Below are 56876 nucleotides of genomic sequence, written 5' to 3' on the forward strand. Positions count from 1 at the left end.
GTTCCTCGCAGCCTTGACGCTTTCGCGGGAAAACAAGACCGATGAAGCGCTGGCCGCTCTGGCCACGCTTGAGAAGGACGGCTATGGCGCCTATCCGGTTCTGGCGAAGATGCGGGCTGCAACTCTTGAGGCGCAGAAGGGTGATACGGCTGCGGCCATAAAGGCCTTTTCCGACATCTCCAAGGATGCCAGCTTGCCGCAGGCGATGCGCGATGCTGCCCGCATGCGTGCCGCCTATCTTCTGGTCGATACCGGCACCTATGAGCAGGTTTCGGCCGAGGCCGAGCAGCTTGCCGTTCCTGCCAATGGCATGCGGCATTCGGCCCGCGAAGCGCTCGGGCTTGCTGCCTACAAGGCCGGTGATATGGTCAAGGCCAAGACCTGGTTCCAGCAGATTGCCGACGATGCCGAGACACCGCGCAATCTGGCAAACCGCGCCCAGATGCTGCTCGATCTGATCACCGCCAGCGGAAAGGCGTCCTGAGCGGACGTCCACGAAAACAACATTGGAGCATGACCCTCTGCGGATGCTCTAAGGACAGGATTATTCGATGAACTTCACCGTCGCCATCGTTGGGCGCCCCAATGTCGGAAAGTCGACGCTGTTCAACCGTCTGGTTGGCAAGAAGCTGGCGCTCGTCGACGATACGCCGGGTGTCACCCGCGACCGGCGTCCGGGCGACGCCAAGCTTGTCGACCTGCGCTTCACCATCGTCGACACGGCCGGTCTTGAGCAATCGGGACCGGAAACGCTGCAAGGCCGCATGTGGCTGCAGACGGAAGCCGCCATCGACGAGGCCGACCTGACGCTGTTCGTCGTCGATGCCAAGCATGGCCTGACGCCCGCCGACGAGACGCTCGGCGAAATGCTGCGCCGCCGCGGCAAGCCGGTGGTGCTGGTTGCCAACAAGTCCGAAGCCAAGGGCTCGGATGGCGGTTATTACGACGCCTTCACGCTGGGGCTCGGCGAGCCTGTCGCCATTTCGGCTGAACACGGCCAGGGCATGATCGACCTGCGCGACGCCATCGTCGCTGCGCTCGGCGAGGACCGCGCCTTCCCGCCGGAGATCGATGAGCCCGAGACGAATGTCGATCTGCGCGGCGATGAGACCCTCGAAGACGAAGACTTCGAGCCGGAATATGACGAGACCAAGCCTTTGCGCGTGGCGATCATCGGCCGCCCGAATGCCGGTAAATCGACGCTGATCAACCGCTTCCTCGGCGAAGACCGGCTTTTGACGGGCCCCGAGGCCGGCATCACCCGCGACAGCATTTCCGTCGAATGGGACTGGCGCGGCCGCACCATCAAGATGTTCGACACCGCCGGCATGCGCAAGAAGGCGCGCGTCCAGGAGAAGCTCGAAAAGCTTTCGGTCGCCGACAGCCTGCGCTCCATCCGCTTTGCCGAAGCGGTCGTCATCGTCTTCGACGCGACCATCCCGTTCGAAAAGCAGGACCTGCAGCTGGTCGATCTCGTTGCCCGCGAAGGCCGCGCGGCAATCCTTGCCTTCAACAAATGGGATCTGGTCGAGGATACCCAGGCGCTGCTTGCCGATCTGCGCGAAAAGACCGAACGCCTGCTGCCGCAGGTGCGCGGCATCCGCGCGGTGCCGATCTCCGGCCAGACCGGCTACGGCCTCGACAAGCTGATGCAGTCGATCATCGACACGGACAAGACCTGGAACCGCCGCATCTCCACCGCCAAGCTCAACAAATGGCTGGAATCGCAGCAGATCCAGCATCCGCCGCCGGCCGTTTCCGGCCGCCGCCTGAAGCTGAAATACATGACCCAGGTGAAAGCCCGCCCGCCGGGTTTCATGATCTCCTGCACACGGCCCGATTCCGTGCCGGAAAGCTATATCCGTTATCTGACCAACGGCCTGCGCAATGATTTCCAGATGCCCGGCGTGCCGATCCGCATCCATTTGAGGGCGTCGGAAAACCCGTTCGAGAACAGGAAGAAGCGGTAAATTTAGCCGACGTGGCTGCTACCAGGTGATGAAGGTGGGGCTATAGGCTGCGATATTGCGGTCCCGCGTCACAAGGATCAGCGGTTCCGTGATGGCCTGTGCGATCAGTAAGCGGTCGAATGGATCGGCGTGTGGCGTCACCACACGCTCGGTTGCTGCCGCATGTTCGGCGCTTATGTCCAGGATGCGGCTTCCGGCGTTGGTGAAGTGACGAATGGCCTCGTACCCGCTGAACGGTATCGCCTTGTCTCTACCGACCAGGTACTTGATCGAAATTTCCCAGATGCTGGCCGCGGAAATATATGTCTGATTGTCCGGATCCTTGAGGATGGCTGCAACTCTGGGAGACAGCATTTCCGGAGCAGAAATTGCCCATATCGCAACATGCGTATCCAGAAGAAGGTTCATTCGTCCTTCAATCCGAAAAGCTTCGCCACCTCTTCATCAAGGGCATTGAAATCTTCCAGCGACATCGGTGGAAACTGACCCTGAAGCAGGCCTAGTCGCATTCCCTTTTTTTCGTTTTGTGCCAGCGGAACCAGCCTTGCCGCCGGCTTGCCGTCACGCGCGATGATAATCTCGTCTTCCGCACCGCTTTCAACGGCGCTGACAAGTTGAGAAAGGCGCGTCTTTGCTTCCAGCATGTTGACGGTCGTCATCGCAACCTCCTTGGCTAAGCTTGACCAAGGTAAGGCGGAAACCCCGAATTTGCAATATTTTATGCGGTACGCTCCAACGTGTCTTTCGCAACAAGTGCACCGTGATGCTGAATGACTGCCGCGGCTGTTTTCGCCGCAAACTCAGCCGCTGAGATGGCGTCGCCATCGACCGCGAAGCGGGCAAGGAAAGCACCGTTGAAGCTGTCGCCGGCGCTGGTGGTATCGACGATCTTTTCAACCTTGGCCGAGGGCACAAACTGGAGCGGCGCATCGCCAAAGCTGAGCGTCACGCCCTTTGGCCCATCCTTCACCACGATGTTTTCAACGCCAAGACCGCGATAGCGGGCGATCGTTGCGGCAATATCGGCATCGCCGAAATACACCTGTTCGTCGTCGAAGCTCGGCATGACGAGGCTGGATGCGCGGGCTCCAGCCGAGATCGTTTCAAGCATAAAGGCCTTGTCGTCCCAGAGGCGCTGCCGGATGTTGGGATCGAAGACGACGAGCTTGCCGGCAGCCTTGGCGCGGCGTAGTTCGGAAAGAAGCGTTTCGATGGCGGACGGCGCCAGAATGGCGAGCGTAATGCCGGAAAAGACGATCACATCCGAGGCTTCGATGGCGGCGCGCAGGTGGTCCGCGTCGTCCGCGAGCGTCTTTGCCGCAGAGACCGAGCGCCAGTAGGAGAAGCTGCGCTCGCCGTCCTTCAGGTGGATCATGTAGAGCCCGGGCGCACGGCCCTCGACGCGGCGGATGGAGCCGGTGCCGACGCCGGTCTTTTCGATGAAGGCCAGCATCTCATCGGAAACCGTATCGGTACCGACGGCGGTCAGATAATCGACCGACCAGTCCTTGGGCAGGAAGAGCCGGGCGTAATAGGCGGTATTGAACGTGTCGCCGGCATAGCCCTTGCGTAGCAGATCGCCTTCGGCCTGCATCAGTTCCACCATGCATTCGCCGATCGAAAGCAGCCTGCCCGCCATGAAATTCTCCCCGCTCTTCATGTCCTCGCGAAAGCGGAGATACGGCTTACCAGCGCCGAAGGCAAGCCGATGCCGTCGTTATGCGCGCGGTGGCGAACGCGAATTTCGATGCGGCGGGAGCATCAATCCCTGAATGCAGGCAGAGCCGCGTCAAATGCCCATCGAGCAGAACTTCAAAGTTCTCCTCCAGCAGAAGGGCGCAATGGCGATGACTGACGGGCTGCCGGCGCGGTATCCCGGCAAAGCGTTGAGAAGGCCGTTTACTCGCATCTGCAGCAACGATACATCTTTCGCCATATCCCTGTGATGGCGGAGTTTTTTGATGGCATCTCCCTTGAAGTCCAATCCCGACTGGTGGCGCGGCGCGGTGATCTATCAGGTCTATCCGCGCTCTTTCCAGGACACCACGGGGGATGGTCTGGGCGACCTCAAGGGGGTGACGCAGCGGCTGCCGCATATTGCCAGCCTCGGCGTCGATGCCATCTGGCTGTCGCCGTTCTTCACCTCGCCGATGGCCGATATGGGCTATGACGTTTCGGACTATTGCGATGTCGATCCGATGTTCGGCACGCTTGCCGATTTCGACGTCTTGCTGAAGACGGCGCATCAGCTTGGCATCCGGGTCATCATCGATCAGGTGATCTCGCACACATCCGACCAGCACCCATGGTTCAAGGAAAGCCGGTCGGACCGCACCAATCCGAAGTCCGACTGGTATGTCTGGGCGGATCCGAAACCGGACGGAACGGCGCCGAACAACTGGATGTCGATCTTTGGCGGGCCGGGCTGGGAATGGGACGGCGTGCGCAAGCAGTACTACATGCACAATTTCTTGGGCTCCCAGCCGGATCTCAACTTCCACAATCCCGACGTCCAGCAAGCGCTGCTGGACACCGTGCGGTTCTGGCTGAAGCGCGGTGTCGACGGCTTCCGGCTCGACACGGTGAATTTCTATTTCCACGACAAGGAATTGCGCGACAACCCGCCGCTGGTCTACGACGAAGACGCGATCGGGCTCGATGCGCCCGACGTCAATCCCTACGGTATGCAGAACCATCTCTACGACAAGACGCAGCCGGAAAATATCGGTTTCCTGCAGCGTTTTCGCGCCCTGCTCGACGAGTTCGGCGATCGTGCTTCGGTGGGTGAAGTCGGCGACGGCGCTCGCTCGCTGAAGACGGTGGCTGCCTATACCGGCGGCGGCGACAAGCTGCATATGTGCTATACGTTCGACCTTCTGGGACCGGATTTTACCGCCACCCATATCCGCCGCTGCGTCCAGGCGTTTCAGGATGCCGTCACCGATGGCTGGGTGTGCTGGGCCTTTTCCAACCACGATGTCACCCGCCATATCAGCCGGTTTACCCAGACGGCTGGCGAGCGTGGGCGGGTTGCCAAGCTGGCGATTTCGGTTCTGGCGGCACTGCGCGGCTCGATCTGTCTGTATCAGGGCGAGGAACTGGCCTTGCCGGAGGCGGAGCTCCAGCTTGAAGACCTGCGCGACCCCTACGGCATCCGCTTCTGGCCGGCTTTCAAGGGGCGCGATGGATGCCGCACGCCGATGGTCTGGGAAAAGAACGCCGGCCATGCCGGGTTCTCCAGCGCCAAGCCTTGGCTGCCGGTGCCGGAAGAGCATCTTCCCCTTGCCGTTGACCAGCAGGGCGACGGTTCTGTCCTCGATCACTACCGGCAGACACTGGCTTTCAGAAAGGCGCATGCGCCGCTGCTCGACGGCAGCATGACATTCCTCGAAACCAATCAGGACATTCTGGCCTTCACGCGCGAGAAGGGCGGCGAGAAACTGCTGTTCATCTTCAACTTGCGTCGTGGCCCGCAGACCGTTGATTTGCCGAGGGGTGTGGTGGTGTCCGGCGTTGTGCCGATGCCGGGTTTTGCGCCGAAGATCGAGGGTGGCGAGATCGTGCTTGAGGCGATGGACGTGTTTTGCGGACGGGTCGACTGAAATCGGAAGGAGACTAGTATCATTTAATGATATATTCTTAGAGCGCACCCTTGAGGAGGTATGATATGGCTTCGAGCTACACGCTGGGCGCTCACTATGAGGATTTTATCCGCGATCTTCTTGCAAGCGGCCGCTACGCCAGCGCTAGCGAAATCGTGCGCGACGGTCTGCGTGCGCTGGAAGAGCGAGAGCAATTTCGTGCTGCGAAATTACAAGCATTGACGGCCGCAATCGATGAAGGTTTTGCCAGCGGTGAGGCCGAGCCGATGGATATGGATGCCATAAAGTCAGAAGCACGGCTGAACTCTGCAAAGTTTGCTCGTGGCGCTTGAAATCCGCCGTCTACCAAAGGCAAAATCTGATCTGATCGCGATATGGCGCTATATCGCAGACGACAGCGAACCTGCGGCTGACCGGTTCCTGGATCGCATCCAATCTGTGTTGTCGATGCTTTCCAATCAACCGGATGTTGGGCGTGCAAGGCCTGAACTTCATGACGATTTGCGTAGTTTTCCAGTTGGCAATTACATCATTTTCTATACATCGGACGAAACGACTTTGACCGTCGTTCGTGTGCTCAGCAGCTTTCGTGATATATCGGAACGCATGATGCGTTAAGCGGCCGAACGGCTCTCACCGGGTCCGCGTAAACTCGTCGAGGTCCACCAATCCCATGTCCGCAATCGTCAGGTGCGGGGTGACCGGCAAAGGCAGCAAGCCCACTATTTTGAGATTAGTCGTCCAGCGGTACAGGAATGACCAGGCCGCGTTTGATGACGCCAAGGGCAACATTCGTCGTGAATCGCCGGACATTGGTGTTGTCGGCGATCAGCCGCGACATCAGGGTGTCATAGGCATCGACGTCGGGTGCCGTGACGATCAGCACGAAATCCGAGCCACCGGTGATGTAGAAGGCCTGTTGGATCATCGGCTCGTTTTCCAGCCAACGGCGCAGCTGGGCAAGAAGCTCGGGCCGCTCGCGCTCGACATCCAGTGCGACAATAAAGAATGTCGGACGGCCAACCTGCTTGGGGTCTACGACTGCGATGTCCCGTTGGATAATCCCCGTCTCACGCAGTCGTTTCAACCGCCGCTGGATCGCCGAGACGGAGAGGGACACCTCCGCGGCGAGCTGTTCGGCGGTCCGGGATGCATCTTCCTGCACCAGATTCAGCAGTTGTCGGTCGAAGCGGTCGAGGTTCATGGAGGCATTTTACAAGCATATTGCGCGGCGGAAAAGCGGTATGACGAGGGTTATCGCGGTCAAACGGCTCACTGATATTTTACAATTTGTCCCAGCAACCTCGCAGCTGCCAGCTCTGTTTCATGCCCTGGGATTTATGCACATGAAGCTTCTGTACCAGACCCATTCGCCCTTTGCCCGCAAGACGCTGGTCTTTGCCCATGAAGTGGGTATCGCCGATCAGCTGGTTGTCGAGCACCACGAGACAAGCCCGACAAACGCCAATGCCGAGGTTTTCCAAAGCAACCCGCTTGGAAAGGTTCCGGTTCTGCTGCGCGACGGCCTGTCGCCGCTGTTTGATTCCGACGTCATCTGCGCCTATTTCGATACGCTGCACCAAGGGCCGTCGCTTTTCCCTGCCGATGTCGAGCGTAGATGGGCCGCCTTACGCCTGCAGGCATTGGCGCAGGACATGGCCTATGCCGGCATCGGGATTCGCTGGGAAACGGCCCGGCGTCCCGAGCATCTGCGCTATCCCGAGCTGCAGGCCGGCTACGAGCGAAAGCTCGCAGAAAGCTATCGTTGGCTGGACCGGGAAATCCAGGGCGACGAACCCTTGCATATCGGCCATATCGCCGTTGCGACGGCACTGGACTGGCTCGCCTTCCGCTATCTGCCGTCCTTTCGCGCCTACGCCAATCTCACCCGCTGGTTCGATGCATTCGTAAAGCGGCCGTCGATGCATAAGACGCCGCTTTCGGGCGAAACCCAAGATTAGAAGCCCGTCAGGCTCTCACCCGATCAGCGCAAACTTGTCGACATCGACCAGCCCCATGTCCGAAATCTTCAGGTGCGGGATGACCGGCAGAGGCAGGAAAGCCAGTTGCAGGAATGGCTCCTGCAGCGTTGCGCCCAGCGCAAAGGCTGCCTGACGCAGATGATGGAGAGTGTCGCGCACGCTTTCATAGGGTTCTAGACTCATCAGGCCGGCGACGGGCAGCGAGATTTCTCCCGTCACCTTGCCGTCCTCGACGACGACGAAGCCGCCCTTGATCTGGCCGAGCCGGTTTGCGGCCAATGCCATGTCGTCCTCGTTGACGCCGACGACGCAGATATTGTGGCTGTCATGGCCGACGGTGGAGGCAATCGCGCCCTTCCTCAACCCAAAACCCTGGACGAAGCCGTTGGCATGGTTGCCGTTGACGCCGTGGCGCTCGATGACGGCGACCTTGATGATGTCGCGGCCAAGATCGACGCCGGCCTGATTGCCGGATGCCGGCAGCTTGTAGCGGCGGTGTTCGGTGATGATCTTGCCGGGAAGAACGCCGATAACCGACGTTTCTTCCTCGGCATAGGGCACGCCGAAATCGGCGGCATTGATATGGCCTGCCTTGACGCTGTCGAGGCCGACAGGGGCGACCGGGCGGCGGGTGGCAAACAGCGCGTCATTGACGAGGCGTCCGCCGGCAAACACCGCCTCTGCCTTGCAGTTCTCCAGGCTGTCGATGACAACCAGATCGGCGCGCCAGCCGGGTGCGACCAGACCGCGGTCGCGAAGCCCGAAGGCGCGGGCGGCCGAGATCGAGGCGGCGCGGTAGACGGCGAGCGGCTCGACCCCTTGCGCGATTGCCTCGCGGATCATGTAGTCGAGATGACCTTGCTCGGCGATATCAAGCGGATTGCGGTCATCGGTGCACAGCGCCAGGAATGGCGACAGGCGTTCCGTCAGGATCGGCATCAGCGCGTGCAGATCCTTGGAGACAGAGCCTTCGCGCACCAGGATGTGCATACCCTTGCGGATCTTCTCAAGTGCCTCCGCTGCCGTCGTGCATTCGTGGTCGGTGCGGATGCCGGTGGAAAGATAGCCGTTGAGATCGAGACCGCTCAAGAGCGGCGCATGCCCGTCGATGTGACCGTCCTGAAAGGCGTCAAGCTTGGCAAGGCAGATGGGGTCCTTGTGGATGACGCCCGGAAAGTTCATGAATTCCGCCAGGCCGATAACTTTCTCGTGGTCGCGGAACGGCAAAAGCTTCTCGATCGGCAGGCTGGCGCCGGAGGTTTCCAGATGGGTCGCGGGCACGCAGCTGGAGAGCTGCACGCGGATGTCCATAATGGTTTCGCGGGCAGAATCGAGAAAGAACTGGATGCCTTCGGTGCCCAGCACATTGGCGATCTCATGGGGATCGCAGATCACGGTGGTGACGCCATAGGGCAGGACGCAGCGGTCGAATTCATGCGGGGTAACCAGCGAGGATTCGATATGCAGATGCGTGTCGATGAAGCCGGGCACGACGATCTTGCCGGTGATGTCGATTTCGGTGGTGCCCGCATAATTGCCGTAAGTGCCGACAATGCGATCGCCGCAGATGGCGATATCAGTGGGGACGAGATCGCCGCTGACCAGATCGAAGAAACGGCCGCCCTTGAGCACGACATCGGCGGGAATGCGCCCGGTGCCCTGATCGATCAGCTTTTCAAGTTTTTCGCTCATGGGTTTCCGGCCTCTTTGATGCTTGTCTGGAATATGGCTCGTCAGAGCATAGTGGCTGATCGCCGTCATTGCACACCCGGATGCACTTAATTGCTGTTTCAGGCTGTGGATGGCGCCAGCGATGTCAGTCCGCAAAAATGAAATCGGGCGCCGAAGCGCCCGATCCGTCATTGGTCACGCTGCTTATTCGGCAGCGACGATCTTGCCGTTGTCCCACTTGTAGAGCGAGAAGCTCTGCGAGGTCAGATCGCCGGTTTCGCCGTAGGTGACGTCGCCGATGGCGGTCTTGATCGGCTCGCCGGTTTTCAGGGCCGTTGCGACGGCGGTGGCGTCTTCGGCGCTGCCAGCCTTTTCGATGCCGGCCTTGATCACTTCAACGGCTGCATAGGCGTTGAGCGTGAAGGCTTCCGGCGGGATGTTGGCAGCCTGAAGGGCCGCGACGGCAGACTTCGACGCATCGTTCTTCAGCGCGTCCGAGGCGTTGGTGAAGATTGTGCCTGCTCCGGCATCCGCGCCGATGGCCCAGAATTCGGTGTTGGAAAGACCGTCGCCGCCGATGATCTGGATCGGAGCGGAGATGTCATGTAGCTGGCGCACCAGAAGACCGGCTTCCGGGTGGTAGCCGCCGAAATAGAGCACATCAACCTTTTCCGCCTTGAGACGGGTGGTGAGCGCGCTCAGGTCCTTGTCGCCCGGAGTCAGGGAATCGTTGAAGACTTCGGTGACGCCGCCGGCGTTCAGCGTTGCCTTGAAAGCGTCGGCGAGGCCCTTGCCGTAGGCGCCCTTGTCGTTGAGGATGCCGATGCGCTTGTCCTTGAACTGCTTCAGGACATAGGCTGCCGCGACTTCGGCCTGCTGGTCGTCACGACCGCAGGTGCGCAGGATGGTGGCAAGGCCACGCTTGGTCAGGTCCGGCGTCGTCGCGGTCGGGGTGACCATCAGGATGCCGTTTTCGACCAGAACGTCGGATGCCGGCATGGCAACCCCGGACGTAACCGGACCGACGACAAAGCGAATACCTTCGCCGACGATCTGGTTTGCCGCCGAAACACCCTGCTTGGGTTCGCCGGCGTCGTCGGCCAGCTTCAGCACAACCTGTTCGCCGAGAATGCCGCCGTTCTTGTTGATCTGGTCGACGGCAACCTGCGCGCCGTTCTTGACCTGGTCGCCGTAAGCGGCGACGGGGCCGGTCAACGGCGCGATCAGGCCGATCACGATCTCGGCATGGGCCAGCGGCGCAAAGGCCAGAGAGGCGGCAAGGGCGGCGCCCGTCAATGTCTTGAAGTTCATCTTTTTTCTCCTTGGGTGGGTTGGTTCCCCGCAGTGCCAGCGCTTCGGTTGCCGGGCTGGACGGGAGAAACCTGCCAGTCGTCGTGCAACCCCAAGTCCGGTAGGCCGCCCGTCTTCTTTGAACGGATCGTTTCCATGCTTCTCGTCTATGAAGCTCACCAAGATTCCGCAAGGCGATTTTTTAGGCAAGGTGCAAAATAAATATTCAAATATTATGCCAAACGGCGCCGAAACATCCGTTTCGGCGCCGTTTGGGTATGTTCACGATCGAATCTTGTTCGTTTACGCGTTGGCGATCAGCACCTTGCGAATGCCATCGACCAGCTCGTCGATCTGAGCCTTGGTGATGATCAGCGGTGGCGAAAGGGCGATGATGTCGCCGGTGGTGCGGATCAGGTAACCGTTTTCATAGGCCTTCAGGAAGGCCGAGAAGGCGCGCTTGGTCGGTTCGCCTGCAATCGGCGCCAGTTCGATCGCACCGATCAGGCCGATGTTGCGGATGTCGATCACATGCGGGCAATCGCGCAGCGAATGCAGCGCATCGCCCCAGTAGGAGGCAAGCTCTGCGCCGCGCGTCAAAAGGCCTTCGTCGCGATAGGTGTCGAGCGTACCCAGCGCTGCAGCACAGGCGATCGGGTTGCCGGAATAGGTATAGCCGTGGAAGAACTCGATCATGTGCTCCGGGCCGCTCATGAACGCGTCGTGGATTTCGGCGGTGACAAACACGGCACCCATCGGGATGACGCCGTTCGTCAGGCCCTTGGCGGTGACGATCATGTCCGGCTTGACGTCGAAATATTGCGCCGCGAACGGCGTGCCGAGGCGGCCATAGCCGGTGATGACTTCGTCGAAGATCAACAGGATGCCGTGCTTGGTGCAGATATCGCGCAGCTTCTGCAGATAGCCCTTCGGCGGGATCAGAACGCCGGTGGAGCCTGCGACCGGCTCGACGATGACGGCGGCGATGGTCGAGGCATCATGCAGCGTGACGATCCGCTCCAGTTCGGATGCGATATCACCGCCATGTTCCGGCTCACCCTTGGTAAAGGCGTTCTTTTCCGGCAGGTGCGTGTGCGGCATGTGGTCGACGCCGGACAAGAGCGTGCCGAACATCTTGCGGTTCGAGACGATACCGCCGACCGAGATACCGCCGAAATTGACGCCGTGATAACCACGCTCGCGGCCGATCAGGCGGGTGCGCGAACCCTGGCCCTTCACCCTGTGATAGGCAAGCGCCACCTTCAGCGCCGTCTCGACCGATTCAGAACCGGAATTGGTGTAGAGCACATGCTCCATACCCTCAGGCGCGATATCGATCAGGCGATTTGCCAGTTCGAAAGCCTTCGGATGGCCGAGCTGGAAGGCCGGTGCATAGTCGAGTTCGCCGGCCTGTTCACGAATGGCCTCGGTGATCAGTGGACGGCAGTGTCCGGCATTGACGCACCAGAGACCGGCCGTGCCGTCAAGCACCTGGCGGCCGTCATGGGTCGTGTAATGCATGTCCTTCGCCTTGACGAACATGCGCGGTTCTTTCTTGTACTGCCGGTTGGCCGTAAACGGCATCCAGAAGGCGCGCAGGTCATTGGGCGTGGCATTGAGGCGGTTCGACATCGTGTTCTCCCTGGCGTTTTTATTTCTGGCGGCCAAATCCAGCAGGTTTTCGACGGAACCTTACCTGCCGGCCAAACTATCAGGGTGCCTTTTAGCGTCAAGTCTTTGCCTGAGACCGGCCGTCGTGGTTTCAGATCGGTAAAAGGTCAAATTCGGAGCGGCTGGAGACGTTGAGAAGCAACGCTTGCCTCCAATCTTTTCCGAAGGTTAACCTGTTTGCAGCAGAGTGGCGCCGCGTTCCGAAACACGGGCTCAGGATAAAGACCTTGCCAAAACTTGCAGCCGGCCCGGTGCTTGCGCTTATCGTCAGTCTTCCGGCCCAGGCAGGTGCGGCCGGCATGATTACCGACGGTGCGTTTGAGGCAGGCCGGGACGGCTTTTGGGCGACCCGCGGCGTTTCGCTGTCGCGCGAGCACGGCCAGTTATGCGCGGATGTCGAGGCGGGCGGAACCACCTGGGACCGGTTGCTCGGTGTCAACGATCTGCAGTTTGATGCCGGCACATCCTATCGCCTGACCATGGCGCTCGAAGCCAGGGACACGCACAAAGTCCCGGTCACGATCCAGCGCAATGCCGAACCGTGGACGCCACAGGCCACTTTCCATGTCGAGACCAAGGCCGGGAAGGTGGAGTTCTCGGCTGTCTTCATGGCAACCGGGAAAGAACCGGCCCAGATCATCTTTCAGTTGGGCGGGGCTAAAAAGCCCTGGCGGTTTTGCCTGGATGACGTGGCGATACGCGAAACCAAGGCCGAGAAGATCGATCCGGCTGCGCCGAAAAACATGTATGCCCTGCCGCCATTGATCAATCAGGCCGGCTATTTTCTCGATGGACCGAAGCGGGCGACAATCCTGTCGGATGCAGCGGATCCGTTGCCGTTCAGGCTGGAGGACACCGGCGGTGTGGCGGTCGGCGCGGGAATGGCGACACCAGCCGGATTTGATCCCACGGTCGGCGCCCGCACCCAGATTGCTGATTTTTCGGCCTTTGCGACGGCCGGCGAGGGCTATCGGCTGGTCGTCGGCGAGAGGAAGAGCCTCCCGTTTTCCGTCGGCCACGACGTCTACGGAAAATTGCGCGTCGATGCGCTGTCCTGGTTCTATCCGCAGCGCAGCGGTATCGCGATCAAGGGCGATATCGCCGGCCAAGCCTATGCGAGACCGGCCGGACATGTGCAGGAAAGCCCCAACCAAGGCGATACCAAGGTGACCTGCCTGACCGGCACAGTGGCCGCCAAACTTTATGGCACGGACTGGACGTGCAACTACAACCTCGATGTCTCGGGGGGATGGTACGACGCCGGCGATCAGGGCAAATATGTGGTCAATGGCGGCATCGCCGTGGCGCAGCTGCTCGGCACGTTCGAACGCGGGCTGGTTTACAGCGATGGGGCATCCCCGGTGTTGAGCGACAGCCTGTCGCGCATCCCTGAAAACGGCAATGGCATTCCCGATATCCTTGACGAGGCGCGCTGGGAACTCGAATTCCTGATGAAGATGATGGTGCCGGACGGTCAGCCGCTGGCCGGCATGGTCCACCATAAGGTTCACGATACGAAGTGGACCGAGGTGCCGATGCTGCCGCATCTCGATCCGTACCTGCGCGCCCTGCATCGCCCATCGACGGCGGCAACCCTCAACCTGGCTGCCGTGGCCGCGCAAGGCGCCCGGCTGTTTGCGCCTTATGACCGGGACTTTGCACAGCGGTTGCTCGCCGCCGGCAGAAAGGCTTGGCTTGCCGCCGCCGCGCATCCGCTTCTTTTCGCGCCGGGCTCGGATGGTTTGCAAGGCGGCGGCGACTATGGCGACGATGATGTCACCGATGAAGCCTATTGGGCCGCGGCCGAGCTTTACATCACCACGGGGGAAACTCGTTATCTTGAGGCGCTGAAAGCCTCGCCCCATTGGGCAGCGCCCGTCTTTTCCGCCGCCGGCGCCTTCGATTGGCGCAGCGTCGCGGGGCTCGGCCGTCTTGATCTGGCGCTCTATGGCGACAAACTTGCGAAAGACAACAAGGCGATGGTCATGACCTCGGTCGTATCGGCCGCGAGGAGCTTCCTCGCCCTGCAGGCGAAGGAGCCGTTCGGGCACATCTACCGGCCGGCCAACAATCGTTACGACTGGGGATCGAACCAGCTTATTCTGCAAAACCTGATCGTCGTTTCCGCCGGCTATGACCTCACCGGCGAACTGCCGTTTCTGAACGGCGTGCGTGAAGGCATGGACTACATATTCGGGCGCAACGCGATGAACATGTCCTACGTCACCGGATATGGCAGCGTCTTTGCCCATAACCAGCATAGCCGCTGGTATGCCCATCAGGCCGACGGAGCACTGCCCAATCCGCCTGCGGGGACGCTGGCCGGCGGGCCGAATTCGACGCTGGTCGACGACGTCGCGCGTGCGCGTCTCAAGGGCTGCCGGCCGCAGACCTGCTACATCGACGACATCATGGCCTGGGGCACCAACGAAATGACGATCAACTGGAATGCGCCGCTTGTCTATATCGCCTCTTTCCTGGCGGACGCGCGATGAGCGACCGGATGGGCATTGCCTTTGTCGGCACGGGCTTCGTCGCCGATTATTACATGACGACACTGGCCAACCATCCGCAATTGCGACTGGCTGGCGCCTGGGAGATCGATCCCGCGCGGCTGCAGCAGTTCTGTGACTACTGGAAGGTTCGCGCCTATGCATCGCAGGCGGAGATGCTCGCGGACGAGGCTATCGGCATCGTCGTCAACCTGACGCCGCCGGAAAGTCACCATGCGATCAACCGCGCGGCGCTATCGGCGGACAAGCATGTCTATTGCGAGAAGCCGCTGGCAATGACGGTGGAGGAGGCGCGGGATCTGGTGGCCCTTGCCACCGGGCGAGGCCTGATCCTGGCGGGCGCGCCGGCCAACGCGCTCAGTGATGCCTGTGGCCACTGCGCCAATATCCTCGGCTCCGGCATCATCGGCACGCCGCGCTTGGCCTATGCCGAGATGGAGGACGGGCCGGTCTTTCGCGATAAATGGCAGCAATGGCGCAGCCGCTCCGGGGCAAAATGGCCGGCTGTCCACGAATTCGAAATCGGCTGCACGCTGGAGCATGCCGGCTATGCCACAAGCTGGCTGGTATCGCTGTTCGGGCCGGTCTCCAACGTCGCGGCTTTTTCCGCGCTGACGTTTCCCGACAAGGGACCGGGAACCGAAAACCTTAGCCTTGGACCGGACTTTTCCGTTGGCTGCCTGACCTTCCGGTCGGGGCTCGTCGCCCGTTTGACCAGTGGTCTGGCGGCGCCCAGAGACCGGTCGCTGACGATCGTCGGCGACAAGGGCACGATCGTCGTGCGCGACCTCTGGGACAATCGCTCTCCGATCCATGTCGAACTGGCCGGCAGCAGGCGGCCGCTTCTGCATCGGCTGATCGATCGCGTCGAGTGGCAGCTTCAGCGGAAATTTCCGTTTCGCCTCACAGCAGGCAGGCCGGTGGCCTACCCGCAGGCCGCGCGGAAGAGCGCCCTGCCGGCCTATCCGTCGCAAATCGATTTTGTCCGCGGGATTGCAGCGCAGGCGGACGCGATCAAGACTGGTACCCGGCCGTCTTTTTCCGGCGAGACCGCATTGCACCTGACGGATATCGTGCTCGCGCTTAACGCCGGCAAGCGGGATCATACGCCAGCTGAACTATGACGGCGGCCGTGCCCGGATGCTTTCGATGATGCCGAGTGCCTCGGTGCTGGCACTAAGCGGCATCCGCGATTGCCGGTGCTTTCCCTCAAGAATGGCTTGGCTCGCCGCCGCGATCTCGAACTGCAGCCCATTGCCGGGAAAATCATGCCGGTAGACCGTGAGGCCGGGCAGGGGCAGCCGGTCGGCAATCTTTCCGGCGATGCGCGACAGGCGGCCGGAGCCGGGCGGCACCGCCAGACGATGGACAATCCGGTTTCTGGTCAGGATGACCCGGCTTGCCCGCAGAAACGGAGCATCGATCACCAGGCTGCCGGTTTCGCCTTCGACGATGAAGCGGTTGGCCCCGTTGCGATCGAAGCCGCAGGACAGTTTTGCTTCGAAACCGTCATAGCCGAGCGTGATATCCGCCGACATATCGACGCCCGTTGGCGCAGCTGACCAGCGCCCCGTTCCCGTCCGCGGCGAGCCGAACAGCGCAAGCACCACCGCGATCGGGTAAACCCCCAGATCGAGCAGCGAACCGCCGCCTTTCGAGAAAAAGCTGATATCGCCGTCAAAGGTCTTTTCATAGGCGAGTTCGGCGCGGATACCTGTAATCGCGCCGATTGTGTTGCTGGCCAGAAGCTGCCCTATTCGGCTGATCGCTGGCAGGAAAACGGTCCAGAGGCCTTCCATCGCAAAGGTTCGCGACTGCTCAGACAACTCGGCAAGCGCCTGCGCCTGGAGTGCCGTCGTTACAAGCGGCTTTTCGATCAGAACGGGTTTTCCGGCGCTGAGCAGCACCCGGGCTTGATCGAAATGGGCGGTGTTCGGCGTCGCAAGATAGACGGCGTCGATCAGCGGATCGTTGGCCAAGGCATCGATAGTGGGAATGATCCGAAGCCCGCCGAAGCGTTTCGAAAAGGCGGTTGCCGCCTCAAGTGTTCGCGAGCAAATGGCAACAAGCTCAGCGTTGTCCGTCAGCCGGATATCGTCGGCAAAGGCCGCTGCGATGGGATCGGTCCCCAGTACAGCCCATTTGAGGTGTGGAGACGGTTCTTTGACTGTCGCGTTCATGGCGCAGATACTGCACGCCAACTCTCAAAGGCGCGTAAACGTCAAACAGCAATCGCCGCGGCCAACAATCTGGAGGTAAACTCCTCCAGATTGCAAACCTGCGGACGAAACGGGATGAGGCCGGCGAGCGGCCCCGATCGGTATCAGGCGGTACGGCGCTGCGCGATCTTTTCAATCGCGCTGGATTCGTCGCCGTAGATTTCCGTCAGTGTTTTCAGAACTTTAAGAACTGCTTCCGAAGAGCTTGAATAATAGATCGTCTGGGCATCTCTACGGGTGGTCACGAGATTTTGGGCACGCAGTTTCGAGAGATGTTGCGACAGGGCAGACTGGCTGAGGCCGACCTGGGTTGCCAAGGCGCCGACTGCCATTTCCTGGTTCACGAGTGAACTGAGGATCAGCAGGCGCTTTGGATTGGCCATGGCCGACAGAAACTCCGCAGCTATTTCAGCCTTGTCGTGTTTCTGAGGAGAGATCGTTTGCATTCCGTACTCCATGCGAATTTCACATCACGCTTGGTTGTGAATGTGACTGCTAGATAATTAGACGTGATGAATAAAAGGACAACTGCCTAGGGCAAGAATTCGGGGTATAACCGGGGGTATTAACCGTAAAGTTTTACAAGTGTTGCACGTAACTCCCACTCAAATTGTAGGGGTGTCTCGTATTCCAGCCGCTTCAACTGGTCGCCAGAGGCCAAATCTATCCCGCCGGCATCAAGGCCACAGATTCGCCATCCGGTGCCCTTGGCGTTGCAATAGGTGTTTGCATATTTGCTGGCTGCATCGGAATGGCCGGTGTTCATATGTTCGATCGCGCTGGCTTCCTTCGCGGCGAGATCGGCGATCGCCGGCGAGCGGATCATCAGATCCTCGCCCGAGAGCACATAGGCGCGGCCGAAACCGCCATTGAGGCTGGCCCTGAGCGGTGTCAGCCGGAAAAAGGCGAAATCGGGGAAATCGACATAGAGCTGGGCTTTCGGATGGCGGCGGATGAAGCGGTCGCGGATGCGCGTATGGGCAGCGCTGTCGCGGTCTACCCTTTCCGCCTCGCACTGGACGGTCAGCCGCGCATGAGCGAGCGGATCCCCCTTGCCGATCTCCCCGGTCAGCAGCGAGCACCGGCGGTCGGCAGACAGAGCCTGCGTGTGGGTCGATAATGCCGAGATCAGGATGACCGGCGTTCCGTCGGTATCGATGCCGGTGAGCACGCGGCTGACGAACGGGAAACCTTCGCTTGCCGGTTCGACGACCGCAATCGAAGCGCTGCGCGCCGAGCGCAGCAGCACGCGGGCCAGTTTGCGCGCCTCGTCGTCGGTTTCGCGCAGGACGGAAGGTTTGTCGGCCATCGGATCGCCTCGTCTCATCAATGCCAAAAACGCCCGGACGTTGCTGTCCGGGCGTTTTTCATAATGCTATCTTGATTACAATAGTCAACTTCTGTTGCGGTGCCTCGTCAGGCCTTCCACGACGTTCTGCGCATTGATCGTGCCGACGATTGCGCCGTTGTCGACGACGCCGATGCTACCCGGCTGGCGCGACATCGCGTCCAGGATGTCGATCAGCGGCGTTGTCGGCTTGGCCGTTGCCGAGACGCCGGCAGGACCGTCGCTGCGGTTGAGGCCCTGGCTCATGACATCCATCGCCGTCAGCATGGTGATCGGGTTCATGTGCTGGACGAAATCGGCGACATACTGGTTGGCCGGATTCTTGACGATGTCCTGCGGCGTGCCGCACTGGATGATGCGGCCGCCTTCCATGATGGCGATGCGATTGCCGATGCGGAATGCTTCGTCGAGGTCATGGCTGACGAACAGGATCGTCTTCTTCAGGCGGCGCTGGAATTCCAGCAATTCATCCTGCAAGCGCGTCCGGATCAGTGGGTCGAGTGCCGAGAACGGCTCGTCCATCAGGAGGATCGGCGCACCGGTGGCAAAGGCTCTCGCCAAGCCGACGCGCTGCTGCATGCCGCCCGAAAGCTCCTTGACCTGCCGGCCGGCCCATTTCGTCAGGTTCACCAGTTCCAGCTGTTCGGCCACGCGGTCCTTGCGTTCCTTATCCGCCACGCCGGCAAGCTCCAGTCCAAAGCCGACATTGTCTTCCACCGTGCGCCAGGGCAAAAGCGCGAACTGCTGGAACACCATGGAGACATCGTGCATGCGGAAGTCGCGCAACGACTTGGCGCTGGTCTTGTAGGGATTGATCAGTCCGTGCCGGGTTTTGACCTGCACTTCGCCGCGCACCACCGGCGCCAGGCCGTTGACGGCGCGCAGAAGCGTCGACTTGCCCGAACCCGACAGCCCCATCAGCACGAGAATTTCGCCCTCGGTGATGGTCAGCGACGCATCGGCGACACCGAGCACCAGCCCTGTCGCAGCGCCGATCTCGTCGCGGGTCTTGCCCTGATCGACCATGGCGATGGCCGTCTCCGGCTTGTTGCCGAAGATGATGTCGACATTCTTGAAAACGACTGCATCGGTCATGCGCCTTCTCCTTCATCGGACGAACGGAACAGGCGGTCGAGAATGATCGCGAGAATGACGATGCAGAGGCCGGATTCAAAGCCCATGGCGATGTTCACCGTGTTCAGAGCCCGCACGACCGGCACGCCGAGACCTGCCGCGCCGACCAGCGCCGAGATGACCACCATCGACAGCGACAGCATGATGGTCTGGGTAAGGCCGGCCATGATCTGCGGCATGGCAAACGGCAGCTCGATCTTGCGCAGTACCTGCGATGGCGTCGCGCCGAACGAGACGGCCGCCTCGACCAGCGACGGTGGGGTCGAGATGATGCCGAGGCGTGTCAGCCGGATCGGCGCCGGGATGGCGAAGATCACCGTGGCGATCAGGCCGGGAACCATGCCGAGCCCGAACAGCACAAGGGCAGGGATCAGGTAGACGAAAGTCGGGATGGTCTGCATCAGGTCGAGGATCGGCCGCATCACCGCATAGACCCAGGCGCGCCGGGCGGCAGCGATCCCCAGCGGGATGCCGACAGCCATCGAGACGAAACTGGCGGCCAGAACCAGCGCCAGCGTTTCTGTGGTCGCTTTCCAGTAGCCAAGATTAATGATCAGCAGCAGGCCGAACAGCGTGAACAGCGTGATGCCGACCGAGCGGCGAAACCAGTAGGAAAGCCCTGCGACGACCGCAACCACGATCAGCGGATGCGGCGTCTGCAGCACCCATAGGATCACATTGACGACGCCCGCAAGGATCGCTGAGACTTGGTCGAAAAAGCCGGTGAAATTGGTGGTCAGCCAGGTGAAGAAACTCTTCGCCCAGCCGCCGATGGGTATGCGTCGATCAGGATTGGTTAGCCATTCCACGGAAAATCGCCTGGTTCTTGGTGCCAATGATAGGAGCGGAAGCGCGCAACACGCGCCTAAAAAAGGCGGGGACCGAGCCCCGCCTTCATATGCCGGTCAAAGACCGAGCGCGGTCTTCACTGCAGCCAGGCCGTCACTGCCATCCCTGGTGGTGACGCCTGCAAGCCAGGGATCGATCGCCGTCGGGTTGGCCTTCAGCCATTCGTTCGCAGCTGCTTCCGGATCCTTGCCGTCATTGAGGATCTTGCCCATGATCTCGTTTTCCATCGGAAGCGTGAATTTCAGGTTGGTGATCAGCTTGCCGACATTCGGGCATTCGGTGATGTAGCCTGCGCGCACGTTGGTAAAGACCGTCGCGCCGCCGAAATTCGGGCCAAAGATATCATCGCCGCCGGAAAGATAGGTCAGCTTGAAATTGGCGTTCATCGGATGCGGTTCCCAGCCGAGGAAGACCACCGGGGTGCCGTCTTTTTCAGCACGGGCGACCTGGGCGAGCATGCCCTGCTCGGAAGATTCGACGACCTCGAAGCCCTTGAGCCCGAAAGTGTCCTTGTCCGCCATGTCGATGATCAGGCGGTTGCCGTCATTGCCGGGTTCGATGCCGTAAATCTTGCCGTCAAGTTCGGCCTTATGCGCGGCGATGTCCTTGAAGTCCTTGATGCCGAGTTCAGCACCCTTGCCGTTGGTTGCCAGCGTGTACTTGGCGCCCTCAAGGTTCGGGCCGAAGGATTCGACCGACTTGTCGTTGAGGAAGGGGCGAACGTCATTTTCCTGGGTCGGCATCCAGTTGCCGAGGAAGACGTCGATGTCCTTGTTCTTCAGCGACTGATAGGTGACCGGAACGGAAAGAACCTTGATATCGGTCTCGTATCCGAGACCCTTCAGGATCGACGCGACCGTCGCCGTCGTTGCGGTGATATCCGTCCAGCCGACATCGGCGAAACGGACGGTTCCACAGCTTTCCGGCTCTGCCGCATAGGCGGATGTCAGTGCGCTCAGCGATACCGCTGCACTCAGCATGAATTTCAGTGTCAGTCTGGTCATCATCGTCTTCCCCTGCCTTTTATGATTCAGCCAATCACCAAATGTCCGCCAATTCAAGCGCCCTGGTGTTGCCTCCAAGTGTATTGCGACATTCGCCGGACACGCCCGCGTAAAACGACGCGATATGTCGCATTGCTCATGTTCTGGTGTTTGCCGTCGATTTTCTGTGACTTTTGTGCTCGCGGTCTGGCCTTCCTCGCCCGGTCTGTCCATGAACAATCAACAGCATACAGAAGAGGACGCCATGGCAAAACTGTATTTCAGCTACGCCACCATGAACGCCGGAAAGTCGACCATGCTCCTGCAGGCGTCGTACAACTATCGTGAACGCGGCATGCGCACGGTGATCCTGATCGCGGCCTTTGACGACCGGGCGGGCAAGGGGCGGGTGTCCTCGCGCATCGGCCTGAGCGACGACGGCATCGCATTTGCCCATGCCGATGACCTCTATTGCCTGGTTGCGCGCCTGCATGCAGAAGAACCGATTGCCTGCGTCTTCGTCGACGAGGCGCAGTTCCTCGGCGAAGATCAGGTCTGGCAGCTGGCGCGGGTCGCCGACCGGATCGGCATTCCGGTGATGGCCTACGGCTTGCGCACGGATTTCCAGGGAAAGCTCTTTCCCGGCTCGATGGCGCTTCTCGCCATTGCCGACGAGATGCGGGAAGTCCGCACGATCTGCCATTGCGGCCGCAAGGCAACAATGGTGGCGCGGATGGACGCCGCCGGCAACGTCGTGCGCGAGGGTGCCCAGGTCGAGGTCGGCGGCAACGAGAAATACGTCGTCTACTGCCGCCGCCACTGGGAAGACCTCATGAACGAGGCCTGAGGCGGACTATCGCCGGGTGGCCGCGCCATGCCATGATGGTGGCTGTCCTGTCCATATTCGGGGAAGCTGCCCATGTCTTTGCGTTTCATGTCTGTGCGTTTCGTTTCACTCAGCCTTGTCCTCTGTCTTGGAGCGGGCCTTGCACACGCCGCGGGCGATGCGGAGGCGGGCGCCCAGGTCTTCAGGAAATGCGGCGTTTGTCATACTGCATCCGAGCCGGTGAACCGGGTTGGTCCGAGCCTGATGGGCGTCATTGGCCGTCCGGTCGCAACCTTTGCGGGCTATAGCTACTCAAGCGCGATGAAAACCTTTGGCGAGGACGGCAAGGTCTGGAGCGAGGATGAGCTTTCGGAATATCTTCTCAGCCCGAGGGCGCTGGTTCCCGGGACGAAGATGTCCTTTCCCGGCCTGAAGAAGCCGCAGGACATCGAAGATGTCATCGCCTATCTGAAGACAGTGGCTGCGAAATAGATGGACCTTTGCCCGGCAGCGTGGTCGTCGAAGGCCGGCGCGATCGAAAATTGGTGGTTGGGCACTTGTGCTTCAATTTGCCGCTCCCATTATATAAGCTGATGTCACGATTGAATAATTAAGCTGCGCGGCGCGTCTGCACCGGAGCAACAGGGGGAAGAAACGATGGCGACACTTCAGAATTTTGAGAGCGAGATCGAGAAAACCCGCGGCATCGTCGAACAGATGCGCGGCAAGATGAACCAGTCGGCCGTCGTGCTCGACCAGTTTGCCAAATCCGACACCAAGCTGGGCGATGCGAATTTCGATATCGAGAATGCCCGCATCCAGGACGTCATCAACCAGCAGAAGGTGATGGAAGGCAACATCGCCGACCTGATCATCGGCCTGGAAGATGCCACCAACGCCTTCGGTTCCGAATTCGAGAGCATGAAGAGCTATACCGGCTACGAGAAATTCATCGGCATCTTCTCCAAGCAGAGCGCCCAGCGCATGCGCACCGATCGGGTCCGCAACATGTCGCTTGCCGGCAATCTGCAGGAACTGCTCGCCAAATCCGATACGATCGTCGGCATCCTGAAGGAACAGAAGGGCGTTCTTGACCAGCGCTACAAGACCTCCGAGGCAAGCCTGTTGCAGGTGATCGAGCGCCGCAAGGGCACGATGGCCAACCTGCAGGAGACCCAGAAGCGGATCGAGGAACTGAACCCGATGCTGATGGACATCGAAAACAAGATCGCCGCCTCCACCGACCAGATATCCCGCACCCAGCTTGAAGGCGAGCGCTCGGTTCTGGCGACCGAATATAACGAGAAGCAGGCGAAGGAACAGGAACTTCTGGCCGAGAGCCAGACATACGAGCGCTATACCTCGATGTTCCAGACCTTTGTCGATTCGCTGAACAATCAGATCGCCGCGCAGAACACACTGATCAACAAGCTGACCATCGATACCGAACAGCGCATCGTGCTTTACAAGGCGCTGGAAGACTCGCTGAAGACGGCGGCCCAGCAGGATGTCGCCCACAAGATCAACACGCTCGGCAGTCAGGTCGATACGGCAGCCGAAGAAACCATGGCCGGCATCGGCTCGGCCTCGCAGCGCCACATCGGCGATCTCCTGGAAATGCACGAGAAGAACATGCTCTCCACCCAGGATATCCAGCGCCGCAAGAAGCTTGCCGACGATGCGTTTGCCCGCCGGTTCCAGGCTGTGATGGACAAGCACAATTCGGCGAATTACGTGAAGTCGTGATTTGCGCATGCCCGGCGCCGACCATGTCACAAAGCCCCTCACCCTAACCCTCACCCCGCAAGCGGGGCGAGGGGACGACGGAGGCTGCAGCTTGTCCCTTCGCCCCGTTTACGGGGAGAAGGTGGCCGACAGGCCGGATGAGGGGCCTTATGCATACACAGCATTGCTGTTGGGAAGCCCGTCATGAACGCCGCATCCGAAGGTGCCGTTGGTCAGTATTTCGCCTCGATCCGGGCGGCGCTGGGCGGGCTTGAAATTTTTCTCAGTGACCGCAACTCGCCGCTCTACCGGGATACGGTTGTGGGCGAGGTCATCGTTCCGTACCTGTCGCGGCTGAAATCATCGTTCTCCTGCTGGGAAAACCGCATCGGCTTTATCGAGCAGTTCCGCATCTCGCGGGCCGAAAGCGGCTTTCCGGTGTTCCAGAATGTGCTGGAGCTGGAAAACGACCGTCAATCGGCTGAAAAGCGGCTGTCGGAAATTCCGGTCGCAGACGCTCTGCGTCAGGAAATGGCGGATTTCATTCTGCGGCAGAAGGCGTTTCCGGCCGAGTTGCAGTCACGCATGGCTGAGCGGCTCTATCTCGAGCAGATCGGCAAGGGTGATATCTTTTCGCCCTTCATCATGCCCGAGACGATCCGCGTCGGCGTCAACCCGAAGACCATGCGGCCCTATTACGTCGTCTGCTGGGGCGCCTTTGACGGCGCAAGCACGCTGCCGATGGTCTATATGGCGACCATCGAGGATTCGTCGGAAAAGATCATCGACCTTTTGGTGACTGCGGACGGCAAGCTCAATCCCGATACGGATATTCCGCTACCGATCGGCGGGTTGCTCAATCCGGACCTTGCCAGCCGCTTCGACGATTTTGCCTTGAAGAATAGCGCCTATTCGCTGACGCCGGTGACGATCGCCACCAATCTCGACAAGGATTTCGAGGAACTGCATCCCAAGCAGCTGCGCCGCGTCGTGCTGGGGCCGTTCTATTCGGCCGGCATTACCGAGAACAATGCCAAGATCAACGAGATCCTCTCCAAGGTCCGCAAGACGGAAAACGCCTGGCTTCTGACCTGGACGGTGCAGGAGGTTTTCTCCAAGGCGGAGCGGCCCGCCCAGCGCGGTTTCTTCTCATCGACGCCGGCATCGGAAGAATTCCATATCGATACCGACAATCTCGAGGCGACGCGCATGGGCGTGAGCTCCTACGAGAAGCATGCGCTGGTGCCGCACGACGCCTATCAGGCGCTCTATGCGGCCGGCGATGCGGCGGCGATCTTCGGCGACTACAAGGTGCACGTGATTTCCGGAAACCAGGTCATCAGCGAGGTGTAGACAATGTCACTGAACGCGGGCTTGACGACATTGCACGAGGACGACATCGCCAAGCATCAGGCGGTGGCTCAAGGGCTTGTCACCCGGCTGATCATCCTTGAAGCCGACGATCCGTCGGCGGGAACGGCGCTGGCCGGTACCGGGCGCCGCTTCGTCTCCACGGTTTCGACCGGTGGACAGCGGCGCACGCGTGAAGTGGAGTTGGCGAAGACCATCCAGTCGGTCCGCGGTGCCGATCCGCTGATGTCTCCTGGCCAGCACGCTCTGCTCTACCGTTCCCGGCGGGGCGTCCAGGTGGCGCTTGCCGTTGCTGACGTCTTTGCCCGCCAGACCAATCTTGAAGGCCTGCAATCACGCAACGCAACTGCGCCGCTTTCCGGCGAGGACGCCACGCAGTTCAAGGCTTTGCTATCGGCGTCGGCCTATATCGCAGCCTTCACCTTCGCGGCCTATCTTGGCGCGACGCTCGCCGGGGAAGGCGAACCGGTCGAGGATGGAACGGAGCCTGACTTCCTGTTCGATACGCCGCAGGATGCGCTGAAGGGCATGATCTCGGCACTCGACAGGACGATCTCCGGGGCTCCCGATGATGCGGCCCTGACCAGCCGGGCGCGGGCCTTTGCACGGCTTGCCATTGAAGGATTGATCGGCCGCAAGGCCCGGTTCACCGGGCTTGCCAGCTTTGAGAACGTGCATATCCGGCTGGATCAGGACGATTTTACGCTTGATGGGTTCGATGTCGCGCCCGGACAGAAGCGCAAGCCGCTGGTCATGACCTTCAAGAAGCCCGAAGAGATCATCGGCAACCACATTGCCAAGTATCAGGCGCTAAAACTGGCCAAAATGCTGATGGCCTATGATTTCGAACGGCAGATGAACCCGTTCGTCGAGTTGGGCGGCTTTCTCTTCACCTTCATTGGCGATGGTATGCCTGGCACCGGCAAGACCATTCTGATCCAGATGCTGGCCGGTCTGCTCAACGATTACTGTCAGATTGCAGGCTACGCCTTCCACTACGAGAATTTCGGCGTCGACCAAATCTCCTCGTATCAGGGGAAATCAGGACAAAACTGCAAGGCCTTCGTCAACAACGTCGTCAACCCCAAGGCAATCGGCTTCGGCACCATCGATGATGTCGATCAGGTCGCGGCCAAGCGCTCGGACGACCGCGCGTCGGCCGGCCAGCACGAGGTGACGGCGGTGCTGATGGAGAGCTTTGCCGGTGCTTCGACGGTGATCCGCGGCAATTGCACCTTCGGCATGTTCTCCAACTATCCCGAAAACGTCGATGACGCGCTGCGCCAGCGCGCCGGCGCCCGCTGGCTGGTCGATGGGCCACAGTCGGAAGGCGATTATATCGACATCTTCGCCATGCTGGTTGGCAAGAACCACAAGATCCCGCTTGGAGAACACCAGCTGTTTGCCGGCCAGGAAATCAAAAAGGCCGTTTCGCAATCCTACGCTGAGCATGCGCGGCCGAAGGAAGAGGGGCTGCTGGCGGTGTGGGAACGCCACGAGAAGGAAGAGGGCAAGATCGAAACGCTGGCCGATGTCGGCTCCTATCTGCACATGATCAAGGAGGCCGAACCGCGCTTTACCGGCCGGGCCATCAAGAACATCACCGATGCGATCAAGATGCGGGCGATGGACGTGGACCTGCCCGACGACTGGTTCGCGACGCCGGACGTCTTCATGCACAAGACCTATGACGAAAAGAAAGCGATGATCGAAACCCTGCGTGGGCCAATCACGCTTGAGATGGTCATGCAGGAGATCAACCGCTACGCCGACAGCGAATTCCGCTATACCGACAAATCCGACGATGCCGCGGTCACCGACATCATCCGCCGAGAACGCCAGCGGGAAAAGGCGGTTCGGGAGATCGAGGCGATGAAGGCGGATGGGCGGTGGCAGGGGTAAGGAAAATTCAGCGACTTCGTGCCTGTTGTGGCAACGAAGCCGTAGCCCTGCTATAAGGTATACACGTATCCCACATGGAAAATTGCCATGGCCAAGCAGACAGCAATCCGACTTCCTGACGAGACTTATGAACGATTGCAGGCGCTTGCCGCTCGCACCGGGCGAACGGCAACGTTCTACATCCGTCAGGCAATCGAGGAGCATCTCGAGGACCTTGAAGATATATATCTGGCCGAAGGGGTTTTGGAGCGGCTTCAAAGAGGTGAAATCGGCACGAGGCCGCTCAAAGAAGTGATGGAAGAGCTTGGCCTGGACGATTGATATCACCGACGCCGCGGACCAAGCCTTGCGAAAGATCAGCAAGTCCGATGCGAAACGGATCGCAGGGTTTCTCTATCACCGGGTCACGGCGCTCGAAAATCCCCGGCAACTTGGTCAGGCTTTGCAAGCTTCAAAACTTGGAGATCTCTGGCGCTACAGGGTCGGAGATTTTCGAATTCTTTGCAAAATCCAAGACAGTCGCCTGGTTGTTCTGGTCATCGAAATCGGGCATCGCCGCGATATCTACCGATAACGAAACCTCGCTAAGGTCCAATCGAACCGCATGAAACGCCTCCTCGAAGCTGAACTGATCTATGGGCGCCTGCTCGAAATCTCCGAGCCGCACCTGATCGCGCGTTATAACAAGGCGCTCCAGGGTTTTGGCCTGCGGCCGACGGCGCTGCCGTCCTTCCAGATCGACATGACCGGCTTTTCGCCTGAAATTGCCGACGAACTCGGCGACCGCGATTACCTCGACCCGAACCGCGTCAACCGCCGCTTCGTCATCATGACGCCCGATCAGGAGGAGCTTCCGGTCGTCCATACCAGCTTTTCCAATACCGCAGCGCTGATGCACGAGTTTTTCGGCGCTAACAGGCGTGCGATCAATGCGGTGACGATCAAGGATGCGCTTTACGGCGAGATCGAGGATTCCGTCTCTGTCGTCGACGACATCGACGACCTTCTGTCGATCAACGAGGTTCGCTTTCGCGTGCTGTCTGCCGAAGACATGCTCGGCAAGGCAGCCGAGTTGCGCTCCCTTGTCGACCGGTTGAAGACGGTTCCGACAGCCTGGGCCGACGATGCGATGCTCAACCGCATGGTCGAGCTTGCCAAGCTCACCGGCGATATCCGCGAGAATGCTCTGGTTCCCGATCAGCTGGTGTTTCGCCACGACGCCTTCTGGGCCAATCATTTCGGCGGCGTCTATGTCTTTCTGGATGAGAAGACGACGACGGTCATCTGCGATCCGTCCGTGCCGGGGTTCCGCCGCTCGCGGCCGTGGCAGGTGAGCTATATCAGCCTCTCGGATCATCAGCGCATCTACGAGTTCCTCGCTTCGACCAACCGGCTGCAATTGCCGCAGGCGTCCTGGGTGCAGGAATCCGGGCTCTATCAGCACCGTGCCGACATGGTCCTGCGCGGACTTGTCAATCAGGCGGACCCGACCACGGATTTGAGCGCGATCGACGCCATCTGGCTGCAGACCTGGATGCATCGCAATTCCGCGCTGGTCGCCTCGGATGGCACCTATCCGTTCCTGCAGACGATGATCCGCACGGTTTCGGCGTCAGGCACCATCAGGATGCAGGACGTTGCCCCGGCAAACCGCTTTCTGCTGGTTCGCGCGGCACCCGAACATCCCGATCAATGGCTCACCAACCGGCTGATTTCGCAGCTCTGCCCAAGCGATTTCGTCTCCCGCTTCGTCTTTGACAAGCAGGGGTTTTATGCGGCCTATGAACATTACAGCGAAAAGTTCAGGGAATATGTTGTGGCAACGCTGACCGGCACATATCTCAAGGACAAGGTCGCGTTTCGAAAACGCCTTTATGGGCTGAAAGAGGATAACACCAATGCTTGATCCGATCGTCGCGTTTTTCCAGCGTGTGTTTGCAGCGATCGGCCGGGGCCTCGGCCTCGTGGTTGCCTGGATACTCTTCCCGTTCCTTACCATCGCAAATTGGTACAGGGGACGCGCCTGGATCATCAAGGGGCCAATCGGGATTGCTCTTGTCGCCCTCATCGCACTCTACGGCTATTTCATCTGGCAGACGCAGGTTTGGACCAATTTCGATCCGGACTATCCCAACCGCTACAATCTTGCCGAGCGCAAGAACGACGCCGGCCTGCCGATCAAGGTTGCGGCCGGCCAGACGGCACCGGCCAATGCCTGCGAGCGTTCGGCCATCGTCGATGTCACCGCCGATCTGATCGACTACAATGTCAACCAGAACGCCTGGATCTCGTCGATGGTCCTCTACAAGGCCGGCTTGTTCGGGATGGATTGGGATCGCACGCCATGGCTCGACAACAAGGCGTCGTTCCAGCGCGGCGTCAACGAAGCGGTGCGCCGGACAACGGTTGAGCTTGTCGATTCGCTGGTGCGCATGCGTGGGACGTCCGGTATCAATCCGCTGCTGCAGAGCGTGCGCAGCAAGATGCAGTACGAGGAAACCAACTGGTATTTCGGCCTGTCGCCCTTTGGCTTTCTGACGCCGACGCCGACGCAATATCGTGCCGGCATGGTGGATCTGCGCGCTTTCAACGATCAACTTGCGACATGTGCGGCAACCTTCGACGCCCGCGCCGACAATTTCCTGGAATTCATGGACCGCGTTTCAAGCTCGATCGGCAGCACATCTGCGATGCTGCGGGAGCGTTCGGAGAATTTCAACGGCGGTTGGTTCGATACGCGGGCGGACGACCGGTTCTGGTTCGCCTATGGCCAGCTCTACGGCTATTACGGCGTGCTGACGGCTGCGGGCGCCGACTTTGACGGCATCATCAACCAGCGCGGCCTGGCGCCGATCTGGAATGAAAGCATCAAGCAGATGCGTGCAGCTCTGCGCATCCAGCCGCTCATCATCTCCAACGGGCAGGAAGATGGCTGGATCATGCCGACGCATCTCGCAACGCTCGGCTTCTATGTGCTGCGCGTGCGCTCCAATCTGGTCGAAATGCGCGACATTCTGGCGAGGTAGCACTTGGATCGGCGGCTGGCGGTCTTGTTCGGGATATTGCGGGCGATGCGTGGATGGGTATTTGCGCTGATTTCCCTCTCTGTCTTTGCAAATCCGGTGATGGCCGGTGCCGCCCCGCCAGACACTGAGGCCATGGTCTTTTCCATCGTGCGCAACGCAGCACTCGCCTGCGAGCCCAATTGTCCCGAATGGATATTCGCCGAAGGCAAGATCGTTGGCAGTTCGCCTTCGGCACTGAAGCGGATTTTGAAGCAGGTGGGCAACCGGCGCCTTCCCGTTCTGATCAATTCGCCAGGCGGCGACGTCGATGCGGCCATCGCCATGGGGCGGATGATCCGGGCGCGCGGGTTGGATACGGCGGTATCTGCCAGCCGCTTCAGGGGATGCGGACCGCGCGACGCTGACTGCAAGCTGCCGCCCCAGAACCAGGGCGTCTATTCCGGCAATGCCTATTCGGGCGGGTCGTTCTGCGTTTCGGCCTGTCCGCTCATGCTGGCGGGCGGTATTGAACGCCTTGCCAGCCAATGGTCCTATGTCGGTGTCCATCAGGTAACGACGGTCTATCGCGAGGCCAAAGTCACGTACAAGACACGCTATCAGATCGTGGATGGCAAAAAGAAGATTCTCGACCGGACCGTCGCAAGCCGCGGCCCAACCAAAACCCGCACCACGACAAAACTCAGCAAGGCCATGCGAAAGAAGCTGATTGGCTATTTCGGCGAGATGGGTATCCGCACCGCCACTCTCGATGCGATGCTGAGCACTCCCGCCACCGAAATGCGGCAACTCCCCGAATACCAACTGTTGCAGCTGAAGCTCATCACCCGGTCCGGAACGGCCGACATGCTGGTTGCCTCTGCGGTCTGCAAAGGAAAGGTTCCGGCCGGCAATTGCCGAGCGACGATGTTTGCCCAGACGATCCCCGGACCCGTCGGTTCGCCCAAGCCGTAGCCAGCACGGCATCCGCGGCAAAGATCCTGTCGCTCAGAATATGCAAATTGTCGTTTTTGGCCTATCCGGCGGCAAATTAGACTGTAGTCAACGCCTTCGGTTCACGCTCATATGCCCTCAGACCAAAAACGGTGGAAGGGGAGAGACACCATATGGCCGACGTGAAGTCCGATATCGAAATTGCCCGCGCAGCGACAAAAAAGCCGATCCTCGAAATCGGCGCCAAGCTTGGAATTCCACCCGAACATCTGCTTCCCTACGGCCATGACAAGGCAAAGATCGGCGCCGATTTCATCGCCCAGCAAAAGGGCAGGGCGAATGGCCGGCTGATCCTGGTGACGGCGATCAATCCGACGCCGGCCGGCGAGGGCAAGACGACCACGACGGTCGGCCTTGGCGACGGACTCAATCGTATCGGCAAGAAGGCCGTGGTCTGTATCCGCGAGGCCTCGCTCGGCCCCTGTTTTGGCGTCAAGGGGGGAGCCGCCGGCGGCGGTTATGCTCAGGTGGTGCCGATGGAGGATATCAACCTCCACTTCACCGGCGATTTCCATGCCATCACTTCCGCCCATAACCTTCTGTCGGCGCTGATCGACAACCACATCTACTGGGGCAACGAGCAGAACATCGATGTCCGTCGCATTGCCTGGCGTCGCGTGATGGACATGAACGACCGCGCGCTGCGCCACATTGTTGGCTCGCTCGGCGGCGTCGCCAACGGTTACCCGCGCGAAACCGGTTTCGACATTACCGTCGCCTCGGAGGTGATGGCCATCCTTTGCCTCTCCACGGATCTCAAGGACCTGGAAAAGCGCCTCGGCGACATCATCATCGCCTACCGGCGAGACAAGACGCCGGTCTTTGCCCGCGACATCAAGGCGGATGGCGCGATGGCTGTGCTGCTCAAGGATGCTATGCAGCCGAACCTCGTGCAGACACTGGAAAACAACCCGGCCTTCGTCCATGGCGGCCCGTTCGCCAACATCGCCCATGGCTGCAATTCCGTCATCGCGACGACGACGGCGCTGAAGCTTGCCGACTATGTCGTTACCGAAGCCGGATTCGGTGCTGACCTCGGGGCCGAAAAATTCTTCGACATCAAATGCCGTAAAGCGGGCCTGAAGCCGGATGCCGCGGTGATTGTCGCAACGGCCCGCGCCATGAAGATGAACGGCGGTGTGAAGAAGGAAGATCTCGGTCAGGAGAATGTCGAAGCCGTGAAGAAGGGGTGCGCCAATCTCGGCCGGCACATCCAGAACGTCAAGAAGTTCGGCGTGCCGGTGGTGGTGGCGATCAATCATTTCACGCTGGACACCGAAGCCGAGATCCAGGCGATCAAGGACTACGTCGCCACGCTCGGCGCCGAGGCGATCCTGTGCAAGCATTGGGCGGATGGCTCCGCCGGTATCGAGGCTCTTGCCCGCAAGGTGGTGGCGCTGGCCGAAAACGGGCGCTCGCAGTTTTCGCCCCTATACCCCGACGACATGTCGCTGTTCCACAAGATCGAAACCATCGCCAAGGACATCTACCATGCCGGTGAGGTGATCGCGGACAAGACCGTTCGCGATCAGCTGCATACATGGGAAAAGCAGGGCTACGGCCATCTGCCGATCTGCATGGCCAAGACGCAATATTCGTTTTCGACCGACCCGAACCTGCGTGGCGCGCCGACCGGCCACACGGTCCCGATCCGTGAGGTGCGGCTATCGGCCGGTGCCGGCTTCATCGTCGTCATCACCGGCGAGATCATGACCATGCCGGGTCTGCCACGGGTACCGTCTTCGGAGAAGATTTACCTCAATGAGGAGGGGTTTATCGAGGGACTTTTCTAGGATCCATCCGGAGGATCGCGGCGAGTGCGACGATCCTCCAGCCTCTCCCTGCTCACACGTAGGGACCGAGAAAATCGATCTTGCCGACAGCCACGCCCTGGTTGCGCAGGATGTCGTGCGCCGTGGTGACATGGAAGAAGAAATTCGGCAAAGCGAATTTCAGCATGTAGTCATCTCCGGCAAAGGTAAAACTCAGCTTGCCGAAGGTCACCGTGATCTCTCTCACCTCGCTGCCCTCAAGATCGGACGGTTTGACGGTCTCCAGATAGGTGATCGTCTTGGCGATGCGTTCGCGCAGTTCGGCAAACGTCTTTTCCTCATCAGGGAAACTCGGTGCCGCGACACCGGTCAACCGGCCAATGGTGTTTTTCGAAGTATCGCTGACCCGCTGGATCTGGCCGGAAAGCGGCAGCATGTCCGGCGCGAGGCGGGCGTTGAACAGGTCTTCCAGCGGCATCTTTTTCTGTGCCGCGTGAGACTCGGCCTTGTCGAGGAGGCCGGCAAGAACGTTGAGCCCGCGGATGAAGACGGGAACCGACAATTTGAACATGGAAACGGACATGGAAAATCCTTTGAACGTGAGCCGTGGGTGGTCCGGATATCCTGAGCAGATGGGGCGTAGTTCTGCCTTGGGCAAGATGCAGGGCTGCTTATGCCGCAAATTGTCCAGCCAGGTTTAGCGCCGCGCTACCGGCAGTGGCGGTATCCGCCCTTGCGCTCGATCACGTCGAAATGCAGATGGTTTTCGTGGGCTTCGTCGCTGCCGGGATCGAGCACGGTTTCGAAATAGAGGCAGCCGGTCGCGGTCACCGCACGCTGGAATGCACCGGCCAATGTCGGATCCTCGTCGCGCGGCTGGATCTCGATCGATTTTCCGCTCATGAAGGTGAAGGAGGCAATGTCGATGGCGTTGCCGCGGGCATGCTCGGAGATTTTTCCGGTCTGCGCATTGTTGCGCAAACGGCAGATATAGCTCGATGCCTGATTGATCGCGGTGAGCGGCCCTTCGTCTTCGAGCGCTGCCCTGGCCGCCGGCAGGACAGCATCCTTGGTCCAGCGGGCCAGTTCCAGCGCCGTTTCGCAGCGCATCTTGCCTTGAGGTTTCAGCGTGATCCCAGGGAGGACAGTCTGAAGCGTCAGTGGTTTATCGACGCCGCAACCCTTACCATCGTCGATCCGCTTTTCCTCGCGAAAAGTCGCGCCCATGCTTTTCAACGCGGAGAGACAGGCTGCGTATTCATTCATGTCTTCCGGCTTGATCGTCAACACAGGCTCTGACTTTGCCTGCGGCGTTTCCACGGAAGGCCTGGCGTCCTCCATCGCAGTTCCCTGTTTCTCGACCTTCGCGGATGAGGGTTCTTCCAGTGGTTTTTGGGCTTTGGCCGTTGCCGGTTTCGCTTCCGGAATCGGGCCCTTTTCGGGGAGGCTGGCGCTGGACAGGAGGATCGTGGTCATGAGCAGACAGATGATTCGAGAAAGCATGAATAGGCTCCGTTTCTGCCGGGACGGCAGGATCACGATGCACAACGCATCGGCGCGAGGATCGTTGCATCGCAGCTGCGGGATCGTGGCGATTTCGGCACGGTGTTGGACGGACGGCGGTGGTTTTGCAAAAGTGTGATATTTATTTGTTGACAGTTACGCTCATGTTTTATAGCCGATGGGAACAGACAGCATTTCCCCGCTGCCGACCGACGTTTCGTCGCCCATGCCCAGCCAGCCCCTTGAGCAAAGTGCCTCAGCAGCCAGCCCGGTGAACTCGCAAAAGGATTGATCCATGATTACCCGGCACCACTGCGCGGCTCTTTTGGCATGCGCGGCGTTTTTGACGCTTTCTCCAGCAGGCCATGTCTTCGCGCAAACTCCAGAGGAGTTGGCCGCGCTGAAGAAGAAAGCCGATGAAACCGCAGCGGCCGGTGCGACGACCTATCTGCAGACCATCACCGCGACCAGCGGCAAGACGGGTCGCGATCCCTACGCGACGCCGGCTGCCACCAGCACCATTACGGCAGACGAAATCGAGCAGTTCGGCAACAGGAATATCGACGATGCCCTGCGCGCGACGCCGGGGACATTCACCCGGGACAACCCGCAGAATCCGGGGCTCGCCGTCAACATTCGTGGCCTTGAGGGATCCGGCCGCGTCAACATGATGATTGACGGTGTGCGCCAGAATTTCCGGTTCACAGGTCATGAGGCCCAGGGCTTTGCCTATATCGATCCGGCATTTCTTGCCGGCATCGACATTTCGCGGGGCGCGGTGTCCGGCGTCGGCGGGGCAGGAGCGCTGGCTGGCGCTGCCAATCTGCGGACCTACAACATCGAAGACCTTTTGACCGACGGCAAGACCTATGGCGGCTTTGCCACGGCGTCCTTCGGTAACAATCGATCCGGCTGGTCGGAAGCGGCACTTGGCGCGTATCGGGTCAATGACAGCATTGCCTTCCTCGGCGGCATCAGCAAGAAAGACCCCGGCAACTACAAGAACGGCAATGGCGAGGTTGTTCCCTATACCGAATCCGATCTGGTCTCCGGCATCTTCAAGACCGAGATCACGCCGAACGACGAGCATTCGCTGAAGCTCAGCGGTATTCTCTACAACAATGATTTCATTGCTAATTCCTACGATCAGTCGGTTACGGCGCAGACCTATAGCGCCAATTATGCTTATACGCCGGGCAACGATCTGATCGATTTCCGCGCCAACGTTTATTATAACGACATCAAGATGAAATATGACAAAAGCCCGGTCATCCCCGGCGGCGGTTCGGCTTCGGGCCGTGTCATCGACGACAAGGGTTTTGGGTTTGATGTCTCCAACACATCCAACTTCGATCTCGGTGCGGTCGCCGTCACCTCGAACTACGGGGTTGAGTATTTCTCCGACGATTATGATGTGGTGAACAGCCGGCTGGCTCCCAGTTCCGGTGTCAACGGCAGTGGCAAGAGCGCGACGACGAGTGTCTTCAACGCGACGAAGCTGACCTATGGGATCGCCGACCTGACCCTAGGGCTGCGCTACGATCGCTTCGACCTTAAGGGAAATGGCCAGGTTTCCGCCGGCAACCCGCTTGGCATGCCGGCTGGTCCCTATTCCGTCGATAGCTCCGATGGCCGGATCAATCCCAGCGTGACCTTTGCGCTCAACCCCGTGGATTGGCTGCAGCCCTATGTGAAATACGCAGAAACGTCACGCAGCCCGACCGTCAACGAGACGTTCGTCGGCGGAACGCATCCGGGCGGCGGCGCGCCACAGTTCTTCTTCCCCAATCCGTTCCTTGAGCCGGAAATCTCCAAGGGCTGGGAAGTCGGCGCCAATATCAAGGTCGATGACCTGCTGACAGCCGGTGACAGCTTCCGTTTGAGGGCCGACTACTTCAACAATGATGTCGACAACTACATCACGGCAAACTTCATCGGCGGCACCCATTTCGCCAATGTTCCCGGGACCACGAAGGTGCAGGGTATCGAACTGGAAGGCGCCTATGATGCCGGTTTCGTTTTCGCAAACGTTTCCTACACGCATACGGAATCCGATCTGCCTTCGCAGGTGAATGGCTTTGGTGCGCAGAGCTATCTGCCGGATGACATCTTCACGGCAACACTCGGTGCCCGCTTCCTCGAAGATCATCGCCTGACGATCGGCGGGCGGCTCTATGCCGTCAGCGAAAGCTATATCGGCGAAATCAATGTCGCGCCGGGCCAGTCTCCCTACCAGGAAGGCTACGAACTGGTCGATATCTTCACCAACTACAAGTTCGAGAACGGCTTCGAGCTGACTGCCAGCGTGCTCAACGTCTTTGACAAGGAATACACGCCGGCGCTCAGCACATCGCCGAGCATCACGGTGGATACCGGCCGTGGACGGACGTTCCTGGTGACGGCGAAAGCAACGTTCTGATCTCCGAATTCAGAAGGCGGCTCGAAGGGCCGCTTTCTTTTCGATTGACAAAGTGCATATGCACATATATTTAGGCTTCATGAAAGCGCAATCGTCCATCACCGCCTGCAACTGTTTCGCCATTCGCCAGGCTGCGCGCTTCGTGTCGCAGCTTTACGAACGGCACTATGCGCGGGCAGGGATCACGGCGGCGCAGTTTTCATTGCTGGTCTATATCGCCGAAGCGGGAAAGGCCGGCATGGCTGACATCGCCGAGGCGATGGTCATGGATCGTACCACTCTTGTGCGCGCCTTGAAGCCGATGGAGCGCGACGGTTACGTGGTCAGCGAGCCGGAAGGCAAGGGATCGCGCAAGCTGCTTTTGGCGCTGTCGGCCAAGGGGCAGCAGAAGCTGTCGGAAGGCGCTGAATGCTGGCACGCCGCGCAGGCGGAATATGTAGCGCTTGTTGGAGCCGAGCGCGCCGACGGCCTGCGCCAGATGCTTCTCGCCATCCCATCCGGCATGGCCGCCTGATCAGGAAGGAGCCGGACTGTTCCGGCTTTTTTATCAACCGTAATAGTGCGTATGCACTTCAGAAAGGAAAAACGTCATGTCCCAGAAAATCGAAAATGCCGTTGCTCTCGTGACCGGCGCCAATCGCGGTATCGGCCGCGAATTCGCAGCCGAGCTGCTGCGCCGTGGTGCAAGGAAAGTCTATCTCGGTGCCCGCGATCCGGCTTCGCTTGCCGATCTCGTCGCGCTTGATCCCGTTCGCCTTGTGCCGCTCAAGCTTGACGTGACCAACGCTGCCGATGTCGCTGACGCCGCCAGAGTGGCAACCGACGTCACGCTTTTGATCAACAATGCCGGTTTTGCCGGCGGGCAGGGGGTTATCTCCGCACCGGACATTTCGATTGCCCGGCAGGAAATGGACGTGAACTATTTTGGCGTCCTGTCGTTGTCGAAGGCGTTCGCGCCGGTCCTTGCCAAGGTTTCTCAGAGCAGCATCGTCAACGTCCTGTCCTTCCTGTCGCTGGTAACGCTGCCTTCGGCCGGAACCTATTCAGCGTCGAAGGCTGCGGGCCTGGCAGCCAGCCGCTCCATCCGGGCGGAATTGCTGAGCCAGGGCACGCAGGTTATCGTTACGATGCCGGTGCAGGTTGATACCGACATGGGCCGCAGCCTGCCGGAACCGCGCCTGCAGCCGCTCGATGTCGTCAGCGAAACGCTCGATGCCGTCGAGACCGGCGTCGAGGAGGTGTTCCCCGGTGAACTGACCCGCACTGTCGCAACGGCATTCGCGGCCGATCCGAAAGGCGTGCAGGCGCATATGTCGTCACGGCTGCCCGCATAACGTGCTGAAGCGTGCGGCGGAAATCGTGCCTCCATTTTTCCGCCGGCGCCCGCTTGCACAATCCTCTGTCTCACGCTAACAATTCCGCCATGACACAGGCACGCAACATTGCAATCTGGTGGTGGGCTCGCTAAAGCGGCCTTGACCAGTCATGCGTGATTGAGACGATAAGCCGCCCGGATGTTTCGAGGCGGCTTTTTGTATTCGGGCCGCAGGAATGATGGGCCTGAACGGAGCGACAAATGGCGACGACAATTCTTGCAGACGGTGCGGAAGCCTATACCACCAAGGGCGGCATTTCCGTCACCCGCCGGCGGCGTGAGGCCCCTTATGGCGAAGCGATCTCCAGCTATGTCGACAGGCTCGACGAACGCCGGGGTGCCGTCTTCTCCTCCAACTACGAATATCCGGGCCGTTATACGCGCTGGGATACGGCGATCATCGACCCGCCGCTTGCCATCTCCTCCTTTGGCCGCGCGCTGTGGATCGAAGCCTATAACGAGCGCGGCGAAACGCTCTTGGCGATGGTTGCGGCGCACCTTGCCGGTGTTGCCGATATCACGCTTGGTGCCGCAACGACGCGCCGTCTTGATCTCACCATCAACATGCCCGACCGGGTGTTCACCGAAGAAGAACGCTCGAAGATGCCGACCGTCTTCACCGTGCTGCGCGCCGTCACCAATCTCTTCTATTCACAGGAAGATGCCAATCTCGGCCTCTACGGCGCCTTCGGCTATGATCTGGCCTTTCAGTTCGATGCGATCGAACTCAAGCTGAAGCGTCCCGATGACCAGCGCGACATGGTGCTGTTCCTGCCTGACGAAATCCTCGTCGTCGACCACTATGCCGCCAAGGCCTGGATCGACCGCTATGATTTCGCCAAGGATGGCGAAACGACGGAAGGCAAGGCGGGCGACATCGCCCCGGAACCCTTCCGTACCGTCGACAGCATCCCGCCGCATGGCGACCATCGCCCCGGCGAATATGCCGAACTCGTCACCAAGGCGAAGGAAAGTTTCCGCCGCGGCGATCTGTTCGAAGTCGTTCCGGGCCAAAAATTCTTCGAGCGCTGCGAAAGCAAGCCATCGGAGATTTCAAACCGGCTGAAGGCGATCAATCCGTCGCCTTACTCCTTCTTCATCAATCTCGGCAATCAGGAATATCTGGTCGGCGCCTCGCCTGAAATGTTCGTGCGCGTCTCCGGCCGCCGTATCGAGACCTGCCCGATTTCCGGCACGATCAAGCGCGGCGACGATCCGATCGCCGATAGCGAACAGATCCTCAAGCTGTTGAACTCCAAGAAGGACGAATCCGAACTCACCATGTGCTCGGATGTCGACCGCAACGACAAGTCCAGGGTCTGCGTGCCCGGTTCGGTCAAGGTCATCGGCCGCCGTCAGATAGAGATGTATTCACGGCTGATCCACACGGTCGATCATATCGAGGGGCGCCTCCGCGACGACATGGACGCCTTTGACGGTTTCCTGTCGCATGCCTGGGCCGTTACCGTCACCGGTGCACCGAAGCTGTGGGCGATGCGCTTCATCGAAAGCCATGAAAAGAGCGCCCGGCTCTGGTATGGTGGTGCCATCGGCATGGTCGGCTTCAACGGCGACATGAACACGGGTCTGACGCTGCGCACCATCCGCATCAAGGACGGCATTGCCGAAGTGCGGGCCGGCGCGACGCTGCTCAACGACAGCAACCCGGAAGAAGAAGAAGCCGAAACCGAACTGAAGGCATCCGCCATGATCGCAGCGATCCGCGACGCAAAATCCGCCAACAGAAGCGGCGCCGGCCGCGATGTCGCTCCGGTCGGTACCGGCGTCAACATCCTGCTGGTCGATCACGAGGACAGTTTCGTCCACACGCTGGCCAATTATTTCCGCCAGACGGGCGCAACGGTCACGACCGTGCGCTCGCCGGTTGCCGACGAGATTTTCGACCGGGTAAAACCCGATCTGGTGGTCTTGTCGCCCGGTCCTGGCATGCCGAAGGATTTTGATTGCAAGGCGACAATCAAGAAGGCGCGCGCCCATGATCTGCCGATCTTCGGCGTCTGTCTTGGTCTGCAGGCGCTGGCCGAAGCCTATGGCGGCGATCTGCGCCAGCTTGCGGTGCCGATGCATGGCAAGCCCTCGCGCATCCGCGTGCTTGAGCCTGGCATCGTCTTTTCCGGCCTCGGCAAGGAAGTCACGGTCGGCCGCTATCACTCGATCTTTGCCGACCCCTCGACCTTGCCGCGCGATTTTATGATTACCGCCGAAAGCGACGACGGCACGATCATGGGCATCGAGCATACCAAGGAACCGATCGCCGCCGTGCAGTTCCACCCGGAATCGATCATGACGCTGGGCGGCGATGCCGGTATGCGGATGATCGAGAATGTCGTGGCGCATCTGGCCAAGCGGGCGAAGATCAAGGCTGCTTGAGCGACAACGGACGCAGGTTGAAAACCGCCGCGCCCGACATGGCGCGGCGGTTCTTTTATGGAAAATGAGGACCAGCGATGGCGACTGAAATTCGGAAAAACAAAGCGCAGCGCCTGGCCTTCTGGGGTATTCCGCTGGCAATCGCCGTGCTGGGGCTGAAGATGCTTGCCTGGTGGGTGACGGGCTCGGTCGCGCTGCTGTCGGACGGCCTGGAATCGATCGTCAACGTCGTTGCCGCCATCGTCGCCTTCGTCGTCGTCGGCTATGCCGCCAAACCCGCCGACGCCGGCCATCCCTTCGGCCACTACAAGGCCGAGTATCTTTCAGCCGTCACCGAGGGCGTGCTGATCGTCGTCGCGGCCCTTTTGATCGCCGCCGAGGCGATACCGGCCATCCTGGCGCCGCGCTTGCCGGAAACACCGGCGCTCGGTCTGGCGATCAACCTTGCGGCGGGCGTCATCAATGGGATCTGGGCCTATGCCCTGATCCGGGCCGGGCGGGCTTTACGCTCGCCAGCGCTGACCGCAGACGGTCATCATATCCTCTCCGATGTCGTCACGTCGATCGGCGTCCTGGTCGGGCTAGTGCTCGCCATTCTCACCGGTTATGCGGTCCTTGATCCGCTGCTTGCGGTGGTCGTTGCCTGCAACATTCTCTATCAGGGCTGGAAGGTTATCGCGCGCTCGATCGCCGGGCTGATGGACAAGGCCGTTCCGGCCGAGGAGGAGGAGGCGATCAAGCAGGCGATTGCGTCCAACGCGACCGGTTCGCTCGGTGTGCACGACTTAAAGACGCGCGAGGCAGGGGCGGCGATCTTCGTCGAATTCCATATGGTTGTTCCGGCGGCCATGCCGGTCCGTGAGGCGCATAACATTTGCGACCGCCTTGAAGATGCCATCCGGGACGTTCATGCGGGGGCCAAAATTACCATTCACGTCGAGCCCGAGGGCGAAAAGGCCCACGGCATTCGCGTCAAAGTCATCGAAGGATTGAGATCATGACAACAACAGACGTTTCCGGCCTGTCGCAACTCGGACAGAACGTAGCGGCGCCCAAAAGCCCTGAGGAGGCGGTGCTCGAACGCGTTCCGACCAGCCATGCCGGTACTGATTTCGTCGTCCGCTTCACGGCGCCGGAATTCACCTCGCTTTGCCCGATGACCGGCCAGCCGGATTTCGCCCATATCGTCATCGACTATGTCCCGGATGGCTGGCTGGTCGAATCCAAGTCGCTGAAACTCTATCTGCATTCGTTCCGCAATCATGGTGCCTTCCATGAGGATTGCACACTCGATATCGCCAAGCGGCTGGTCGAGCTGCTGGCCCCGAAATGGCTGCGGATCGGCGCCTACTGGTATCCGCGCGGCGGCATTCCGATCGATGTCTTCTGGCAGACGGGCGCTCCGCCGGAGGGGCTCTGGCTGCCGGATCAGGGCGTGCAGCCCTATCGCGGGCGCGGCTGAAACGAAAAAAAAACGGCGGGTGTTGAGCCCGCCGCTTTTCGTTGAAGCAATGGCGATCAGTTGAAGATCAGCGCCAGCCCGGCAAACGCAGTAATGCCGCCGAGAAGGCGCGAAATGGTCCGGCCGGACGACAAGCGGCCGATACCGAGCCCAAGACCGATACCGGCGGCATGCAGCAGAGCGGTTGCAACGACGAAGCCGGTGCTGAAGGGCAGGGCGCTGGCCGCACCCAGCTCACCGCCATGGGCATAGCCGTGGAACAGGGCGAAGACGCCGACGACCGCGGCGCAGGCGGCGGTTTCCAAGCGAACGGACATGGCAACCAGAAGGCCAAGCGCGACGACGGAGGCGAGAATGGCCGGCTCGACGAAGGGCAGGTGGACGCCGGCCATCGCCAGCACAAAACCGAAGACCATGGTGCCGACGAAGGCTGCAGGGACTGCCCACAACGCGCGTCCGCCGGTCTGGGCTGCCCAGAGGCCGACGGCGATCATGACGAGGATATGGTCAACTCCCGACAGCGGATGGGTGAAGCCCGCCACAAGCGATCCGTGCCCGGCGGGATCAAGATGGGCGAAGGCTGGTGCGGTCGAAGCGGCGAAGGCTGCGGCGGTAAGAAGAAGGCGTCTTTTCATTGTTGTCCCCACTGAAGGGCGGGGATGTGGGAGGCACCCCGCCAGATGCGAATTCGTGACATCAGCATCTTATTTGGCAATATACCTCTGTCCATACGGCAATTGCCTTAGGCGGCATCTTTACCATAGCCGCAGGGTGTTGCTGATTGCGCTTTCATCGGCATCCGCTTTTGTTGCATTGTTTTCACAGTCGAGTCGCCTTATCTGACAGCGGCAGGACATTTGATTTTATTTCGCGGGAGAGTTCGCATGAACGAAGACGACGACGACGACAAGAAGACGGAATTGCCTTTGGGCAAGGAGACTGAGGCGAACCTGTTCAAGTCGCGCTCGATTTTCATCTATGGCCCGATCAATCAGGAACTGGCGCAAAAGGTCTGCTCGCAGCTCGTGGCGCTCGCCGCCGCCAGCGACGACGATATCCGCATCTTTGTCAGCTCCCCGGGTGGGCATGTCGAATCCGGCGATTCGATCCATGACATGATCAAGTTCATCAAGCCGAAGGTCTGGATGATCGGAACCGGCTGGGTCGCTTCCGCCGGCGCACTGATCTACGTATCGGCTCCGAAGGAACGGCGCATTTGCCTGCCGAACACGCGCTTCCTGCTGCATCAACCCTCCGGCGGCACGCGCGGCATGGCGTCCGACATCGAGATTCAGGCTCGCGAAATCATCAAGATGAACGAGCGCCTGAACAGGATCTTTTCCGAAGCCACCGGCCAGCCGGTCGAAAAGATCGCCAAGGACACGGACCGCGACTATTGGCTGTCTGCCGACGAAGCCAAGGCTTACGGCCTCGTGTCACGGATTGTGACGTCGCAGGCCGACATCTGAGGCTTTCAGATAGTCGAAGCTTTTCAAACCCCGCTGGTCGCCCGGCGGGGTTTTTGTTAGGCGGTGACTGGCGCTGTACAGGTTTGGTTTGTTGAGGTTATGCCATTGCTGACAGCGGGTGATCTGCCAAGGCCGCGTCTATTGTCACGAGTCTCATGCCTTCCACAGCGCACTGAGCGAGAAGCAGTCTGTCAAACGGATCCCTTGTTGGCGGCTCGGGTTCGACATGCGCCAGGGCGTGATCTTCGGTGATGTGCAGAAGCGTAATATCAGCATTGCGCGCAGCTTCGGGTAGGCTTTCCGGAGCCGCATTTAAGGGCAATTTGCCAATCCGCCATTTGATAGAGATTTCCCAAAGACTGGCCACGCTGAGATAAAGTTCCTGCCCAGACCCTTCCATTTCCTGTCGGATAGCCTTTGGAAGATCGCCGAACCGACCTTCTACCAATGCGATGAATATGTGCGTGTCCAACAAGAGCGGCATAGTCATTTCACTGGGAATGGCGGAAGCGGTGTGATCAGAAAATCCTCCGGCAAAGGATCATCGAAGTCCGCTGGAATCTCTCCGAAAAAGTTCGTAATTCCCTGTTTCTTCTTGAAGGCTGCAAGGCCCTCCCAATTGATCCCGCCCTTCTTTTTCGCCGGCACAAGCTCCATCACCGGCTTGCCGTTGCGGGTCACCGTGATCGTTTCGCCGGCCTCGACGCGGCGGGCGAGTTCGGTCAGCTTGTTCTTGGCTTCTCGGATCGGGATCTGGACCATCAAGACAGTGTAGCTGCATGTGGCTACATTATCAATCTCGCTGATTTGCTGAGGACCGCCCTTGCCCTTGCGGTCGCCTGCGGCTATACAAGCCGCATGTCGAACACAGGCGCCATCATCGTCGAACAGGCTACCCGCGGGCACGTTGCCATCGCGGATCGTTCGCGCGCCTCGCTTCTTCTTCTCGGCCTTACACGCGGTTGCCGGGTTCTTTGAAGGAGCGCCCGGCGGCCGAAAGCCCACCGGCCCCAGCTCCTTGCATCCTTTGAATTCCAGTTACGAAAAGAACCCGAGAGCCAGCATTTTGCCGTCGCAATGCGACCGTCGATCGGTTATTGCATGCGGATTATGCGCCTCACAGATGAAGAGAAGCCGCAATGATCATGAAGTCCCATACCGTCAAGCAAGGCATGCCCGAGGCCGCGGTCAAGTATCAGCCCTATCCGCAGATCAATATTCCCGACCGCACCTGGCCGGGCAAGACCATTACTCAGGCACCGATCTGGTGTTCGGTCGACCTGCGTGACGGCAACCAGTCGCTGGTCGACCCGATGGGCCACGACCGCAAGGCCCGCATGTTCCAGCTGCTGCTGGACATGGGCTTCAAGGAAATCGAGATCGGCTTTCCGTCGGCGTCGCAGACCGATTTCGACTTTGCCCGCTGGTGCGTCGAGGAGGGCAATGTTCCAGCCGATGTTTCCCTGCAGGTGCTGGTCCAGTGCCGGCCCGAGCTGATTACCCGCACGTTCGAATCGCTCAAGGGCGCCAATAAGCCGATCGTGCACTTCTATAATTCCACCAGCGAATTGCAGCGCCGCGTGGTGTTTGCCAAGGACGTCAAGGGCATCAAGCAGATCGCAACCGACGCGGCCAAGATGATTGCCGACATGGCAGCCAAGGCCGGCGGCGGCTTCCGGTTCGAGTATTCGCCGGAAAGCTTTACCGGCACGGAGCTGGAGGTGGCGCTGGAAATCTGCAACGCGGTGTCCGAAATCATCCAGCCGACGCCGGACAACAAGCTGATCCTGAACCTGCCCTCGACGGTGGAAATGGCGACGCCGAATGTCTATGCCGACCAGATCGAGTGGATGTGCCGCAATCTCGACAATCGCGAAAACCTGATCATCTCGCTGCATCCCCACAATGACCGCGGCACGGGCATCGCTGCGACCGAGCTCGGCCTGATGGCCGGCGCCGACCGTGTCGAAGGCACGCTGTTTGGCAACGGCGAACGTACCGGCAATGTCGACGTGGTGACTTTGGCGCTGAACATGTTCACGCAGGGCATCGATCCTGGCCTGGACTGCTCCGATATCGAGCGGATCAAGGAAGTCTACGAATATTCCAACCAGATGGTTATTCCCGAGCGCCACCCTTACGTCGGCGAACTGGTCTATACGGCGTTTTCCGGCTCGCACCAGGACGCCATCAACAAGGGCATGAAGGCGATCAAGGTTGCCAACAAGCCGCTCTGGGAAGTGCCCTATCTGCCGATCGATCCGCAGGACGTGGGCCGCTCCTACGAAGCGATCATCCGCATCAACTCGCAGTCGGGCAAGGGTGGCATCGCCTATATCCTGCAGGAGGATTACGGCATCAACCTGCCGCGCAACCTGCAGGTGGAGTTCCGCGAGGATATCCAGCGCATCACCGACGAATTCGGCAAGGAACTGCCGTCGAAGGCGATCCACGCCCGCTTCATCGAGCGTTATGTCGATCAGCCGGATGCGCGCATCCGTTTTGTCGATCATCACACCTATCCGGTCGGTGAACACAAGGGCGTGCGCGTGGTTGCCGCCGAAATCACCGACAATGGCGAAGCCAAGCGGATCGAAGGCAAGGGCACAGGCCCGATCGACGGCTTCATCAACGCGCTGTCGATCTATCTCGGCGTCGACATGTCGGTTGCCGACTACTCGGAACATTCGCTGCAGCACGGCTCGAATGCCGCCGCTATCGCCTATGTCGAGGTCGAATATCCCGGCGGAAAACTGTTCGGCGTCGGTATCAATACCAACATCGTCGCCGCCTCTCTCGAAGCCATCGTTTCGGCTGCGAACCGGGTGCTGGAGCTGAAGGCGCGGTAGTTCCGGAGCCGCGGCCGGGTTTTGGACACAGCGTCCATATTTCGCGCGCCCTCGGGCGCGCGAAATTGTGCCGTGGAGGCTTCCCTTATGCGGGAAGCTGCGCGGCGGCGGACATCAGCTCCTGCCGGCTCGGGCTGGAGAAGAGCCGGCTCCCGTCGCCGGGAACTTCGGTGAAGCACCAGCGGACGATGCCGTCTTTGTCGAGAAGGAACTCGCCCGTCAGCTGGCCATATCCGTTGGCCTTCATCTGGCGGTCTTCGTCTGTCTCTTCGTATTCGTCCAGCTTGTCGAGAAATTCAGACGCGGCCATTGGATCCATTGGTTCGGGCAGTTCGCCGGGCAGGTCGATGCGCATGCTCATCATCGTGGGCATGCCGACCTTGTACGGCCACTTGTCTTCGTCTTCGGTGAATTCGAGATTGGGCAGGCCGAAGGCGCGGTGCGAAACCCGATCCGGATCGGACGCTGCGAGCAGATTGGGTATCGGATGATAGCGGAAATAAAGCCGGGCACGTTCGGTCGGCGTATTGACGATCGTCAGGCTGTCGATGCCCTGGTCGTGCAGCGGCGTCTCCAGTTCCGCCATCGCCGCGATCTGGCGGCGGCAGAACGGGCAGTGCAGGCCGCGAAACAGTCCCACCAGAACGGGCTTGCGGCCACGAAAGTCGTCGATGGCGATCTTGCCGCCACGGGTGATTGCGTCAAGCACCACATTGGGTGCGCGGTCGCCGGGTCTCAACGGGCTTTGGTTGTTGTGCTGTTCCATTGCTGAATTCCTCCGTTAATCAAGAAACGGCAGTATTATCAATGTCTTGGGGTCGATATCGTGCCGGGCACAGATATCCTGCGCCAAATCGAAGTAACGTTCCGCCTCGTCCATGTCGTTGTCGTCGAGGCTGAGCGTTGCCAGGCCATCGTAGCACGGAAACAGCAATTGCGCCTCTCCGGTGTCGCGGGCGGCCTCGAGCGCCTCAAGATAATGGCGCCGGGCGAGATCCGGCTGGCCGTGGCACTGGTAGATCTGTGCGAGGACCAGCAGCGGTACCGGCAAATGGTCCCGCTGGTCGAGCGCCCGGTCGATCGCCAGCGCCTTGTGAACCGCTGGCATGCCCTCTCGCGAGCACCGATCGGTGAAGGTGCAGTAGGCGACAGCGATATTCGTCAGCAGCCGCGCCTGGAAGCCGAAATCGCCGATCCGTTTGGCCATCTCGTAGCCGCGTGCGCAAATCTTGATGGCGAGCGCCGGATCGATGATCGTGTAGAGCACGCCGAGATTGGTATAGCCGCGACAGGCGGCATTGAGCTGCCCGCAGCGGAGCGCTGCCTCGACGCTACGCTCGACCTCGGCGACGGCCTCCCTTGTGTTTCCGAGCCGTGCGAGCGCCGTTCCCTTGGTATTGAGCGCCTGCGCGATCGCCAGGGTGGCTTCGTTGGCCGTCTCCCCGCCATCCTCCTGCAGCGCCGGCTGTGCGGCGCAGTGCAAGGCTTTGTCGGCCCATTTGATGGCGCCGGCATAGTCGCCGGTGCGGAAAGCGAGATGCCCCTGTTCCTGCAACAGATGCGCTTGTTCGATCGGGGTACTTGCGTTCTCCAGTAATGCCGCAGCCTCGGCAAAGCGGCTGCGCGCCGCTTCGCGATTGCCGGAATCGAAGAGCAGCCGGCCAAGTTTGCGCAATATCCGCGCCGCTGCCGTTTTATCGTTCGTGTCCTGGTAGGCCTTGAGGACTGTGCCGTAAAATTCCGTCGCTCTGTCGCGCTGGCCGGTCGGTCCGCAAAGGTCGGCAATCCGCTCGCATGGGACAAGCCAGGCGCCGTCGCGGCGATCGTTGAGCGCGTCGAGCGCCTCGTCGTAGAAGCGGATCGCGTCGTCATTGGCATAGGCCATGCGGGCGCGGTCGCCGGCGGCTATCAAATAGCCGGCTCCCTTCGGTTTCTGCGCGGAACGGCTGAAGTGATGGCCGAGCAAGGCGAGATCTTCGAGCCGGCCGGGATCTGCGCCATATCGCCGTTCGAGGGTTTCGCCGATGAGCCCATGCAATTCGCTACGTCGCTTCAGGAGCAGGTTGTCATAGACCAGCTCATGGAGCATCGTCTGGCGAAAGCCATAGGAGACCGGCGCGGCCGGCGTCGTGCCGGCCACCTCCTCGATGATTTCCGCCTCGCACAGCTGATCCAGATCTGTTTCGATCCCGGCCGAATCGGGAAGGACGGCTTCGAGGATCGAAGTGTCGAAGCGCGTGCCTATGACCGCCGCCGTCTGGGCAAGCTTGCGCATACGCGGCGGTAGCCGGTCGATCCTTGCCAGTATGATCGCCTGGATGTTGAGCGGAATGTCGGCGTTGACCGCCTCGGCGGTCACGTTCCAGCGGGCGCCGTTGCGCTGCAACCTGCCGTTTTCGATCAGGCTGCGCACGATCTCCTCGATAAAGAGCGGGTTTCCGCCGGCACGGTCGACGATCCGGTCACTGAGCCTTGCCGGCAGTCCGCCCGCGCCGAACAGGGCGGAAAGCAGGCCATGCCCCTCGGCGGCGGAAAGGGGAGAAAGGCGCAGCATCGTCAAGCCGGCCCTGGCAGAATTCAGCCTGTCGGTTTCGAATGCGGGCCGATGGGTGGTAAGCAGCATCAGCCGGTTGCGCTCTAGCCGGTCCATCGCAAATCGCAATGTTTCCAGAGAGGCGGCGTCGGCCCAATGCAGGTCTTCGATCACCAGAAGCAGCGGCGCCCGCTCCAGCCGCCGCTCGAGGATGGTGCGGATGGCATAGAAAATCTGCCGCCGCAATTGCTCGGGCTCGACATGTTTGAGCAAGCCGCCCGGATCGCCAAAGCCGAGAATATAAAGGAAGAGCGGGACCAGCCGTTCCTGGTCTGCGGGCGTCACGTCGAGCGCATCGAGACCCTTGGAAATCTGCCGGCGCGCGTCGTCCGCGGGGTCGTTTGTGCCAATCTCATAGGCGCTGCGGACGATCGCGGCGAGTGCGCCGTATGACGGCTCGCCGAAGGACGAGCATGCCGCCTGACGGACCACAACACCGGAAAAACGGGTATCGTTCCGTACCCGGTCAAGGAATTCGTTGACCAGGCGCGTCTTGCCAGCGCCCGCTTCTCCCGTCAGACGCACAAGCTGCGTGACGCCGGCACAGGCGGCATCGAGGCGGCGCAGCATGCTGCCGAGCTCCGCGTCGCGGCCGACCATCGGCGCGCTGAACCCGAGTGCGGATAGCCCGCGCGGACTGGCGGCGGCCTCGATGCGGCCGGTCAACCGGTGCACCAGAACGCCCTCGGTCTTGCCGCGCAGCGGCAGCGTGCCGAGCGAACTGAAGGAAAAGGCATGCCGGGTGAGGCGGTGGGTGACAGGCCCGACGAGAATGTCGCCCGGTTTCGCCATCGATTGCAGGCGCTGTGCGATATTGACGGTGTCGCCGGTCACCGAATAAGCCTTGGTGCCGCCTGCACCCAGTCCCCCGGCAACCACTGGCCCGGTGTTCACGCCGATATGAAGCGCGAGCGGCAGGCTGATGCGGTTGCGCCAGCGCTCAGCGATATGCGTCAGCCGATCGATCATTTCCAGCGCGCTGTGCAAGGCGCGCTCCGGGTCGTCTTCATGCGCCTGCGGCGCGCCGAACAGGGCAAGCAGGGCGTCGCCGATGAATTTATCGACAAACCCGCCAAAGGCCGTCACTGCGTCGGTCCATTCCTCGAAAAGTTCGTTCTGAAGTGTCTGCAGCAGTTCCGGGTCGGTCTGCTCGCTGAGGGTGGTGAAATTGCACAGATCGGCGAACAGCACGGTAACGGTGCGCCGGTCGGCATCGGCGGTCTGAGCGGTTCCGGGCGGCTCTCGCGCGGATTCCGCAACCGGGGCTGCGACCGGTGCCGGGTCGGGACGGGACTGCCCCGTTTTTCCCCCCAGCTGGGTGGCCATATCTGCGCCGCATTGCGGGCAGAAGGCAAAGTCCGGCAGGCAGAGGTAACTGCATCTTGGGCAGGGCTTCGGCTGCTTTGCTCCGCAGTTCGGGCAAAAGGCAAATCCGGGCAAGATTTCATAACCGCATTGAACGCAGTTCATCGCCGCAGGCCTTGGGAGCCATGCTTCAACGGGCTCTCTTGAGCGTGCGGTGGCTCCGACTGCGACGGATAATGGACCCGATCCGCGGACGTAGCAAGCGCGAAACCCTGCTCTCTCCGGGGCTGCGCCACAGCAAGCGTTCCGGACGCGCGCCACGGCTGCGCGGTAGACGACGCCTGTCTTCAGATCGCCGTCGAGACGGCAGTGGCTAGTTGGTGCAGATTGGCATCTGCCGATGGGCCGACGACAACGTAGGACGCCCCGGCCTTCTGCCAGGAAATCATCGCGATGTCGTCGCGCATGCTTTCCGTCATCTTTCCGTCGGTGGCGCCGGGCTTGCTCTTCAGAAAACAGATCGCGAAGACGTCGCCATCCTCGTTCTTGTACATCAGTTGCGCCACCGGTTTGCCGGCAGCGACCAGCAGGCGGGCGCCTTCGAAGGTCAGGCCGCTAGCGCTGAGGTTCGGCAGCGAGAAATTGACGCCGACGCTCGAGGTCAGCCAGCTCTCGATCTTGCCATCGCCGGAGGCTCGAACTTCCACCAGATGTTCCGCCGTCTGGCGGGAATAGATGCGGTGATAATCGGCGATATCGTCGAGCCAGGTGCGAGCGGCTGCCATGTTCACTGGCTGCGCACCGTCATTGCCGGTCTTGCCGATGATGAAACCGGTCGAGCCGCCGATCAGCAGCAATGCGACGGAGGCAGCCAGTGCCCGCGGCCACAGCCGCAGCCTTGCCTGGCGCGGTGCGGCGGTAACGACGCGTTCGGACTTGGGATTGACGCCCGGCCCCTGCTTGATCCGGCGCACCAGCGACAATGGGACAGGATCGTGTAAAAATTCCTCGAACGCCTTGTTGCCGAAGGAATTTCCGGCCTGCAGCATCTCAAGTATCCGCCGCGCCTCGTCGTCGCGCGCCACCAGTTGCTCCAGTTCCTTGCGTTCCGCTTCGTTGACTTCGCCGTCGATATAGGCCGACAGGCGAACGTCGAGCGGGAGCCCTTTCGTGTTTTGCAACGTTCAGGCCCTCCTTTCCGTCGTCTCTGTAATCATTGCGGCCAGACGCATGCGTGCGGTCGAAAGCCTGCTCATCACCGTGCCGATCGGTATTTTCAGGATATCGGCGGCTTCCCGGTAGCTGTGCCCCTCGACATTGACCAAAAGGAAAACGCTGGCCAGCCCTTCCGGCATGGAGAGGATCATCTTCTGCAGCTGATTGGCATAGACGGCCTTTTCGCCGGATGCTTCGATCGAAAGTTCATCCTGCTCGGAGGCATCGACCGTGCCGCTGCCGGTGCGCACCCGGCGCTTTCTGATTTCGTCGATCCAAAGGTTGCGTGTCATCGCGTATATCCAGCTCTCAAGCCGTCCTTCACCGTTCCATAGGTGGTTACGGGTGATCGCACGCTCGCAAACCTCCTGAACCAGGTCATCGGCATCGGCTGCATTGCGCGTCAGTGTCATTGCGAAACGGCGCAACTTGGGCAGAACACTGACCAGGTCCCGTCTGAATTCGTTCGAGTCTGCCGCTGGACGCATTGCTCTTCCAAAGAAACGTTCCGGATCGCGATTTTATTCGTCCGGTCGATATTCACGCCGTTTGATATGAAACATTTGACCCATGGTCTGCAAGTCGGCAGCCGGGTGGAAGCACATATTTTGCAGCTTCAGGCGTTTTCTCAAGAGCAAATGACAGACCGGGCTACGCGCAAGGCGAGCCCGGTCTGGTCGTCATCAATAGTGGCGGACGCCACCCAGCGATTCGAGCAGTGCACGATAGGCCCAGCTGTTTTCGCCGCCGCGGTCGCGGATCTCGATCAGCTGCGCTTTCGCTTCCTCGACCTTGCCCTGTTCGAGAAGCGCCTGGCCCATGTAGGACCGCGCAAGGATGTAGTTTTCATCCGCCTGCAAGGCACGCTTGTAGTAGCTCATGCCGAGTTCCATGCGTCCGGCCTTGCGGTTGGAATAGCCGCGATAGTTGAGGATGCGGGCGCTGTTCTGGTCCTTGACGGCGTCGAGGACGCGAAGCGAATTTTCGTACTGGCCGGCATAGGCCAGTTCGCGGGCCGCCTTGAACAGGATGTCGTCGTCAAGCCCGCTCTTCTTGGCATCGACGCATTCTTTCTTGTTCTTGTCCCAGATTTTCCCCTGCTTGCACTCGGTGGAGGTCTTGGTCTTTTCCGGCGGACTGGTCGTGTCCTCGCCAGCTGCCCAGGCCGCCTGGCCAGGCGCGAAGAAAGAGGCGGCTGAGAACAAGGCAATTATTGCGGTCTTGCTGTGGATCATGGTCATCTCCCTGGCTGAAACTGAGATCGGCAAGCCGGATTTCGCTCTCGACTTGCGGTCAACGCTATAGGACGGATGGCGAGCGCCGATTATTTCCGGAGCATAGCGTTTTTTCCTTCCTTGGCGAGTTATACCAAGTCTCGTTCGTCTAGAGCCGCGTGGTTTCCACCAGCGTCACCGAGCGGCCGTCCATCGTCAGTTCGAAGCGTTCGCGGATCACGTTCCACTGTCCCGGGCTGCCGGAGATAAAAAACAGGTTGAAGCCGGCTGGCGGCTTTTTGCCGCCGCGCCCCTGCGACGCCGATGCGATGCCGATGACAGGGACCGGTTTGACCTGGCCTTTGAGCGAATAGACCGTGTTCAGGTGCGTATGCCCGTGCAGCACCAGTTCGGCGCCGCCGGCGGAAATCGTCGCAGCAAACCGGCGGATGCCGAGCATGCGCTTGTGCAGCGATGTCGCGCCCCGGATCGGCGGGTGGTGGATCATCACCACCCGGAACAGGCCAGCTTCGCCCGCAGCACGCAAAAGGTTGACGGTCTCGCGCGCCTGACGGCTGCCGAAATAGCCGCTGGCGGCAAAGGGAGGCGTGGCAACCGCAGTCGAGCAGCCGATCAGCGCCACTGGGCCGCGCACCCTCAGATACGGATAGCAGTGGAAATCCCCGTTCCATTCCGCCGGACCGTGCTCGCCGCGCATATAGGGATACCAGGCCCGGGTAGTCTTTTCATAGGCGCCCGGCACATAGGCATCGTGATTGCCAGGGACGATGGAGATGTTCTCCGGCTCGCCGGCCTCGTGCAGCCACTCGGTCATGATCTCGATTTCACGCGAGGAGGCGAGGTTGACGAGATCGCCGGTGATCGCCAGATGATCCGGATCGATCCGCTCGATTTCGTCCATCAGCAGGTTCAGCGTATTGCCGACCAGGTGATTACGCCGGTTGCGGTGCCAGTTGACGAAGCCGGTAATGCGTTTTGATGCAAGTTCGCGGAAGGAAAGGTCGGGCAGGGGGCCGAGATGAATGTCGGAAATATGGGCGAGTTTGAACATCCTTCGTACCTAGAGCACTTTATCTTTAAACGAAAGCATTCTGCCGGAAGGAATCTCGGCCAGAACCAAGGCGGTTGGCGAAGAGCGCAGCAGAAGCTGCGGTCGAGACGGCAGCCGCCGGTCATGGCCGAAATTCATCCGGCCCTTCGGGTTGGCTGAAAACGGCCGCCCACTGTGTCGGATGGCTTGACCGATGGATCGGATCGCTCGGCGCCATCCTTCGTGTGGAACGGCCGTTTTGAGCCAACAGAATCGCTTCCGTTTAAAGATAAAGTGCTCTAGCGCATATTCCTGAAAAGGGGGATCATTCCAGACGCTTTATCCTCGGCGTGACAATGACGAAAGGAACCGGATCGGCATGAGCGGAGCGCCGCCGGAAATGCGCAGCTGGAGAGCAAGGCTGATCACCCGTGTGGTTCACAGCTATTTTGCCTTCGCACGCGGCATGACGATGGGCGTCCGCGCCGCCTGTTTCGATGCGGAAGGCCGCGTTTTTCTCGTCAGGCACTCCTACGTGCCAGGATGGCATATGCCGGGCGGCGGACTGGAGCGGCACGAGACGGCTTTCCAGGCGCTGGTCAAGGAATTGCGCGAGGAAGGAAATCTGGAAATGAGCGGTCCGCCCGAGCTTTTCCACGTCTATTTCAACCGGCAGACCAGCAAGCGCGATCATGTGATCTTCTATCGCTGCCGCAATGTCCGGCAGGTTTCACCGAAGAAACCGGATATGGAAATCGCCGAGAGCGGCTTCTTTCCGCTGGATGCCCTGCCGGCGGAGACGACGCCTGCCACACGCCGGCGCCTGGCGGAACTCTCAGGAAGCGCTCCGCCAGCCGATTTCTGGTAGGTCAGGCTGCAAGCTCTTCGCGGCCATGTGGCGTGTCAAGATTAAGCACCGGCCCGACAGGCACGACACCAGTCGGATTGATCATCGTATGGCTGCGGTAATAGTGCTCCTTGATGTGGCGCATGTTGACGGTCTCGGCGACACCGGCCACCTGATAGAGATCCTGCAGGTAGCCCTGCAGGTTGGGATAGTCGGCGATGCGGCGGATGTTGCATTTGAAATGGCCGACATAGACCGGATCGAAGCGCACCAGCGTCGTGAACAGCCGCCAGTCGGCCTCGGTGATCCGCTCACCGGTCAGATATCGCCGCGTTGACAGGCGCTGCTCCAGTTCGTCCAGTACCTCGAACAGCGCCGTGACGCTTTCCGCGTAGGCGTCCTGGGCCGTGGCAAACCCCGCCTTGTAGACGCCATTGTTGACGGCGCTGTAGATGCGCTCGTTGAGGCCGTCGATTTCCGATCGCAGGTCTTGCGGATAGAAATCATCGTTCGAGCCCGTCAAGCCATCGAAGGCGGAGTTGAACATGCGGATGATTTCCGAGGATTCGTTGGAAACCATCTTGTTCTGCTGCTTGTCCCAGAGCACCGGTACGGTGACGCGTCCGGAATAATGCGGATCGGCCTTCACATAGACCTGCGAGAGCGCTTGCGCGCCGAACAGGTGATCGACCGTGCCGCCGATCTCGTTCTTGAACTCCCAGCCCTTCGACAGCATCAGCGGATCGACGATCGAGACGGTGATCAGGTCTTCAAGCCTCTTCAACTTGCGGAAGATGAGCGTGCGGTGTGCCCACGGGCAGGCGAGCGATACGTAGAGGTGGTAGCGCCCGGCCTCGGCCTTGAAACCGCCTTCGCCGGATGGGCCGGCCGAGCCGTCGGCGGTAATCCAGTTGCGGAACTGCGATGCCGCCCGCTTGAAATGTCCCTTGGTTTCCTTGGTATCGTACCAGACGTCCTGCCAGACGCCGTCAACCAGCATGCCCATCGTCGATCTCCTGGCGGCCGGAGCGCCGCTTGCTTGTGAATTCGTAACCCATAGATAACCCATGAAATCACCGCATATAGTCCGCAAAAGCTGAACAGTGCGTTTTAGGCTTTGACGCGGCGCATTTTTCTGCTATCCGGCCATGCAGAATTTTTCTGAACACGGATCAAAGTTGATGTTTTTCCCGGGAAGCCCACGACGACGCTGATGCTGCAAACGCCCCTGAGGGCGAAGCCATCATATTTTTGTCTCGTAGGCCCGGTTTCCCGATGTTCATGAAAAAGCACGATCTCGTCTATCTCACTGAAGACGCTTCCCACGACGCAGCCATCGAAATCATCAATGAAGAAGCGTTCGGCCCCGGCCGGTTTGCGCGCGCCGCAGCCCGTATCCGCGAGCAGGGTCCGCACGATCTGTCCTTGTCCTTCGTCTGCACTGATGACGGCGAGACGATTGCCTCTGTGCGGATGACGCCGGTTCTGGCCGGCTCGATCAAGGGCCACCTGCTCGGGCCGTTGGCTGTCCGTCCGTCGCACAAGAACCGTGGCATCGGCCGGGAACTGGTCCGTATTGCTGTCGAGGCCGCACGGCGCAAGGGTTCCGAGTGCGTCATCCTCGTTGGCGATCCGCCCTATTACCAGCCCCTCGGTTTCGAAAAAGTCGCCTATGGCGCTCTGACCTTTCCCGGCCCGGTCGATCCGAACCGTGTTCTGGTCGTGCCGATGGCCGAAGATGTCCATGCCGGGTTAAAGGGCGATATCCACTGGCGGGGGTGATTTTCACGCCAGGGATTGGCGGCGGATAACGCCGCCAGCTTCCCAATTCGGCCACAGTGACTGCGAATATGCCGGCCATCGAAACCGGGATATTTTCAATGCGTCTCCTGCCGGCCTTTTTCGCATCGCTTCTCCTTGCCACATCGGCGTCCGCTGCCGATCTCATTCACTTCTGGGACAAGCCGCAGCATGGCGGCAACAGCTTCAACCGGCTGCCGCCAGACCAGGCCTACTTCGATGCGCTGAAAGGCTATGGGGCCAGCTGGGTGCGGCTGTCCTACGACAAGTGGAAACCGGCCAAACGCGATTTCCTGATCGGTGACGCGGACAAATACGAAGGCATTCCGGCAGGCGATCTGGCGACGTTGAAGTCCACGCTCGACCGCGCCGACAAGGCCGGTCTGAAGGTGGTGATCACACCATTGTCGCTGCCTGGCATGCGCTGGGCCCAGAACAACGGCAACACGTTCGATGGCCGCATCTGGCAGGACAAGGCCTGGTGGACGCAGGCCGCCGCCTTCTGGAAAGATCTGGCGCTGGCGCTGAAGGATCACCCG

The 56876-nt window shown here is 60.4% G+C and carries 55 protein-coding genes (2 of these 55 cut by a window edge); 30 read left to right on the top strand and 25 right to left on the bottom strand.

The features are described from left to right. Positions 1–484: the 3' portion of a tetratricopeptide repeat protein gene (locus AC1D17_RS01570; RefSeq protein ID WP_477563667.1), read on the top strand. Its footprint begins 188 nt before the window's first position; 484 of the gene's 672 nt are visible here — the last part of the coding sequence; its start codon lies off the left edge, out of view; its stop codon occupies positions 482–484. A gap of 67 nt (positions 485–551) precedes the next feature. Then, positions 552–1970 carry a ribosome biogenesis GTPase Der gene (gene der, locus AC1D17_RS01575; RefSeq protein ID WP_477563668.1) on the top strand — a complete coding sequence of 473 codons (1419 nt, stop codon included), beginning with the start codon at positions 552–554 and terminating at the stop codon, positions 1968–1970. 18 nt (positions 1971–1988) lie between these two features. Here the strand turns inward: der and AC1D17_RS01580 are convergent, their stop codons facing one another. The 3 genes from AC1D17_RS01580 to AC1D17_RS01590 are packed head-to-tail and all read right to left on the bottom strand — an operon-like array spanning position 1989 to position 3609. Beyond that, a complete protein-coding gene (locus AC1D17_RS01580; RefSeq protein WP_477563669.1) occupies positions 1989–2378 on the bottom strand; it encodes a type II toxin-antitoxin system VapC family toxin in 390 nt (129 codons plus the stop codon). Then, the gene (locus AC1D17_RS01585) at positions 2375–2629 is read right to left on the bottom strand and encodes a type II toxin-antitoxin system Phd/YefM family antitoxin (protein ID WP_477563670.1); all 255 of its coding nucleotides are present in this window, start codon (positions 2627–2629) and stop codon (positions 2375–2377) included. The genes AC1D17_RS01580 and AC1D17_RS01585 overlap by 4 nt, the downstream gene beginning before the upstream one ends. 59 nt (positions 2630–2688) lie before the next feature. Beyond that, the gene (locus tag AC1D17_RS01590; RefSeq protein ID WP_477563671.1) at positions 2689–3609 is read right to left on the bottom strand and encodes a sugar kinase; all 921 of its coding nucleotides are present in this window, start codon (positions 3607–3609) and stop codon (positions 2689–2691) included. 322 nt (positions 3610–3931) lie between these two features. Between AC1D17_RS01590 and bglA the strand changes: the two genes are divergently transcribed. From bglA to AC1D17_RS01605, 3 genes are all read left to right on the top strand, one after another. Further along, positions 3932–5572, top strand: coding sequence for a beta-galactosidase BglA (gene bglA, locus AC1D17_RS01595; protein WP_477563672.1), 1641 nt, complete (start codon positions 3932–3934; stop codon positions 5570–5572). Positions 5573–5637: 65 nt separating this feature from the next. Then, positions 5638–5904: a type II toxin-antitoxin system ParD family antitoxin gene (locus AC1D17_RS01600; RefSeq protein WP_477563673.1), complete on the top strand. Its 267-nt coding sequence runs from the start codon at positions 5638–5640 to the stop codon at positions 5902–5904. Next, positions 5894–6190: a type II toxin-antitoxin system RelE/ParE family toxin gene (locus tag AC1D17_RS01605; protein WP_477563674.1), complete on the top strand. Its 297-nt coding sequence runs from the start codon at positions 5894–5896 to the stop codon at positions 6188–6190. The genes AC1D17_RS01600 and AC1D17_RS01605 overlap by 11 nt, the downstream gene beginning before the upstream one ends. Positions 6191–6305: 115 nt before the next feature. Here AC1D17_RS01605 and AC1D17_RS01610 read toward each other — a convergent pair whose 3' ends face one another. Further along, the gene (locus tag AC1D17_RS01610; RefSeq protein ID WP_477563675.1) at positions 6306–6776 is read right to left on the bottom strand and encodes an Lrp/AsnC family transcriptional regulator; all 471 of its coding nucleotides are present in this window, start codon (positions 6774–6776) and stop codon (positions 6306–6308) included. A gap of 142 nt (positions 6777–6918) precedes the next feature. Here AC1D17_RS01610 and AC1D17_RS01615 point away from each other — a divergent pair, with 142 nt between their 5' ends. After that, positions 6919–7533, top strand: a complete 615-nt coding sequence (locus AC1D17_RS01615; RefSeq protein ID WP_477563676.1) for a glutathione S-transferase family protein — start codon at positions 6919–6921, stop codon at positions 7531–7533. Positions 7534–7548: 15 nt separating this feature from the next. Here AC1D17_RS01615 and ade read toward each other — a convergent pair whose 3' ends face one another. The 3 genes from ade to aptA all read right to left on the bottom strand — a co-directional run bounded on the left by ade (position 7549) and on the right by aptA (position 12147). Beyond that, a complete protein-coding gene (gene ade, locus AC1D17_RS01620) occupies positions 7549–9246 on the bottom strand; it encodes an adenine deaminase (protein WP_477563677.1) in 1698 nt (565 codons plus the stop codon). Between the two features lie 183 nt (positions 9247–9429). After that, a complete protein-coding gene (locus AC1D17_RS01625; protein ID WP_477563678.1) occupies positions 9430–10536 on the bottom strand; it encodes a branched-chain amino acid ABC transporter substrate-binding protein in 1107 nt (368 codons plus the stop codon). A gap of 282 nt (positions 10537–10818) precedes the next feature. Then, positions 10819–12147 (bottom strand): omega-aminotransferase AptA, encoded by a 1329-nt coding sequence (gene aptA, locus AC1D17_RS01630; RefSeq protein ID WP_477563679.1) that lies wholly within the window; start codon positions 12145–12147, stop codon positions 10819–10821. A gap of 266 nt (positions 12148–12413) precedes the next feature. Between aptA and AC1D17_RS01635 the strand changes: the two genes are divergently transcribed. After that, complete coding sequence (locus AC1D17_RS01635; protein ID WP_477563680.1) at positions 12414–14681, top strand: glycoside hydrolase family 9 protein; 2268 nt, start codon at positions 12414–12416, stop codon at positions 14679–14681. Positions 14682–14689: 8 nt separating this feature from the next. After that, on the top strand, positions 14690–15823 hold the full coding sequence (locus tag AC1D17_RS01640; RefSeq protein ID WP_477563855.1) for a Gfo/Idh/MocA family protein: 1134 nt from the start codon (positions 14690–14692) through the stop codon (positions 15821–15823). Here the strand turns inward: AC1D17_RS01640 and AC1D17_RS01645 are convergent. From AC1D17_RS01645 to AC1D17_RS01670, 6 genes are all read right to left on the bottom strand, one after another. Then, positions 15818–16879 (bottom strand): Gfo/Idh/MocA family protein, encoded by a 1062-nt coding sequence (locus AC1D17_RS01645; protein WP_477563681.1) that lies wholly within the window; start codon positions 16877–16879, stop codon positions 15818–15820. The genes AC1D17_RS01640 and AC1D17_RS01645 overlap by 6 nt on opposite strands. A 143-nt stretch (positions 16880–17022) precedes the next feature. Continuing rightward, positions 17023–17364, bottom strand: coding sequence for an ArsR/SmtB family transcription factor (locus AC1D17_RS01650; RefSeq protein WP_477563856.1), 342 nt, complete (start codon positions 17362–17364; stop codon positions 17023–17025). Positions 17365–17483: 119 nt separating this feature from the next. After that, positions 17484–18227, bottom strand: coding sequence for a HugZ family pyridoxamine 5'-phosphate oxidase (locus AC1D17_RS01655; RefSeq protein ID WP_477563682.1), 744 nt, complete (start codon positions 18225–18227; stop codon positions 17484–17486). An 84-nt stretch (positions 18228–18311) separates the two neighbouring features. Continuing rightward, positions 18312–19361 carry a choline ABC transporter ATP-binding protein gene (gene choV / locus AC1D17_RS01660; protein WP_477563683.1) on the bottom strand — a complete coding sequence of 350 codons (1050 nt, stop codon included), beginning with the start codon at positions 19359–19361 and terminating at the stop codon, positions 18312–18314. After that, positions 19358–20209: a choline ABC transporter permease subunit gene (gene choW / locus AC1D17_RS01665; RefSeq protein WP_477563684.1), complete on the bottom strand. Its 852-nt coding sequence runs from the start codon at positions 20207–20209 to the stop codon at positions 19358–19360. The genes choV and choW overlap by 4 nt, the downstream gene beginning before the upstream one ends. 96 nt (positions 20210–20305) lie before the next feature. Beyond that, entirely contained in the window at positions 20306–21256 is a 951-nt protein-coding gene (locus AC1D17_RS01670; protein WP_477563685.1) for a choline ABC transporter substrate-binding protein, read from the bottom strand. Between the two features lie 241 nt (positions 21257–21497). Here AC1D17_RS01670 and AC1D17_RS01675 point away from each other — a divergent pair, with 241 nt between their 5' ends. The 11 genes from AC1D17_RS01675 (at position 21498) to AC1D17_RS01725 (ending at position 32865) form a co-directional block, all read left to right on the top strand. Next, positions 21498–22079 carry a thymidine kinase gene (locus AC1D17_RS01675; RefSeq protein WP_477563686.1) on the top strand — a complete coding sequence of 194 codons (582 nt, stop codon included), beginning with the start codon at positions 21498–21500 and terminating at the stop codon, positions 22077–22079. Between the two features lie 87 nt (positions 22080–22166). Further along, positions 22167–22550: a c-type cytochrome gene (locus AC1D17_RS01680; RefSeq protein ID WP_477563857.1), complete on the top strand. Its 384-nt coding sequence runs from the start codon at positions 22167–22169 to the stop codon at positions 22548–22550. 165 nt (positions 22551–22715) lie between these two features. Further along, entirely contained in the window at positions 22716–23804 is a 1089-nt protein-coding gene (locus tag AC1D17_RS01685; RefSeq protein ID WP_477563687.1) for a hypothetical protein, read from the top strand. Between the two features lie 183 nt (positions 23805–23987). Next, the gene (locus tag AC1D17_RS01690) at positions 23988–25136 is read left to right on the top strand and encodes a hypothetical protein (RefSeq protein ID WP_477563688.1); all 1149 of its coding nucleotides are present in this window, start codon (positions 23988–23990) and stop codon (positions 25134–25136) included. A 3-nt stretch (positions 25137–25139) separates the two neighbouring features. Further along, positions 25140–27056: an AAA family ATPase gene (locus tag AC1D17_RS01695; protein WP_477563689.1), complete on the top strand. Its 1917-nt coding sequence runs from the start codon at positions 25140–25142 to the stop codon at positions 27054–27056. A gap of 87 nt (positions 27057–27143) precedes the next feature. Next, positions 27144–27377, top strand: a complete 234-nt coding sequence (gene relB / locus AC1D17_RS01700; protein ID WP_477563690.1) for a type II toxin-antitoxin system RelB family antitoxin — start codon at positions 27144–27146, stop codon at positions 27375–27377. After that, the gene (locus AC1D17_RS01705; protein ID WP_477563691.1) at positions 27361–27630 is read left to right on the top strand and encodes a type II toxin-antitoxin system RelE family toxin; all 270 of its coding nucleotides are present in this window, start codon (positions 27361–27363) and stop codon (positions 27628–27630) included. The genes relB and AC1D17_RS01705 overlap by 17 nt, the downstream gene beginning before the upstream one ends. Positions 27631–27660: 30 nt before the next feature. Beyond that, complete coding sequence (locus AC1D17_RS01710; RefSeq protein ID WP_477563692.1) at positions 27661–28962, top strand: DUF6638 family protein; 1302 nt, start codon at positions 27661–27663, stop codon at positions 28960–28962. Continuing rightward, the gene (locus AC1D17_RS01715; protein ID WP_477563693.1) at positions 28955–30082 is read left to right on the top strand and encodes a DUF2333 family protein; all 1128 of its coding nucleotides are present in this window, start codon (positions 28955–28957) and stop codon (positions 30080–30082) included. Before AC1D17_RS01710 ends, AC1D17_RS01715 begins: the two co-directional genes overlap by 8 nt. Before the next feature lie 45 nt (positions 30083–30127). Continuing rightward, entirely contained in the window at positions 30128–31033 is a 906-nt protein-coding gene (locus AC1D17_RS01720; protein ID WP_477563694.1) for a COG3904 family protein, read from the top strand. A 152-nt stretch (positions 31034–31185) separates the two neighbouring features. Beyond that, positions 31186–32865: a formate--tetrahydrofolate ligase gene (locus AC1D17_RS01725; RefSeq protein WP_477563695.1), complete on the top strand. Its 1680-nt coding sequence runs from the start codon at positions 31186–31188 to the stop codon at positions 32863–32865. 52 nt (positions 32866–32917) lie between these two features. Here AC1D17_RS01725 and AC1D17_RS01730 read toward each other — a convergent pair whose 3' ends face one another. After that, entirely contained in the window at positions 32918–33427 is a 510-nt protein-coding gene (locus tag AC1D17_RS01730; RefSeq protein WP_477563696.1) for a DUF1993 domain-containing protein, read from the bottom strand. A gap of 125 nt (positions 33428–33552) precedes the next feature. Next, the gene (locus AC1D17_RS01735) at positions 33553–34347 is read right to left on the bottom strand and encodes an extensin-like domain-containing protein (protein WP_477563697.1); all 795 of its coding nucleotides are present in this window, start codon (positions 34345–34347) and stop codon (positions 33553–33555) included. 295 nt (positions 34348–34642) lie between these two features. On the opposite strand from AC1D17_RS01735, the gene AC1D17_RS01740 reads away from it, so the two are divergent. The 6 genes from AC1D17_RS01740 to queF all read left to right on the top strand — a co-directional run bounded on the left by AC1D17_RS01740 (position 34643) and on the right by queF (position 41994). Then, on the top strand, positions 34643–36766 hold the full coding sequence (locus AC1D17_RS01740) for a TonB-dependent receptor domain-containing protein (RefSeq protein ID WP_477563698.1): 2124 nt from the start codon (positions 34643–34645) through the stop codon (positions 36764–36766). Positions 36767–36824: 58 nt separating this feature from the next. After that, positions 36825–37280 (top strand): MarR family winged helix-turn-helix transcriptional regulator, encoded by a 456-nt coding sequence (locus AC1D17_RS01745; protein WP_477563699.1) that lies wholly within the window; start codon positions 36825–36827, stop codon positions 37278–37280. A 76-nt stretch (positions 37281–37356) separates the two neighbouring features. Continuing rightward, a complete protein-coding gene (locus tag AC1D17_RS01750) occupies positions 37357–38100 on the top strand; it encodes an SDR family NAD(P)-dependent oxidoreductase (RefSeq protein ID WP_477563700.1) in 744 nt (247 codons plus the stop codon). Positions 38101–38342: 242 nt separating this feature from the next. After that, complete coding sequence (locus tag AC1D17_RS01755; RefSeq protein WP_477563701.1) at positions 38343–40532, top strand: anthranilate synthase; 2190 nt, start codon at positions 38343–38345, stop codon at positions 40530–40532. Positions 40533–40609: 77 nt separating this feature from the next. Then, positions 40610–41533: a cation diffusion facilitator family transporter gene (locus tag AC1D17_RS01760; RefSeq protein WP_477563702.1), complete on the top strand. Its 924-nt coding sequence runs from the start codon at positions 40610–40612 to the stop codon at positions 41531–41533. Beyond that, positions 41530–41994: a preQ(1) synthase gene (gene queF, locus AC1D17_RS01765; RefSeq protein WP_477563703.1), complete on the top strand. Its 465-nt coding sequence runs from the start codon at positions 41530–41532 to the stop codon at positions 41992–41994. Before AC1D17_RS01760 ends, queF begins: the two co-directional genes overlap by 4 nt. A 56-nt stretch (positions 41995–42050) precedes the next feature. Here queF and AC1D17_RS01770 read toward each other — a convergent pair whose 3' ends face one another. Continuing rightward, the gene (locus AC1D17_RS01770) at positions 42051–42629 is read right to left on the bottom strand and encodes a HupE/UreJ family protein (RefSeq protein ID WP_477563704.1); all 579 of its coding nucleotides are present in this window, start codon (positions 42627–42629) and stop codon (positions 42051–42053) included. Positions 42630–42878: 249 nt separating this feature from the next. Between AC1D17_RS01770 and AC1D17_RS01775 the strand changes: the two genes are divergently transcribed. Next, entirely contained in the window at positions 42879–43463 is a 585-nt protein-coding gene (locus AC1D17_RS01775) for an ATP-dependent Clp protease proteolytic subunit (RefSeq protein ID WP_477563705.1), read from the top strand. A gap of 97 nt (positions 43464–43560) precedes the next feature. Here AC1D17_RS01775 and AC1D17_RS01780 read toward each other — a convergent pair whose 3' ends face one another. Together AC1D17_RS01780 and AC1D17_RS01785 are read right to left on the bottom strand one after the other, a co-directional pair. Continuing rightward, positions 43561–43947, bottom strand: coding sequence for a type II toxin-antitoxin system VapC family toxin (locus tag AC1D17_RS01780; protein WP_477563706.1), 387 nt, complete (start codon positions 43945–43947; stop codon positions 43561–43563). Between the two features lie 2 nt (positions 43948–43949). Next, entirely contained in the window at positions 43950–44225 is a 276-nt protein-coding gene (locus AC1D17_RS01785) for a type II toxin-antitoxin system Phd/YefM family antitoxin (protein ID WP_477563858.1), read from the bottom strand. Between the two features lie 377 nt (positions 44226–44602). On the opposite strand from AC1D17_RS01785, the gene leuA reads away from it, so the two are divergent. Next, positions 44603–46312, top strand: a complete 1710-nt coding sequence (gene leuA, locus AC1D17_RS01790) for a 2-isopropylmalate synthase (RefSeq protein WP_477563707.1) — start codon at positions 44603–44605, stop codon at positions 46310–46312. A gap of 85 nt (positions 46313–46397) precedes the next feature. On the opposite strand, the gene AC1D17_RS01795 is transcribed toward leuA, so the two are convergent. The 6 genes from AC1D17_RS01795 to AC1D17_RS01820 form a co-directional block, all read right to left on the bottom strand. Continuing rightward, positions 46398–47078 carry a peroxiredoxin-like family protein gene (locus AC1D17_RS01795; protein ID WP_477563708.1) on the bottom strand — a complete coding sequence of 227 codons (681 nt, stop codon included), beginning with the start codon at positions 47076–47078 and terminating at the stop codon, positions 46398–46400. Between the two features lie 15 nt (positions 47079–47093). Continuing rightward, complete coding sequence (locus AC1D17_RS01800) at positions 47094–50375, bottom strand: adenylate/guanylate cyclase domain-containing protein (RefSeq protein WP_477563709.1); 3282 nt, start codon at positions 50373–50375, stop codon at positions 47094–47096. 182 nt (positions 50376–50557) lie between these two features. Next, positions 50558–51391 (bottom strand): anti-sigma factor family protein, encoded by an 834-nt coding sequence (locus tag AC1D17_RS01805; protein ID WP_477563710.1) that lies wholly within the window; start codon positions 51389–51391, stop codon positions 50558–50560. A gap of 3 nt (positions 51392–51394) precedes the next feature. Next, positions 51395–51913, bottom strand: coding sequence for an RNA polymerase sigma factor (locus tag AC1D17_RS01810; protein ID WP_264223322.1), 519 nt, complete (start codon positions 51911–51913; stop codon positions 51395–51397). A 195-nt stretch (positions 51914–52108) separates the two neighbouring features. Then, on the bottom strand, positions 52109–52666 hold the full coding sequence (locus tag AC1D17_RS01815) for a tetratricopeptide repeat protein (protein ID WP_477563711.1): 558 nt from the start codon (positions 52664–52666) through the stop codon (positions 52109–52111). A gap of 142 nt (positions 52667–52808) precedes the next feature. Beyond that, positions 52809–53711 carry a metallophosphoesterase family protein gene (locus AC1D17_RS01820; RefSeq protein ID WP_477563712.1) on the bottom strand — a complete coding sequence of 301 codons (903 nt, stop codon included), beginning with the start codon at positions 53709–53711 and terminating at the stop codon, positions 52809–52811. Positions 53712–54069: 358 nt separating this feature from the next. Here AC1D17_RS01820 and AC1D17_RS01825 point away from each other — a divergent pair, with 358 nt between their 5' ends. Next, entirely contained in the window at positions 54070–54558 is a 489-nt protein-coding gene (locus tag AC1D17_RS01825) for an NUDIX domain-containing protein (RefSeq protein ID WP_477563713.1), read from the top strand. Position 54559: 1 nt separating this feature from the next. Here the strand turns inward: AC1D17_RS01825 and AC1D17_RS01830 are convergent, their stop codons facing one another. Next, on the bottom strand, positions 54560–55543 hold the full coding sequence (locus tag AC1D17_RS01830) for a glutathione S-transferase family protein (protein WP_477563714.1): 984 nt from the start codon (positions 55541–55543) through the stop codon (positions 54560–54562). Positions 55544–55818: 275 nt separating this feature from the next. Between AC1D17_RS01830 and AC1D17_RS01835 the strand changes: the two genes are divergently transcribed. Further along, on the top strand, positions 55819–56319 hold the full coding sequence (locus AC1D17_RS01835) for a GNAT family N-acetyltransferase (RefSeq protein WP_477563859.1): 501 nt from the start codon (positions 55819–55821) through the stop codon (positions 56317–56319). A gap of 98 nt (positions 56320–56417) precedes the next feature. Continuing rightward, a protein-coding gene (locus tag AC1D17_RS01840) for a glycoside hydrolase family 5 protein (protein ID WP_477563715.1) crosses the window boundary here: on the top strand, positions 56418–56876 show its 5' end (the start). Its footprint extends 714 nt past the window's final position; 459 of the gene's 1173 nt are visible here — the first part of the coding sequence; its start codon is at positions 56418–56420; the stop codon falls past the right edge of the window.

This window comes from Pararhizobium sp. P1_E7 (assembly GCF_056405855.1).

Bases quoted from the DNA above. Each gene is read 5' to 3' on its own strand.
- AC1D17_RS01760 (WP_477563702.1), top strand. From the start codon at position 40,610: ATGGCGACTGAAATTCGGAAAAACAAAGCGCAGCGCCTGGCCTTCTGG.
- AC1D17_RS01640 (WP_477563855.1), top strand. From the start codon at position 14,690: ATGGGCATTGCCTTTGTCGGCACGGGCTTCGTCGCCGATTATTACATG.
- AC1D17_RS01670 (WP_477563685.1), bottom strand. From the start codon at position 21,256: ATGATGACCAGACTGACACTGAAATTCATGCTGAGTGCAGCGGTATCG.
- AC1D17_RS01685 (WP_477563687.1), top strand. From the start codon at position 22,716: ATGGCGACACTTCAGAATTTTGAGAGCGAGATCGAGAAAACCCGCGGC.
- AC1D17_RS01680 (WP_477563857.1), top strand. From the start codon at position 22,167: ATGTCTGTGCGTTTCGTTTCACTCAGCCTTGTCCTCTGTCTTGGAGCG.
- AC1D17_RS01755 (WP_477563701.1), top strand. From the start codon at position 38,343: ATGGCGACGACAATTCTTGCAGACGGTGCGGAAGCCTATACCACCAAG.
- AC1D17_RS01775 (WP_477563705.1), top strand. From the start codon at position 42,879: ATGAACGAAGACGACGACGACGACAAGAAGACGGAATTGCCTTTGGGC.
- relB (WP_477563690.1), top strand. From the start codon at position 27,144: ATGGCCAAGCAGACAGCAATCCGACTTCCTGACGAGACTTATGAACGA.
- AC1D17_RS01835 (WP_477563859.1), top strand. From the start codon at position 55,819: ATGAAAAAGCACGATCTCGTCTATCTCACTGAAGACGCTTCCCACGAC.
- bglA (WP_477563672.1), top strand. From the start codon at position 3,932: ATGGCATCTCCCTTGAAGTCCAATCCCGACTGGTGGCGCGGCGCGGTG.
- AC1D17_RS01610 (WP_477563675.1), bottom strand. From the start codon at position 6,776: ATGAACCTCGACCGCTTCGACCGACAACTGCTGAATCTGGTGCAGGAA.
- AC1D17_RS01585 (WP_477563670.1), bottom strand. From the start codon at position 2,629: ATGACGACCGTCAACATGCTGGAAGCAAAGACGCGCCTTTCTCAACTT.
- AC1D17_RS01750 (WP_477563700.1), top strand. From the start codon at position 37,357: ATGTCCCAGAAAATCGAAAATGCCGTTGCTCTCGTGACCGGCGCCAAT.
- AC1D17_RS01800 (WP_477563709.1), bottom strand. From the start codon at position 50,375: ATGAACTGCGTTCAATGCGGTTATGAAATCTTGCCCGGATTTGCCTTT.
- AC1D17_RS01675 (WP_477563686.1), top strand. From the start codon at position 21,498: ATGGCAAAACTGTATTTCAGCTACGCCACCATGAACGCCGGAAAGTCG.
- AC1D17_RS01710 (WP_477563692.1), top strand. From the start codon at position 27,661: ATGAAACGCCTCCTCGAAGCTGAACTGATCTATGGGCGCCTGCTCGAA.
- AC1D17_RS01770 (WP_477563704.1), bottom strand. From the start codon at position 42,629: ATGAAAAGACGCCTTCTTCTTACCGCCGCAGCCTTCGCCGCTTCGACC.
- AC1D17_RS01600 (WP_477563673.1), top strand. From the start codon at position 5,638: ATGGCTTCGAGCTACACGCTGGGCGCTCACTATGAGGATTTTATCCGC.
- AC1D17_RS01625 (WP_477563678.1), bottom strand. From the start codon at position 10,536: ATGAACTTCAAGACATTGACGGGCGCCGCCCTTGCCGCCTCTCTGGCC.
- AC1D17_RS01725 (WP_477563695.1), top strand. From the start codon at position 31,186: ATGGCCGACGTGAAGTCCGATATCGAAATTGCCCGCGCAGCGACAAAA.
- AC1D17_RS01825 (WP_477563713.1), top strand. From the start codon at position 54,070: ATGAGCGGAGCGCCGCCGGAAATGCGCAGCTGGAGAGCAAGGCTGATC.
- AC1D17_RS01715 (WP_477563693.1), top strand. From the start codon at position 28,955: ATGCTTGATCCGATCGTCGCGTTTTTCCAGCGTGTGTTTGCAGCGATC.
- AC1D17_RS01690 (WP_477563688.1), top strand. From the start codon at position 23,988: ATGAACGCCGCATCCGAAGGTGCCGTTGGTCAGTATTTCGCCTCGATC.
- AC1D17_RS01730 (WP_477563696.1), bottom strand. From the start codon at position 33,427: ATGTCCGTTTCCATGTTCAAATTGTCGGTTCCCGTCTTCATCCGCGGG.
- AC1D17_RS01830 (WP_477563714.1), bottom strand. From the start codon at position 55,543: ATGGGCATGCTGGTTGACGGCGTCTGGCAGGACGTCTGGTACGATACC.
- AC1D17_RS01785 (WP_477563858.1), bottom strand. From the start codon at position 44,225: ATGGTCCAGATCCCGATCCGAGAAGCCAAGAACAAGCTGACCGAACTC.
- AC1D17_RS01580 (WP_477563669.1), bottom strand. From the start codon at position 2,378: ATGAACCTTCTTCTGGATACGCATGTTGCGATATGGGCAATTTCTGCT.
- leuA (WP_477563707.1), top strand. From the start codon at position 44,603: ATGATCATGAAGTCCCATACCGTCAAGCAAGGCATGCCCGAGGCCGCG.
- AC1D17_RS01810 (WP_264223322.1), bottom strand. From the start codon at position 51,913: ATGCGTCCAGCGGCAGACTCGAACGAATTCAGACGGGACCTGGTCAGT.
- ade (WP_477563677.1), bottom strand. From the start codon at position 9,246: ATGAGCGAAAAACTTGAAAAGCTGATCGATCAGGGCACCGGGCGCATT.
- aptA (WP_477563679.1), bottom strand. From the start codon at position 12,147: ATGTCGAACCGCCTCAATGCCACGCCCAATGACCTGCGCGCCTTCTGG.
- AC1D17_RS01795 (WP_477563708.1), bottom strand. From the start codon at position 47,078: ATGGAACAGCACAACAACCAAAGCCCGTTGAGACCCGGCGACCGCGCA.
- AC1D17_RS01780 (WP_477563706.1), bottom strand. From the start codon at position 43,947: ATGCCGCTCTTGTTGGACACGCACATATTCATCGCATTGGTAGAAGGT.
- AC1D17_RS01820 (WP_477563712.1), bottom strand. From the start codon at position 53,711: ATGTTCAAACTCGCCCATATTTCCGACATTCATCTCGGCCCCCTGCCC.
- AC1D17_RS01695 (WP_477563689.1), top strand. From the start codon at position 25,140: ATGTCACTGAACGCGGGCTTGACGACATTGCACGAGGACGACATCGCC.
- choV (WP_477563683.1), bottom strand. From the start codon at position 19,361: ATGACCGATGCAGTCGTTTTCAAGAATGTCGACATCATCTTCGGCAAC.
- AC1D17_RS01650 (WP_477563856.1), bottom strand. From the start codon at position 17,364: ATGCAAACGATCTCTCCTCAGAAACACGACAAGGCTGAAATAGCTGCG.
- queF (WP_477563703.1), top strand. From the start codon at position 41,530: ATGACAACAACAGACGTTTCCGGCCTGTCGCAACTCGGACAGAACGTA.
- AC1D17_RS01655 (WP_477563682.1), bottom strand. From the start codon at position 18,227: ATGGCCGACAAACCTTCCGTCCTGCGCGAAACCGACGACGAGGCGCGC.
- AC1D17_RS01645 (WP_477563681.1), bottom strand. From the start codon at position 16,879: ATGAACGCGACAGTCAAAGAACCGTCTCCACACCTCAAATGGGCTGTA.
- AC1D17_RS01735 (WP_477563697.1), bottom strand. From the start codon at position 34,347: ATGCTTTCTCGAATCATCTGTCTGCTCATGACCACGATCCTCCTGTCC.
- AC1D17_RS01590 (WP_477563671.1), bottom strand. From the start codon at position 3,609: ATGGCGGGCAGGCTGCTTTCGATCGGCGAATGCATGGTGGAACTGATG.
- AC1D17_RS01745 (WP_477563699.1), top strand. From the start codon at position 36,825: ATGCACATATATTTAGGCTTCATGAAAGCGCAATCGTCCATCACCGCC.
- AC1D17_RS01815 (WP_477563711.1), bottom strand. From the start codon at position 52,666: ATGACCATGATCCACAGCAAGACCGCAATAATTGCCTTGTTCTCAGCC.
- AC1D17_RS01720 (WP_477563694.1), top strand. From the start codon at position 30,128: ATGCGTGGATGGGTATTTGCGCTGATTTCCCTCTCTGTCTTTGCAAAT.
- der (WP_477563668.1), top strand. From the start codon at position 552: ATGAACTTCACCGTCGCCATCGTTGGGCGCCCCAATGTCGGAAAGTCG.
- AC1D17_RS01740 (WP_477563698.1), top strand. From the start codon at position 34,643: ATGATTACCCGGCACCACTGCGCGGCTCTTTTGGCATGCGCGGCGTTT.
- AC1D17_RS01615 (WP_477563676.1), top strand. From the start codon at position 6,919: ATGAAGCTTCTGTACCAGACCCATTCGCCCTTTGCCCGCAAGACGCTG.